The organism is Kribbella sp. NPDC004138 (assembly GCF_053603655.1).
This window is the reverse complement of the sequence record NZ_JBSGFZ010000029.1, coordinates 1-56526: the sequence shown is the minus strand read 5'-3', so window position 1 is coordinate 56526 and position 56526 is coordinate 1. Positions and strand designations below refer to the sequence as shown.

Below are 56526 nucleotides of genomic sequence, written 5' to 3'. Positions count from 1 at the left end.
CCCGAAGGCCCGGACGATGGTCTGGCTGATGCCGCCGCCGTTGCGCTGCTTAGCCGTGACCCGCAGCGACACCTGCCCGGCCTGCGGTGGCGCCTGCAGCCGCGTCTGCCAGCTGCCCTTGCTCTCCTTCAGTTGCAGCCGTTGCCACGTCGCCCCGTCGTCGTACGAGACCTCCAGCCCGACCGAGACCACCGCGTCCTGCCGGGCGCTGCTGCCCAGCACCACCGGCTTGACGGCGAGGACCGAGTTCCGCTTCGCCCGCCCTGCCGCGTCGACGTCCACGCCGTAGTCGAGCTGGGCCAGCGGCAGCGGCTGGTTCTCCGCCTCCCCGGACGTGAAGGTCCACTCGGTGTGCGTGCTCGTCGAGTACGGCGTCAGCTCGGCGTTCCCGACGGTGTCGGCCACCAACCGGTACGGCCGCTTCTCCGGCGCCAGGTCGCCCACGCCGAAGTCCGGCCGCGGGCCGTTCCCGACCAACTTCTCCTCACCCTGGTACAGCGCGAAGCTGCGCGTCATCAGCGAGTCGCCGCTGTGCGCGGACCCGCCGTCACCGAACCCGGCGATCATGCCGCCCATCGCGTTGCCGACCCGGTGCGGGAGCTCGAACTCGAGCATCCGCGGCCGCACGATCGGACCGAACCAGCGCTGGCTCTGCACGCTGCCCGGCTGGTAGCTCGTGATGTCGGTGAACGTCGCCCAGCCGTTGATCGAGGCGTACTGCTGCCACTTCGCGCCCGCCGACACCCAGTCCGTCCGGTGCCCGACCGCGGGCTTCGCCGGGAACCGCGGTACCCGGATCGACCCGTAGACGGCGTACGGGAAGGAGGCCGGAAAGTACTCGTACGCCGGGCTGTCCTCGCGGCTCTCCAGGACCTGCTGCCCGTTCGGGGGAGCGAAGTCGTTCTCGATCCGGGCGAGGCTGCCGGGGTCCGTGGCCGCGGACGGGTCGTCCGGCACCTTGCCCTGGTGGTAGTCGACCAGGTCGTACAGGTACGACGGCACCGGGTTGGCCGCGACGGTCAACTCGGTCCGGCGTGTGGTGAGCTTCTTGATCAGCGCCTCGCCGTCGTCGAGGGTGAGCGACGCCGTCGGGATCGGGCCGAGGGTCCGGCCGTCGGCTCCGCCGTACCAGTCGTTGTAGCGGCCGATCCCGTCGTTGACCACGAGCAGCATGGCCGCGCCGGCGGCGTGCGCCGCGGCGACCCGGTCCGCGGGCGGTACGTCGATGCTGTTGCGGACGACGACCGCCTTGCCGCGCGCGGCCAGACCGGCGTACTCGGCGGGCGTGCCGGTGCCGGCGAAGACGGCCGTGACGCGCGTCGTAGCAGCGCGGAACGCGGGGGAGCCGGGCTGAACGAGCAGTGAGTCGTCGAGGCTGCGGCCGTCGTAGCTGATCGTCAGCGGCGTCTGTTCGGCCCGGAACCGGGTGGTCAGCACGAAGCTGCCAGTGCGGACCTTGTTCTCCGTCGGCAGCGCCCAGAAGCTGTCGTAGTCCGGCGGCGGCATGAAGATCTCGTGCAGCGCGGCCCTGTCGTCTGGGGTCGGTTGCGCCGAGGTGAAGGACCTGAAGAGGTCGAACCGGCTCGTGGTGACGGTCGTCGGCTTGGGCGTGTCGACCTTGATCGGACGGCTGCGCGACGCGTCGAGGACCACGGTCCGGTCCGCGGTCAGGTCGACCTCGGGGGCGGTCAGGAAGGCCAGGCCGAGCGAGTGCGGGCCGTTGCTGCCGGGCACGTCCAGGGTCGAGACGATCGTGTACGAGCCGGGCGCCCAGCGGCTGGTCAGCTTGCCGTCCGCTGCCCACAGCACGGTGGATTTCCCGTCCGCGCCGGTGACCTCGACCTCACCGCTGACCGGCTTGCCGGCCTGGTCCTTCAGCTGGACGTTCAGGTTGTACTTTTTCGGCTCGACGGCCAGCCCGACGGCCGTGTGCACGGTGCCGGTCGAGGAGGTCGCGATGACCTGGGCGGAGTACTGGCCTGGAGCCAGGCCGTTCGGGTCCGCCGTGACACCGACCGCGGCGGTGCCCTTCGCCGGCACTGTCACCTGGGTCGCTGCGAGGCGGAAGATCCCGGCGCGGTCGGTGGACAGCTGCAGCGTGAGCGGCTTGTCCGTGGTGTTGCGGTAGCTGATCTGCCGCTCGACCGGCGTCAGGCCCGGCTTCGGCGACCATGGGACGAGCCCGGCGTCGACCGAGCCGCTGGCGAGGAGCTGACCGTGCAGCGAGGCCGCCGCAACGTCGACGCGCCCGGTCCCCGCCTGGTACGGCGTGTACGCGGGCGTCAGCTTGCTGGTGCTCATCAGCGCGTCCTTGAGCTGCTGCCCGCTCCAGTCCGGGTGCTGCGCGGCGAGCAGGACGGCCGCGCCGGCGACGTGCGGAGCCGCCATCGACGTACCGCTGTCCGTCCGGTAGTACCCCTCGCCTCCGTCGTTCGTGTACTGCGACCGCGCGGCCAGCACGTCGACGCCGGGTGCGGTCAGGTCGGGCTTGAGGCCGTCGTCCATCAGCCGCGGGCCGACGCTGGAGAAGTCGGCCAGCTGGTCCGAACCGTCCACCGCGCCGACGGTCAGGGCGGCGTCCGCCGTACCCGGTGAGCTGACGCTGTACGGGCTGCTCCCCGAGTTCCCCGCGGCGATCACGAACAGGGCACCGGTCTCGGCGCTCAGCTCGTTCACGGCCTGACTCAGCGGATCGTCCTGGGTGTGCCAGGCCGGCGTCCCCAGGCTCATGTTGATCACCTTGGCGTGCTCGGTCCGCGCCGCCCACTCCATCCCGGCGATGATCCCGGAGATCGGGCCGGAGCCGCTGTCGCCGAGCACCTTGCCCACGATGAGGTCGGCGTCCGGTGCGACGCCACGTTCCTTGCCGTCCGAGGCCGCGCCGGTGCCGGCGACGGTCGACGCGGTGTGCGTGCCGTGACCGTTGCGGTCGACGACGTCCTCACCGGCCACGAAGCTCTTGGTCGCCACGATCCGCGGTGCCAGGTCCGGGTGCCCCAGGTCCACACCGGAGTCCAGCACCGCGACCCGCACGCCCGTGCCGGTCACTCCCGCCGCCCACGCCGCGGGCGCGCCGATCTGTGTGGTGGTGTCCGCGAGCATCGCCCGCGCCTTGCTGTCGAGCCAGACCTTGCCGATTCCCGCCGCGAACGAGGGCGCCGAGGCGCTGCTCGCCTTCGCCCGCAGGCTGCTCTGCCCGGTCAGCGCCGACCAGAGCGCGGCCGCTTCCGCCTTCGCGGCCTTGACGGCCACGCCGTCGACCGACGGCAGGTCGAGCGTGGTGGTCGTGCCCGGCAGCGCCGAGCGGCGCGCGGACTTGGCGGCCACGCCGGGCGAGCCGGTGACGACCAGCGGGAGATCCTTGCTCCTGGCGTTGTCGTACCCCTGGGCCACCAGCTCGCTGACGTTGAACAGCTGCTTGTCGAGCTGTCCGGTTGCCAGGTACGGCATCGCGGCGCCGGGGTAGACGAACGTGTCGCCGTTCTCGACGCTGACCCGTACGGGTCCCGTCGAGCGTGGAGCGCGTTCGACGGCCTGCACCGACACAGCGCGGCCGGGACCGGGCGCGACCGTGACCTTGTCACCGGTGATGAGCGTCAGGTCGAGAGGTGTCTTCCCTGCCGCGGCCGCGACGCCGGCGGTGGGGAGCGGTGGGGGAGGTTCGGCGCCGGCCGTCGTCGGAGTGGCAAGACCGACGACCAGGAGAAACGCGGCGCCCGGCACGAGCAGCCGACGGGCGGAAGTACGCATGGTGTCCTCTCGGTGGTCTGGAGTGACGGAATCTGATCAGCACCGCGGACAGATGTAAACGAATTGCCCGTTCTCGCCACCAACGCCGGGATTTGGCAAGAATGGGCACGCAGCCAGGTCTGCTGTAACGGGCGTTCCTTCCACAGAAGCCAGCGTGCCGACGCGAAGCCGAGCCGCATTCGTCCTGCCATTGTTGACAGCATAGGTTGTGTAGCTACATGTAGGGCGGCTATTCTCGGCTGGGTGGAGCGACGGATGATCCTGCGGGCGGGCCATGTCTCGCCGCGGGGTGTGGATGTGATGCTCCTGGTTGCGGTGGCCGGGTCGGTTTCGGTGGCGGTCGCGGCGGATCAGGCCAGTTCGCGGCCGGTCGATCCGCTGCCCTATCTGTGGGCCGCGGGCCTGGGCGCGTTGATGATGCTGCGCAGGCAGACGCCGGCCCTGGTGCTGGCCATGACTGCGATCGGCTTCTTCACCTACTACGCCGCCGGCTTCCCCGCGATCGGCGTCGCAGTGCCGATCGCTGCTGCCTTGTACTCCGCCGCCGAAGCTCGCCGCACGCTTGCGGCCGTAGTGACCGGAGCCGTCGCGTTGCTGGCCTCGACCTGTTACCGGCTCGCGAGCGGACAGTCGATCGCGTTCGTGCTCGGGTACGAGTTGGTGTCGCACGCCGCCCTGATTGCGGCGGTCATCGCCTTGGGAGACGGTGTGCGGGCTCGCCGCGAGCTCGCGGAACGCGGCCGCACTGTCGCCGAACTGACAGCGCGCGAGAGCACCCTGCAGGCTGAAGCCAACGCTCGCAGACAGCGGTTGGGGCTTGCTCGTGATCTGCACGATTCCCTCGGGCACGCGCTCTCGGTCGCCGCGTTGTTTCTGGGCGCCGCGAGGGACAAGTACGGCGTTACCTCCGTCTCCGGAGAGGATCCGCTGAATCGAGCGCGAACTGCTGTGATCGAGGCGATGGCTCACCTTCGGTCGACGGTCTCGTTGCTCAGATCACCGGGAGATCAGCCGTCGGTACCCACATTGGACGACCTTCCGGCCGTTCTTCAGAGCCCGAGGCTGGCCGGCGTCGACGTCGACGTACGGATGGACCATGGACTGCGAGCCGATCCGGAGGTTCAGCATGTCGTGTATCGGCTGGTGCAGGAGGCGGTCACGAATTCGCTCAAGCACTCGGACGCCTCGTCTATTTGCGTCGACATCGGTGCCGACGGCCACGGAAACCTCACTGTCGACGTGATCGACGACGGCACGTCGTGGTCCTGGTCGGCCGCCGTTCCGCCGTACGGCAACGGCCTGGAAGGAATGCGGGAACGGGTCCACGCCGTATCCGGTGTGCTCGAGATCAGCGTCGACAACGGCTGGCGGGTCAGCGCGAGCCTTCCGGCAGGGGGTTCGGATGATTCGCGTACTGCTGGTCGATGACCAGGCGCTGGTGCGAGTAGGCCTGCGCGCACTGATCGACCGCGGCGACACCATGCGAGTTGTCGGCGAAGCCTGCGACGGCCGGCAAGCCCTGGACTTGGGGCGGCAACTCCGCCCGGACGTCTACCTCATGGACCTGAGGATGCCGGTGATGTCAGGCATCGAGGCGATTCTCGCCATCCGTGCGGACCCCGCGCTCGCGTGCACCCCAGTGCTGGTCCTGACCACGTTCGACGACCACGACGAGGTGATCGAAGCGGTGCGGGTCGGCGCGACAGGCTATCTGCTCAAGGATGTCGAGCCTGAGGACCTGCGACAGGCGATCCGCGTCGCCGCTCGAGGCGACGCGGTACTGGCGCCTGCGATCGCACATCAGTTGATGCAACGATTGGCTCGGTCGGCCGGTCCGGTGAAGCCTGACCCGAGGGTCGAAGCCTTGACCGACCGCGAACGCGAGGTCCTGACCGCGATCGGCCGCGGCTGCTCGAACGAGGAGATCGGCCGCGCGCTGTTCATCAGCCCGGAAACCGCCCGTACCTATGTTAGCCGCCTTCTGACCAAGCTTCAATCCCGCGACCGCGCTCAGCTGATCGTGCTCGCGCACCGCTGCGGGCTCGTGAACGGCTGAGCCGGCTACCCGCGATCGGCGGACCGTCGGCGAAGAGCCTGTACGAGTACGGCTACGAGGCCGCATACCAACCCGGTTCCCGCGCCGGTGAACAAACTGCTGATGCTCGCCGCCGCGCGGAGCACGATCTCCTCGGCTCCCGGTGACAGGGTTCCCTCCAGGTTGCCGCCGAGACTCGGGCCTGCGCCGTCGAACGCCTCGTTCCAGGCCATATTGTGCCCGAGCGCGAGGATGACGCCGTAGCACGTGCCGATGACGAGCAGCGTCAACAACGGCGATCGTGCGCGCGAATGCAGCGTGGCCGCGATCCAGATGGCACCAGGAACAAAGACGAGCAGACCTGCAACCGCTGTGTTCGGGATCAGGTCGAGGTCGTGCAGCACGACGCGGGGCGCCGCAAGTAAGGACAGCGCGGCGAGCTGCCACAAGGGGCGGCCCAGTTTGGCTGCCGTCCGCGGATCCGATGCGAGGTTGATCATGACCTGACCGTAGAAGTGCCGCCGCGCCGACGAATCCGCGCAGGAGCGACAGTCTCGACGCTGTATCGCGACACTTGCGTCGCCTCCTGCGGACGTCAGTCCGAGGCGAACAGCTCGCCCAGGGCGGCCAGCGACTTGTCGCGGTAGGTCTCGCGCCCGGGCTCCTGCCCGAACTGAAGATCCTCGAGCAGGGAACAGCGCGCGTAGAACCAGGCACGGCCCCGGAGATCGACGCCGGCCGGGTACCGTTCGAGGGCGGCCTCGAACCCGGTGGTGCCAAGGTCGCGCAGGATCAGACCGAGGTCGCGGGCCGGGTCACAGATGGCAGCGTCGGACCAGTCGATGATGCCGGAGACCGAACCGGTGCTCTCGGCAACGAGTACGTGCTCGATGCCGAGGTCGTTGTGGGAGAAGACCAGCGTCTGTGCGGGGTCAGGCAGTGGCGCGCGCAAGAAGTCCTCGATGCCGCGGCGCTGGCCGGGCGCCAGCCGTTCTGCGACGTCTGCGTACAGCTCCGCCGCTTCGTCACGCCAGTTGGTCAACGGTTCGTCGTCGATGTCTGCGACGACCGTCCAGAGGTCTGGATCGGACGCGTGCAGGGCGGAGAGGAACCCTCCGAGCTCTGCGCCGACAGCTGCAGCCCAGGCCGACCGGCGGTCCGGTGGAAGGTCGATGAATGGCGTACCCGGGAGCTTTCGATAGGCGATGCAGCCGTGCTCGGGCAGGACGAAGACCGGTTCCGGCGCAGGGAGCGTGCTCACCTCGCCGAGCAGATCGAGCAGCGCCGCCTCTCGCCGTACCGCACCAGGCTCCCGGGCGATCCGAACCACCAGCTCGCTGTTCACCTCGTAGGCGACGTTGTCCAGTCCCGCGCCGAGCGGCACGACACGTCGGACGTGGTAGCCGGGCAGCCCGATCGCCACCAGTTCGCGAACCTGAGAATCGGTCATGCCTGGACATGCTAATGGCGTATATGTAGCCAGGCAACCTATGATGGCGTGATGGATCTTGCCGAGCACGCGGCGTGGGTTCTCGCCGCGGCCTTCACACTCTCGTTGGCCTACGAGCTGTACAGGGCCGCAGTGAAAACCGGGACGTCACGGCACGACTCCTGGCGAGCCTTCGGGCGCACCAACCTCACGCTGTACGCCGCTGCCGCACTGACGATCGGCGCGTTGTTCGCCGACTTCCGGTGGGCGCCGTTGGCCGGATTGGTCTTCTCGGTCGCGGTGACCGCGGTGTCGATCCTGTACTACAACCCGATCATCCTGCCGGCGCGAAAACCGGCACGCATCGACTGGTTCGAAACTCTCGTGTTCACCAGCCTGGTCTTCCTGGCCGCGACCCTGCTCGCCCACAAGGTGCTCGGTCTCAGCCTTCGCACTTGAACTCGAACCCTGTTGGACCTCCACTCCAGGACGCCGCAGGCTCAACCGTCCCGGGTGGAGGCACTGTCAGGTGCCCTGCGACTGGGACGGGGAAACCTGGTTCTGTGGCATCGAAGGTGGGGTGCTGGACGCGTGGGTGACGATGCCGGCGGCGAGTTGGTACTGGGCGACGGTGTAGGTCAGGCCGACCAGGGGAGCGCGGGTCGGGAAGTCGTGCCCGGCCAGGCGGGTTCCGATCAGGGCGTCGGAGACGAGGAAGAGAGCCCCGCCGACACCTGCGCGGCGGCCGTACCAGCTGGACGTCACCGCGGTCGCCGTGAGCATCAGCGAGTAGGCGGCGACGGGTGCTCGCAGCCGACCTAGGCCGGGCCAGAGGAGCATCACGATGCCGGTGCTGAGTCCGCCGTACACGGCGACGGACTGCCACGATGAGTGGTTGCGGCCCCGCAGGAAGAGCGTGACGTAGCAGGCGTGTCCGGCGCCGTACATTGCCATGCCCGGCAGGAGCAGATTCTGGTCGAGGAGAGTGTCGCCGGCGGCGGAGGCGAGGAGCGCAGCGACCAGCAGGCGTGGGCAACCGCTCGCGCGGCACCAGGTTGCCAACGTTGGCATCAGAGCGGCCTTGGTGACGGTACGCAGTCCCTGGTGATCCAGCAGATGACCTAGTCCATGTGCGAGGGCGCAGCCCCAGTAGGCGGTTGCCCAGCGCTTGGTCCTGGAGAGTTGCCTGGTCATGTCACCCGCTGCCGAACGGACTCGATCGTGTTCTGCTGGCCTAATGATCTCTCGTCGCCCACGAGATCAGTAGGGCAGCGGTCGCCCTGACGGCGTGCGGAGGTCGAGGGTGTTGGCAATTTTCCGCATAAGGGTCGGCGGGGTGATCGGCGAGCTGGGCGTGGCCGACTGCCCAGGACGAACCGACGTGGTCGTCCGAGATCAGGCGCTCTCGCTGCCGACGGCGCGTAGGTACCCCGAGCCGGAGTCGTGGGTGTGGATGGATGTCGACAGCGTGATCTGCCGCGGCGGCAGCGAGGCGGAGGTTCCGTCGATCCTGCCGGACAGCAGGCGCATGGATTCGACGCCGAGCTCGTGGGACGGCAGGTGCGCCGACACTGTCGTGAGCGGCAGGAGGTCGAAGGGCCCGGCGTCGTCCATGCCGGCCAGCGCGATGTCGGTCGGCACATCCTTGCCAAGAGCAACGAGATCCTTGGCGGCGGCCGCGACCACGTACCCGTTGGCGCAGAGTACGGCGGTGGGTGGCTCGTCGCCCTCGAGCACCGGCTTCAGCATGGCGAGGCGCTGCTCCTGGGGCAACTGCTGGTACGGGCGCAGCGAGGTGAACTCTGGCCGCACGGTCAGCCCGCTGTCGCGGAGAGCCTGGACGTGACCGGTGAGGCGGTCGCGGACGCTGGTCACGTCGGTCTCGCTCCAGAGGGTCAGGATGCGTTCGTGACCCGCGGCGACGAGGTGCTGGGTGAGCTGGTAGCCGATGCTGAAGTTGTCCACGATGACGGCGTCCGTGGGCAGCTCAGGCCGGTAACGGTCGACGAGGACCATCGGGATCTCGTGCCGCTTTACCTCGGTGAGCAGATCGGTGTTGTGGTGCCCTTCGACCGGGTAGAGCACGATGCCGGCGACACCTGAATCGAGCGCCTCGCGCAGGGCCTGCGCCTCGCGCTGCGGCGACGCCGCGACGTCCTGACGAGCGGTGTCGGACAGGTACATCCGGTACCCCAGCTCCGCGCAGACGGACTCGACGCCGCTGACCACGTTCGACACGTGGGCCGCGTTGAGCCCGTGGACGATGCAGGCGATCGAGTTCCCAGAAGTGGAGCGGATCTGCCGCGCCGCCGGCTCGGCGACGAACGTGCCTCGGCCCTGCCTGCGGATGAGGAGACCTTCGGCCACGAGGTCGTTGAGCGCCTTCACCGCGGTCGTCGTGCTGACGCCGTACCGCTCGCACAGCTCGCGCTGGGTGACGAACGGGCTGCCGGGCTCGTACTCGCCGCGGCCGATCGCGGCCCGCAGTTCGGCCTTGATCCGTTCGTACAGGGGCGCGCCGCCCTCACCGGCCATCGGGACACCTCATGTCGTACTCCTCGGGCAGTTGACGTGACAAACCCTAACGTGTCGCAGGTTCTCCGCGTCGGCGGGACCGATCGACGCGCTATTGACACGTTAACATGATGTTAATACGGTCGTCTCGCTTGTTCCCCTGTCGTCAGGCGCAACGAAGGAGTAGGAGATGAAGCGATCCCCGAGAGGTGTCGCGGCCGTTCTGGTTGCCGGCGCCGCGATCGGCATGCTCGCCGCGTGCTCGTCGAGCTCGAATGAGTCCTCCGCGGGCAGTGCTGCCGGCGGTCCGGTGACGATCACGGTCGGCGAGAAGCCGCCGGCCGATCAAGCTGAGCTCCTCAAGGCGTTCGACGCCAAGGTCGCGCAGTTCGAGAAGGCCAACCCGGACATCAAGCTCAAGACCGTCGAGACCACCTGGGCGCCCGACACCTACCAGGCGATGCTGGCCGGTGGCACCATGCCGACGACCTTGCGCGTGCCGCTGACCGAGATCCAGAGCCTGGCCGCGCGGCAGCAGATCATGGACATCACCGACCTGATGCACTCCGATCCGGTGGTGTCCCGGATCAACCCGGTGACGCTGAAGGGCGTCACGCGGGACGACAAGATCTACGGCGTACCGGTGGGCTCGTACACCGTCGGCCTGATCTACAACCGGGCGCTGTACACCAAGGCGGGCCTCGACCCGGACAAGCCGCCGACGACGTGGGACGAGGTGCGGGCGAACGCGAAGGCGATCGCGGCGGCCACCGGCAAGGCGGGCTGGGTGGTGCCGACGACGAAGAACTTCGGTGGCTGGATGCTGACCGCCATGTCGTACTCGATGGGCGGTCAGATCGAGGACGCCGACGGCACGAAGTCTCACGTGGACTCCGAGCCGGTGAAGCAGGCCCTCGACTTCGTCCGCAGCGTCCGGTGGGACGACAACACCTTCGGCGCGAACTTCCTGCTCACCGCGGACGACGTGCAGCGGCTGGTGGCAGCCGGGAGCGCCGGTCAGGCGATCCTGGCCGGTGACCGGTACAACTCGCTGGTCGTCAACTGGAAGATGAAGCCGCAGGACATCGGCATCGGCCCGCTGCCGCAGGACTCCGACGGCATCGGCACTCTTGCCGGCGGCAACATCTCGGTGGTGCGCCCGGACGCGAAGCCGGCGGAGGCCGCCGCCGCGGTGAAATGGATCCGGTTCATGTACCTGGACAGCCAGATCGACCAGCAGGCGGCGATCGCGGACGCAAAGGCCCGCAAGGCCCAGGGCTTCCCGGTCGGCTACCCCGGCGTGCCGCTGTTCGACGCGGCGACGACCGAGAAGTACCTGGAGTACGTCAAGCCGTACGTCGACGTGCCGCGCCAGCACTTCACGACATACCTGGGCAGCATCAACACGCTCCCGCTCGTCCCGGAACCGAAGAACCAGGCGCAGCAGATCTACTCGCTGCTGGACTCGACCGTGCAGGCGGCCCTGACGAAGAAGGACGCGGACGTCGGCAAGCTGCTCTCGGACGCCAACACCCAGGCCCAGAACCTGATCGCCGCGCGCTGATGACCGCTCCGCATCTCGTCGACTCCCCGCCGTCCACGCTCGGCGTGGACGGGCCGGGGAGCCCACCGGCGGGCCGCGAACCACGGCGCCGTTTCGCCACGTGGATACGTCGCGGAGGCCTGAGCACGCTGCTCTTCGCCGCCCCGACGATCGTGATCTTCGGGTACTTCTCCTGGGGACCGATCGTCCGCGGGCTGCTGCTGGCGTTCCAGAAGACCAATCTGGTCACCCCCGCGCTGTGGGTCGGGCTCGACAATTTCCACCGGGTGCTGCAGGACCCGCTGCTCGTCACGGCGGCCCGCAACAGCTTGTGGTTCGCGATCCTGTCCGCGGTGATCGGGTTCCCGCTGCCGATCCTGCTGGCGCTTCACATCGCCGAGCTACGGCGTACCCGCGGTTTGGCCACTGTCCTGGCCTATCTGCCCGCGGTGATACCGCCTGTTGTCTCGGTTCTGCTGTGGAAGCAGCTGTTCCAGCCGGACGGCAACGGCCTGTTCAACACGGTCCTCGGCTGGTTCGGGTTCGGTCCGGAGCCGTGGCTGCAGAGCGCGTCGAGTGCGATGCCGAGCATCGTGCTCCAGGCGACCTGGGCCGGGTTCGGCTCGTCCGCGGTCATCTATGTCGCCGCGCTGATGTCGGTGAACCCCGATCTGTACGACGCCGCCGAGCTGGACGGTGCGAGTATCGCGCGCCGGACCTGGCACATCACGTTGCCGCAGATCCGGGGCGTGATGGTGCTGATGCTGCTGCTCCAGCTGATCGGGACGCTGCAGGTGTTCACCGAGCCGTTCCTGATGACCGGCGGCGGTCCGGACAACAGCACGGTGACGCTGCTGATGCTGATCTACCGATACGCCTTCGTGAACGGCGATTTCGGCGGGGCGAGCGCCTTGAGCGTGCTGCTGGCACTGTCGCTGGCCGTCATCTCGCTCCTCTACTTCCGACTCACCCGGCGATGGGAAGCAACATGAGCGACAACGAGTCGCGCACGGGGATCTCCGGTCTCGAGCGCCGGTCGTTGCGGGTCCGGTTCCCGCTCGGCGTTCTGAGTGTCGTCGCGATGATCGCGCTGGTCCTGGCCGGGGCCGGGCCGGTGTTCATCCTCGCGAAGTGGGCCGTGTCGACGACGCAGGACATCATCGCCGACCCGTTCGGGTGGTGGACGCACGGTGTCCAGTGGCGCAACGTGTCGAACGCCTGGAGTGCCGTCGGGATCGGCCGGTACTTGGTGCACACGCTCTGGGTCGTGCTCGGGTCGGTCGTCGCGGGGCTGTTCGTCTCGCTGACCGGCGCGTACACGATCGCGATCCTGCGGCCCCGGTACGCGAAGGTGCTGAACGCCGCCGTACTGGCGACCTTGTTCGTGCCCGGCGTGATCTCGCTGATCCCGCTGTACCTGACGATCCTGGATGTTCCGCTGGTGGGCGCGAACCTGCTGAACAACTACCTCGCGGCCTGGCTGCCGTTCGGCGCGCACGCGTTCTACATGCTCATCGTGATCCGGTTCTTCCAGACGTTGCCGACCGAGGTTTTCGAGGCGGCGAAGGTCGACGGCGCCGGCCCGGTCCGCACCTTCGTCAGCATCGTGCTGCCGATGTCGCGACCGGTGATCGCGGTCGTGTCGTTGTTCATGGTGGTGGCGTCCTGGAAGGACTTCCTGTGGCCGCTGCTGGTCCTGCAGGCCGAGCCGGTCCGGCCGTTGTCGGTGGCGCTCGCGCAGTTGGCGGACAAGACCGAGGCGAGCGTGCTGATGGCGTCGATGTTCATCGCGGTGATCGTGCCGGTGGCGCTGTTCCTCGTCTTCCAGCGCCACTTCCTGCGCAGCGCCGGTCAGGCAGGTGCGATCAAGGGATGATCATCGACGATCCGACTCACGTAACGGTCACGGACCTCAGTGGTCGCCCCGTGCGGATGCTGTCTCCTTCGAGGTCGACCTGGACCGGCCACGGCACGCTCGTCGAGTTCGACCGCGACGACGACGGTGCGCTGCGCGTGTTCGTGACGAGCGACGGCGACGCACCCGGGTGGATTGCGGTCGGGTGGAGACATCCGCTTGACGACGTCAGGGTGTTCGGCGATGCCTGGGAACGTTCGTACGGCGAACTGGCGTGGCAACCGGTCTGCGCGAACCGGGTGCTTCCCTGGTACTGGCTGGCCCACGACGCTGGCACGGGCCGTACTCGCGGCGCCGGCGTGCGCGTCGGCGCGGCCGCGATGTGTTCGTGGATCGTCGATTCGGCCGGCGTGACGTGCTGGCTGGATCTTCGCAACGGAGGCGGCGCGACGCGGCTCGGCGGCCGGCGGTTGCATGCAGCAACGATCGTCGAGGTCGACAGCGTGCAGCCGCCGTTCGCCACCGCCGGAGCGCTCGTGCGGGAGCTCGGCGGGAAGTCCCGCGCACATCCTCCAGTTGTCGGCGCCAACAACTGGTACTACGCCTATGGCCAGGACTTCGACGCACAGGCCGTACTGCGGGATGCCGAGACCATCTCGAACCTGGCCGGCGACCACCCTGTCCGGCCGTTCGCCGTGGTCGACGCCGGCTGGAGCCCAGGCGGTACAGAACCCGGAGGCCCCTGGGAAGGAATCCCGGGAACATTCGACGACATGCCCGGTCTGGCGGAGAAGATCCGGGCGACCGGAGCGCGACCGGGCATCTGGTTCCGCCCGCTCCTGTCGCGCGTCGAGGTCCCGGAGACTCGTGCGCGGCGTCGCGGCGGCTGGGTCCTGGACCCTTCGTTGCCCGAGACACTGGCGCGCGTCGAGGCGGATGCCTGGCGGCTGCGCGGCTGGGGATTCGACCTGATCAAGCACGACTTCTCTACCTTCGACATGTTCGATCGGTGGGGCCGGGACATGGGCGTGGAGATCACCGATCCCGGGTGGTCGTTCGCCCGGCGGGACAGAACGAACGCCGAGATCCTGCTCGACGTGTACCGAGCGATCAGGCGCGGCGCCGGCGACGCTGTCCTGATCGGCTGCAACACGGTCGGGCACCTCGCCGCTGGGCTCGTCGACGTACAACGGATCGGTGACGACACGTCCGGCCGGGCCTGGGAACGCACCCGGCGGATGGGTATCAACGCGCTGGCCTTCCGGCTCCCGCAACATCACGAGTTCTTTGTCGTGGATGCGGACTGTGTCGCTGTCACGCCGGCGACCCCCTGGCACGAGACGCGAGCGCTTGCCGAACTCATCGCCGCCTCGGGAACCGCGCTCTTCCTCTCGCTCGACCCGCTGGTGCTGGACGGCCGGGTCGAACAGGCACTCCGTCCCATCCTGACCACTGCCCTCGACGGTGGCGCCGGCGGGGGAGTCGAGCCCCTCGACTGGCTGACCAATGTCACCCCGACCCGGTGGCGGATCGGTGACGAACACTTCCACGTCGACTGGTTCAGGGACCGGTCGGGCATGCCCTTCGCAGACAGCATGTACCCCTAGAGGAGAAGATCGTGAGCAGGTACGCGGTAGTCGGCACCGGCGCCCGAGCCGAGATGTACGTCGACGCGCTCGTCGGCCCATACGCCGGCACGACGGCCCTGGTCGCCTGGGTGGAACCCAACCCGGCGCGGGTCCGGTTCTACGACGAGAAGATCAGTGGCGTCCCGCACTATTCGCCCGACGAGCTCGAGCACGCGATCAAGGACTGTTCTGTGGACAGGGTGATCGTCGCGACACCGGACCACACACACGCCGACATCGTGCAGCGAGCGCTCCGGGCGGGCGCCGACGTGATCGTGGAGAAGCCGCTGACGACGAGCGTCGACGGCGCGCGCACGATCGTCGACGCCATCGAGGAGACCAGGCGATCGCTCGTCCTCACCTTCAACTACCGGTATTCACAGCGGAACTCGGCGCTGAAGGAGGTGCTGCGGTCCGGGCGGATCGGGGCAGTGACGAGCGTCCACTTCGAATGGGCGCTCGACACGATGCACGGTGCCGACTACTTCCGCCGCTGGCACCGGGTGAAGACGAACAGCGGCGGACTGCTCGTGCACAAGTCGTCCCACCACTTCGACCTGGTCAACTGGTGGCTCGAGGACAGCCCGGCGTGGGTCAGTGCCCGCGGCAGGTTGGCCTTCTACGGCGAGCGGAACGCGGCCGGCCGCGGCTGGCCGTCGAGGCCTCCCCGAGGCACGGTGGATCCGCCGAGCGACGATCCGTTCGCGCTCGACCTCCGCGGTGACGAGCGGCTGCGCCGCCTCTACCTCGAGGCGGAGCAGTACGACGGCTATCAGCGGGACCGGGATCCGTTCGGCCCGGGGATCACCATCGAGGACAACCTGGCTGTCCTCGTCGAGTACGACGGCGGCGCGATGCTGACGTACTCGCTCAACGCCCACAGTCCCTGGGAGGGCTATCGCGTCACGGTCAACGGGACCGAGGGCCGGGCGGAGCTCGAGGTCGTCGAGAGGTCCGCTGTACTGCGCGACGGTGACGGCCGTTTGATCCTCGACGCGTCGTCCGTCGCCGACGACACGGCCGACCATGATCTCCGCCCACGCGGTCAGCGGCTGTTTGTGCAGCGGCACTGGCAGGCCGCCGAGCTGGTCGAGCTGCCGGAGGACACCGGGGGACACGGCGGTGGCGACGAACTGCTGCTGCACGACGTGTTCGCGACGCCCGCGGACGATCCGCTGCGACGCCGGGCGGACTATCGGGACGGGCTGCGCTCGATCGCCGTGGGCCTGGCCGCGAACGCATCGATCGCGTCCGGCCGGTCCGTGCGGGTGGCCGAACTCGGATTGCCGGGGTGGTCGTGATGGCGATGTTCGATCTGCCGCTCGCCGAGCTGCGCGACTACCGGCCCGACGTCACGGTCCCCGATGACTTCGAAGACTTCTGGCGCCGCACCATCGAGAAGACCCGGACCGACGACCTCGCGGCCACGTTCACCGAGGTGGACAACAAGCTCGCGGTCATCGACACGTACGACGTCAGCTACGCCGGCTTCGGCGGCGCCGAAGTCAAGGCATGGCTGCACGTCCCGGCGGGGGCCGACGGTCCCTTGCCGACCGTCGTTCAGTACCACGGTTACGGCACCGGCCGCGGCCTCGCGCACACAACGACACTGTGGGCGCAGGCCGGCTACGCGAGCTTCGTGATGGACACCCGCGGTCAGGGCTACCACCACAGCGCTCCCGGGCACACGCCGGACGACAGCCCGCACGCCGGCCACAACCACGTGCCGGGCTTCATGACCGCCGGCGTCACCGATCCGGAGACCTACTACTACCGACGTGTCTACGTCGACGCCGTACGAGCCCTGGAGGCTGCGCGGACATCGCCGTCGGTCGACCAGGGCAGGATCGTCGTCACGGGTGGCAGCCAGGGCGGTGGCATCGCGATCGCCGCGGCCGGTCTCGCGACGCCGGCCGGTATCGAGCTCGCCGGCTGCGCTCCCGACGTACCGTTCCTGTGTCACTTCCAGCGCGCGCCGCAGCTCACCGACAAGGATCCGTACCACGAGATCACCCGCTATCTCAGGGGTTTCCGTGATCAGGTCGAGGCGGCGTACCGGACGCTGAGCTACTTCGACGGCGTCAACCTGGGCCGGCTCGCCACCGCACCGGCGCTGTTCTCGGTCGCGTTGATGGATCAGGTCTGCCCGCCGTCGACAGTGTTCGCGGCGTACAACCACTACGGCGGCGGCCAGAAGGACATCGAGGTCTACCAGTACAACGACCACGAGGGCGGGCAGGCTTATCAGCAGCTCGTCCAGCTCGACTGGCTGGCCGGGGTGTTCGGGTCATGACGAAGCTCGTCATCGAGACCGACCTGTTCAGCGATGTGGACGATGTCGGCGCGCTGGCGGTCGCTCATCACTACGCCGATCGGGGTCTGGCCGAGATCCTGTCGATCGGGATCAACACACCGAGCAGGTACGGGCACCAGGCCGCACAGGTCGTGAACGCGTGGTACGGCCGCGAGATACCGGTCGGCGTCCTCGAACCGCTCGACGACTCGGTCTTCGAGAAGGACTACGCGAAGTATCTGGCTGACCGCTACGGAACCAGGAAGACCGCGCCCGAAGCCGCTGTCACCACGCATCGTCGCGTGCTGGCGGCAGCCCCGGACAAGGCGGTCACCGTCGTGTCGCTCGGCTTCTTCTGCAACCTGGAGGGTCTGCTCGACTCCGGCCCGGACGGGATTTCACCGTTAACCGGCCGGCAACTGATCGAGTCCAAGGTCGACCGGTTGGTCGCGATGGCCGGGACTTTCCCCGCGGGGCGGCAGTTCAACATCGCGGAGAAGCCACACAGCGCTCGTGCCGTGATCGAAGGGTGGCCGACGCCGATCGAGTTCCTGGGGTGGGAGGTCGGTGCCCGCGTCCTGACGGGCACGTCGATCTCTACACGGGACGACGACGTGATCGGCGAGGCCTACAGCCGATACTGCGGACCGGGCGGCGGCAGGGAGAGCTGGGATCTGCTCACCGTGCACCTGGCGCTGGAGGGCGTGGGCCGGTATTACGAACTGAGCGAACCAGGCCGGTTGCTCGTCGACCCGACTGGCCAGTCGACTTTCGTACCCGACCCAGCGGGCCTCCACCGTCACGTCGCCCTGGCCGTGGCACCGCCACAACTGGAAGCCGAACTCGACCGCATCCTCGAAGCTACGCCTGCCGCCTGGGATCTCGGGTGAGATCAGGGTGTGTCGTCGGCGAACGAGGCAGCCGGCCTGACGCCGTCTGGTTGGGTGCTCCAGCCAGGGATCAGGGTGCAGGCCAGATGCTGGACGCCCGGCTCCCGCTCGGCCCCCGACTCCACCAAGTACCGCGCGGCGGTGCCGCCGAGGCGGTACAGCTCCGGATCGACGGTGGTGATCAGGGGTGCGGACTCGACCAGCCGATTGAGGTTGTCGTAACCGACGATCGCGATGTCCTCCGGCACGCGCACGCCTTCGCTGCGGAAGACCCGCTGGGCGCCGACCGCAAGCTGGTCGTTTCCGCAGAAGACCGCATCGACGTCCCCGCGGCGCCGCAGGATCTCGCGCGCTGCCGTCATACCCCAGGCCTGGCTCCAGTCACCGACCAGCGGGGAGGTCAGGGCGAGCGAGAGCCCCGCATCGGCCAGACCCGCCACCAGTCCGGCGGACCGGCTGGCTGCCGAGGTGTCGTTGCCGGACGTGATGTGGGCGATCTTGCGCCTGCCCAGGCCGATCAGATGCTCGGCGACCATGCGTCCGGCTCCGAAGCCGTCCGGCATGAAGGAAGTGTCCCGTGCGCTCTCGCTCTCGCAGAAGGCGTAGACGACGGGGACGTCCACCTCACCGGTGATGGACGGCACCGGGTGCTTGGTGCCGTCGCCGACCACGAGAATTCCGTCGACCATCCGCGCCCGCAGCTTCGCGACCACGTCCGTACGCCGTTCGGGGCCCTCGCTGGCGTCGTACACGAGCACGGCGAGGTCGAGGTTGCCGAGCGTGCTGGTCACGCCCATGACGACGGGCATCGTGAACAGGTCGCTCGAGTGCTCGACGACGACGCCGATGACCAGGCTGCGGCCTTGTGCGAACGACTGCGCGAGCGTGTTCGGGCGGAACTTCAGCGTTGCCGCCGCGTCGACCACGCGCTGCCGCGTGGCCGGTGTCATCCGGCCGCCACCGCGGAGTGCCTTCGAGGCGATGGACAGTGACACACCGGCCAGCTGAGCGACATCGCTCAGCGTCACGGCTTTCCGGGTCCCCGTCATACGTCCGATCCTTCCACGGCCATGCTGTCTGCGTCCTCAGGTCCGGGTAAGACCGGCCAGCCACCGCTCGCACAAGGTGGTCCAGACGCCCACGACCGGGTCGTCGGTGGCCAGCCCGAGGCCGTGGATTCCGTGTGGGAAGACGTGCAGTTCCATCGGCACTCCGGCAGCGGTCAGCGCTTCGGCGTACCGCATCGCGTGCCGCGGGTTGACCGATGCGTCGTCGGCCGTCGTCCAGAGGAAGGTCGGCGGAACCGCGGCGTCCACGTACCGGTCGACCGACACCCGACGGCGATCCTCGTCGGTCGGGTTGTCTCCGAGCACGTTCGCCGTCGAGCCGGGATGCGCCTCGACCTCGAAGCTGATCAGGGGATAGGCGAGGATGCAGAAGTCCGGCCTGGTCCGTGCCGGCGCGACGTCAGGGCAGGTCGCGGTCGACAGGGCGGCCGCGAGGTGGCCGCCTGCCGAGGAGCCGATCACGCCGACCGGCGTGTGCTCGCCGGCTCGCTCGCGCATCCAGGCCAGCGTCTCGCGAGCCTCCTCGAGTGCCTTCGGCCAGGCGTTCGGCCCGACGGCGTACCGCAGTACGACGGCATCGAACCCGAGCTTCGACAGCCAGTCGGCGTAGGCCTCGGCCTCGTGGGCGGCATGCTTCTGGTAGCCGCCGCCCGGCAGGACCAGGACGGACGCCCGCGGCTGGATGCCGCGGGCGGACGAGTCGTTGTTGATATCAGGACCTTTCCATGGGTTGAACAGGAAGATACTGCGCCGGGTTCTTCGTCTGGCCGATGCCCGAGCCCCATTCCAGGTGGCCCTTGCGGGCCCCGCCGTCGGCATCGTTGACGAGGAACGAGAACGAGAAGTTCCGGGCGTTCGGATCGACGCCCAGGTCGCTCCACGGCAGGGTCACCGAGTAGTTGGTGACTCCGTCTGCTTCGTCCCGGGTGATCTGGGCGCTGCCGCCCGGCACTGGGCCGGCGGTACCCGAGAAGCGGTACAGGGCGGGGCCTGTCGCGAGGAGGACGGCGCCGAACTCGGTCCTGGCGGCCGACTGGCCTGGCAGGCCGGGGGAGAAGGCCATCTGGACCGAGTCTCCGCGCCACAGATTCGCCGCGGAATCACCGGCGGTCTGCTGGTTGTCCGTGATGCCGGCGTGCAGTGTGACGCCTTGCTTGTCGTACGACAGCCAGGCGTTGCCGCCGAGGTCGGTAGGCCCGGAGACGGAGCCGCCGTTGGTGACCCAGTTCCCGTTGCTGGTCAGGTCGATCTTCGGTACCTCGCGGTCGCTGGTGCGGTAAACCGGCGCGAACGCCGTCGTGCCCGAGATCTTCCGGATGGTGCCGCCGTCCACGGTGGCCGTGACCTGGTACGCCAAGGGCTTCCACAGCGGGAACCTGCCTGAGTTCAGATTGACCGTCAGGGCGCCGCCGGGCGCCACGTCCCTGCCGACGGTCTTGGTTCCCGAGGTCCCGCCGATCGTCCAGTCCAGCGTGTCGACATGGACGGGCCGGCGGCCGGCGAGGTTGGCGACCTGTAGCCGAGGCGTGGTTGACCCGTCGGAGCCGGTAACTGGTGTCAGCGTGAGGGCGGGGTTGTCGATCACGCTCGTCGAGCCCCGTAGTACGGCGACCAGTTGACCGTCACGAGTGGCCGTGACGGTGACCGGCTTGGTCCCCAGAGTGGTGAACGCGGGCAGTGTCACCTCGCCTGTCGTCGCCTGACCGGCCGGCACGGACAGGCTGGTCGAGGTACCGGCATCGGTCGTCAGGGTGACGTCGCCCGCCCAGCCGGTGGCGCTGGCGGCATCGAGGTTGACACTCGCCGGTACGTCGTCGCCCGCTGCCGCATACGTCGGCACGCTCAGGGTCGCGCCGGGCGAGGTAACCACCGAGATACCGGTGATCGTCGTTCCCTCGAGGTACACCGGATCGCCGTCCAGATCCAACTGGACAGGTGTCGTCGAACCATCGGCCTGATGAGCTGCTCCGAACGTGTCGACATAGGTGAACGGGCCCGTGGACGTCACCGCCACACTCGTCGGTGTGGTGGCCCACACGACCCGAGTCCTGGCGCCGCTCGCGGAGTAGATGTAGGAGCGGACCGCGCCACCAACGGTCTCGCGGTTGGAGTACTGCAATCCCGAGATCTCGCGGTTGAGTGTCGCGTAGGCGACGTACGCCGGCTTCGGGGCGAACGCGGGAACACCCGACACGGGCTGACGCAGGATTCCGTAGTTCGCGAGCGTGTCCGTGGGCGGTGCGGTGGCGACCATGTCGTACACGAACGACTTGGCGACACCCGCGGCGTTGAGGAGTACGAAACCGCGCGAGATGTAGTCGGCCTGCTGGCGCTCGGTGTTGCCGCCGGACGGGGTCGGCCAGCCGTGCTCGGTCCACCACAGCGGCTTGGTGGCGCCGCCCGGGTACTGGCTCATCAACGAGCGGAGCGCGGCGATCTCGGCCTCGGTCTGTCCTTCCGGAGCCGACGGCCAGTCGTAGGTGTGGAGGCTGAGCGCGTCGATGTAGTTGAGTCCGCCGAGGTCGAAGAAGCGGGTGAGCCAGGCGGTGTCGATCTCGGCCAGTACCGGACCGACGACCTTGGCGCCGGGCGCCGCCGCGTGGATCGCGTCGGAGGTGGGCTCGAGCAGTTGCAGGTAGCAGTCCGCCGTACGTCCGCAGGCGCCGTCGTTGAAGCTGAGGTTGTACTCGTTGTAGACCTCGTAGTCCGCGGCAGCACCGTAGTGCGCGGCCGCCGCGCCGGCGAAGGCTGCAAAGGCAGCGATGCCCTCAGGAGTACTGGGCGTCTTGTTGTTGTCGTACAACGGGTTCCGGTAGTCGAGGATGATCAGCGGGCGGACGCCGATCGCAAGCAGCTTCGCGACCTGGGTCTCGTACACGGCCGGGAACGTGTACACGCCGGCGGTCTTCTCGATGTTGGTCCAGTTGAGGTCGAACCGGAGGTTCTGCACGCCCATCGGGCCGACAGCATCGCCGAGCTGTGTCGCGTTCGTCTGCCCGATGTGATGACCGATCGCGAAGGGGTGATCCGCCAGCCGGGGCCGTGCCTGCCCGGTGCGGAGGACGGCCAGCGACGTCGTCCGGATCACCGGCCCGTCCGGACCGGTCCCCGACAAGGCGAGGTCGTAGTACCCCGGTTGCAGACTGGTCAGGCTCAGGGTTCCGGTACCGCCGGTCAGGCTCTGTGTGCCCTGGCCTGCGAGCTGACCGTCCTGCGTGGTCGCCGACCAGTCGACGCTGGTGAGGTTCGAAGACAGCGCCACCTGCACATTGCCTTGGGTGAAGACCAGACTTGAGTTCGAGACGCCGATGGAGGTCGTCGTCGCCGAGCCCGTCTCGAAGCCCGCGTTGGTGAGCAGATTGGTCGAGGAGCCTGCCGCGGTCATCGACACGTCATCCAGCCAGACGGTGCCGACGTCCTGCGAGATCACCCGGAACGTGTACGACGTCTGACCGGCCGGGATCGCGTACTGCCAGGTCAGCTTCTGCCAGTCGTAGGTGCCGCCAGGGAAGATCTGCCGCTGGGTCCACGCGTTGTCGAGTGGGACGAACGCGCCCGCGGCCGCCGACAAGTTGGAGGCCTTCACCCAGGCACTGAAGGTGTACACCGTCGATGGTTGGACGGTGACCGACTGGTTGATCTGGCCGTACACGTTAGGGGCCTTCGGAGTGGCGTTGTCGATCCGCAGCGAGGCCAGCCCGTCGTACACGCCGGTGCCGAGTGCGGCGCTGAAGGTCAGGTCGGGAGAGCCGGACAGCGACTGGTTCCAGCCGTCGAAGCTCGCTGCCTCTTCTGCCGCGCCTGCGGAACCGGCCCCCACCAGGAGAGCCGCCACCACGCCGGCAGCGGCGAGTACGCCGCCGATCATCCGCCGGCGACGCGCCGGAGCGCCACGTCGTGCTATGTCGATCGTCATCGAACCTCCATCGAGCGGGATGAAGCACTGAAAAAGCGCTTTCTCAACTGTGTCGCTGAAGCTAACAGCGGCAGGCTGTTAAGGGAAGAGAAAGCGCTGTTTCAGAATTCCGATCGACGTGTAAGGCAGCTGACGAGGTCGACCGGCTCGGAGGCCAGGTGGACCTGCGGCAACGGGCCCACACGAGCAGGCCGAACTGGAGCGGGACGGAGGACACTGGCGAACCCGCCGGGCTCGTGGCGGCGGCAAGCCGGGCGCGGAGGTGTGGGTCCGGCCCGGCTGTGCCGGTGGGGGCGGTCGATCTACTGCTGGATTTCCGTGATTCGGCTGAGGCTGATGGAGTCAGCAGCCCAGCCAGAGCACAGGATGCGTCTGCTGGCCGTCGATGAGCCAGCCAGCGGCTACGCCGTGGTCGCTGAGTGTGACCGCCGCTCCGCTTTCGCCTCCGGCGACGCCTGGCAGCGGGACGATTCGTCCGCCGCGGTGGGCGATGGCGGCGGGCAGACCGGACCCGGACACCGCCAGGTCGCCGTGCCGGTTGACCGCCGCCGCGCGACCGACGACGCCGGGCACGTTGGCCGGTCGTGCGTGGATCTGCCAGGCGGCCGGCATCTCGCCGGCAGGGCTGATCAGCCCGCCGGCGATCCATCCGCGGCGGATCTTCCAGGTGTACAGGTATGGCTCGCCGCTTGGACCGCGAAGTACCCGGGCCGGACCCCCGCGTGGCCAGATGTAGCCGACCGTCGTCGGGGAGTGCGAGCCTCCGACCACGGTCCCGTCGTCGTCGATGTCCACCGCGTACAGGTCTCTGGTGCTTGCGCCGGGCGGCGAGGCGAGTTCGTGCGGCGTGTCCGGTTGCCCAGCCGGCCAGACCACCACGTGCGCCTCGAAGGTGGTGGGATCCTGGGAGACTCCCAGGATGTCACCGCGGGCGTTGACCGCCACTGCGTCGGTCCGGTGGCCGAGGCGCAGGCCCGCCAGGGTGGTGAACCGCCCGTCCTGGTACCGCCAAGCCCTCGACTGTCCATCGCCCCACTCGGATCCGACCAGCGTTCCCGACGTGTTCACGTCTTTGATCAGCACGTGCTCGTACGGGGTCTTCAACTCGTGCAGCCGCCGGTCGATCCACAGCAGTGGGGTCGACTCCTCCGGCGTGACCCAGCGCGCGCCGATCAGGTACCGGCCTGATGGATCGCCGCCGGTCACCACACTCTCACCGGGCAGGGTCGGCTGCGGCAGACGCTGGACCCGGCATGCGCCCGCGCCGACCGCGCCCGCGGCGGTCCCGGCGAAGCTCGGCACAGCGACCGCGCCTGCCGGGAGGGCGGCGACGGCCAGGACGGCGAGGGCGGTTCGGATCGGTTTACGGATGGTGCTCATGACGTCCCCCTTTCGGACACCCGCTTGGACGCGTTCCGGGAGATGGCAGTTTGGTTCGCCGTTGATGAAGTGCCTCAACGGGCACGCGGGGCAACCGGAATAGGTGTTGCCCGGTCGCACTTGCCCCCGTGCGCAACTTCGCTGCCGGGTGCAGCATCGAGTTGATGACGGCTGTTTCGGCCAGGTCGGAACCTGTGCTGACGTTGGCCGGCACACCAAGGAGTCGACGTGAATGATCCGTACGGTGAGGCACAACCTGGATCGGCGCCGGTTTCCGCCCGGCGGATGGACACACGGACGCAGGTGATCAGCTGGCTGTGGGCGGTCTCGCCTCTGGTCACCTTCGGTCTTGCCACACCTGTGACGTTCCTGTGGGCCGCGCAGCGGGCGCGGTCTCGGCATCTCGTCATCGCCGCAGTCCTGTACACCGCGTCGGTCGTCCTGTTCTTTGTCCTGCCGGACGACATCGGCTTCGTGTTCTTCGTTGTCGCCTGGCTCGTGGGCACGGTGCACGCACTCGCCTTTCGCGCTTCGGTCTTCGGCACGCACCCGCCGATCCGGGAGACGGCGTTGGATGCTGCGATCGACATGGCCGAGGATCGTCGTGAGCTTCGGCGCAAAGCCCGCAAGATCGCCACCGAGGATCCGGTCCTGGCGCGTGAGCTGGGAATCGGACGGCCCGACGCGCAGCGCAACTTCGATGATGGCGGGTTGATCGACGTCAACTACGTTCCCGCTGATGTGCTCCTGCGGCTGTCCGGGATGACTCCGGAGATGGCCGAGCGCGTGGTGCAGGTGCGCGAAATCCGTGGACCGTATGTGTCTGTGGACGAGCTCAGCGTCTTCGCCGAGGTCCCACCCGGCCTCGCCGACCGCCTCGCCGGGTACCTGCTGTTCCTTCGCGAGTAGAGGTTCTCCAGGTCGACGCCGGGATCAGCGGCGGATGAGGCCCAGTTGAGTGGCGGTGGCCAGGGCAGCTGTGCGGGAGTCGACGTCGAGCTTGGTGTAGATGCGGGCCAGGTGCGATTTGACGGTGCCTTCGGTGAGGTGGAGGCGGTCGGCGATCGCCCGGTTGGAGAGGCCTTCGGCTACCAGAGCGAGGACCTCGGTTTCGCGGCGGGTGAGCGCCGTGATCGGCGTACGGAGTCTGTTCATCAGCCGGTCGGCGATGGCGGGGGCGAGGCTGGTACGGCCGGCGGCCGCGGTTCGTACGGCGGTTGCGAGTTCCTCTGGTGCGGCGTCCTTGAGCAGGTAGCCGGTGGCACCGGCTTCGATCGCGGGGAGGACGTCCGCGTCGGAGCCGTAGGTCGTCACCACGAGTACGCGCGGGGCGGCAGGATGGGCTGTGATCAGAGCCGTTGCCTCGGCGCCGGTCATGCGTGTGCCGAACTGCAGGTCCATCAGGACCACATCGATGCCACCTTCGGCGCAGCGGGCGACGGCGTCCTCGGCGGTAGCGGCCTCGGCGACGACCGCGAGGCCGGCTTCGGTGTCGAGTACGGCGCGCAGCCCGGCCCGGACGATCGGGTGGTCGTCGGCGAGGAGGACGCGGATCGGGGTATCGGTCACGCAGGAGCCTCGGTCTTGGCAGGGACGGCGAGTGGCAACTCGGCCAGCAGCGTAGTGCCACGCCGTGGGCTGGATCCAACGTGCAGACTACCGCCGAGTTCCTCCATCCGGGCACGCATGGCGGCAATCCCGAAGCCGCCGGTATCGGAAGGGGCGATCCGACGAACGGGGTCGAAGCCGACGCCGTTGTCGGCGATCCGGACTGCGACGCGGTCGCCGAGGTAGTCGAGTGCGACGTCGACTGTTGTGGCTTCTGCGTGTTGGACCGTGTTGGCGAGGGCGGACTGAGCGATGCGTAGCAGCGCCACCTCCTGCTCGGTCGACAGCGGCACCGGCTCGCCACTGCTGCTCCACCGCGCGGTCAGCCGAAGCTGAGCGGAAGTCGTGGTGCACAGCCGCTCGAGCGCTCCGGCGAGCGAGTTCCGCTCGAGCGCGGGCGGTGTGAGTGCAGCCACGAAGCGGCGGGCTTCAGCGAGATTGTCGCCTGCGGTCTGGCGGGCTTGGGCCACCTGCGGGCCGGCGACCTCGGGACGATCGGGTAGCGCACGCTCCGCGGCGCTCAGCAGGAGGTGGATACTCGACAGGCCCTGCGCGAGTGTGTCGTGGATCTCGCGTGCAAGGCGTTCGCGCTCGGCCAGCATTCCTGCGTTGTGCTGAGCGGTGGCTAGGTCAGCCCGGGTGGCAGTCAGGTCATCGATCAGACGCCTCCGTTCTTCACTCTCGCGGTACAAGGCCTGGTAGCCCCGCACGACCGCCACGGCTACAGCAGCGCCGAGCGCCGGTCCGATCGCGACAGCCGGGCTGAATGAGTGCTGGTGGGCAGCAAAACCGGCAATGGCCGCAGCTGCGGTGACGAGTACGGCGACCAAACCAGCCCTGCGAGGCAGCAGGTGCAGTTGGAGGAAGTACAACGGGAAGGCGACCCACACGCCGTCAGGGGACAGGGCCAGCAGCGCCAGCCACAGCAGCCCGACAACCGCCAGCCACCACGCAGCCGCTGTCTTCGAGAGGCGGACGCGCGGCAGCAGCGGCCCGACGGCGTACGCCAGCCCGCATCCGGCGGCCAAGGCAACGATCCAGCCGGCGTTGGGTCGGCTGTCGATCACGGCGCGGGTGGCGGCAAGCGCGAGCAGACCGATGATCAGCAGGTGCAGGCACCAGATCAGAGTTCGGCTGGTTGGGGTCAGGGCAGAGGTCCTCACAATGTCTCCAGACTACGGAGCCGGACACGTTGGGACATCCATCGAAAGTTACAGGCAGCGCCCTGCGTTTCGGCCCGGAGAGTGCTGTCCCGTGCCAGATGCGTAGGCGTCGGCCGGCGGCGAGGCTGGAAGACATCACATCTTCTATCGCTGGAAGGCCGCCGTGTTCGTTGCCTGGAGAGATCTGAGATTCGCCAAGGGGCGGTTCGCCCTGATGGCCACAGTCATAGTTCTGATCACACTGCTGGTCGGCCTGCTGTCGGGCCTGACCGCCGGACTGGGGCAGCAGAACATCTCCGCGATCACAGGTCTGCCGGCCGACAAGATCGCGTTCCAAGCGCCGAGCGGTGGGCAGAAGCTCTCGTACTCCAACTCGACCGTCACGGAAAAGCAGTGGCTGGAGTGGTCGAAGGTACCTGCAGTGGCGAGGTCCGAGCCGCTCGGGATCATCACCACCAAGGCCACTGCCGGTGACAAGAGCATTGGAGTCTCCGCGTTCGGCGTCCAGCCTGGCTCCCGTCTCGCGCCTGACGGCGGCAAGGTCGACGGGAGGTCTGTCGTGCTCTCCGCGGCGGCTGCCGAGGACCTCGGCCTGGTTCCCGGTGGCACGCTGTCGCTGGCTGGACAGGAGCTGGAGGTCTCCGCGGTGCAGGGGGATGCTTCGTTCAGCCACACGCCTGTCATCTGGATCTCTCTGGACACGTGGCAGAAGATCGCGCCGCGATCCGGCGTTCGGCCCGCGGCCACTGTGATTGCTCTCACCACCACCTCTGCGGTCGATCTCGCGGCCGGAGATCAAGCAGCAGGTACCAAAACAGTGTCGACCAAGGATTCACTGTCCGCGATCGGCTCCTACACCTCCGAGAACGGCTCGCTGCAGCTCATGCGGGGGTTTCTCTTCGCGATCTCGGCGCTCGTCATCGGTGCCTTCTTTACCGTGTGGACAATTCAGCGCAGCGGCGACGTCGCCGTACTCAAGGCACTCGGCGCCTCCACGGCGACCCTACTCAAGGACGCGTTGGGTCAAGCTGTGGTTCTCCTGGTCGGCGGCACGCTGATCGGAACCAGCATTGCGGCCGTTGTCGGCGCGCTGGTGTCGGGTTCCGCCGTACCGTTCCTGCTCACTCCGGCCAGCATTCTGCTGCCGGCCGTCGTGCTGGTCCTGCTCGGCGCGCTCGGGGCCGCGCTTGCTATCCGCCGCATCACCTCCGTCGACCCCCTGACCGCTTTGGGAGGCGTCCGATGAGCCTGATCCTGACCGACATCACTCTCACGTACCCAGACGGCGACACGCGCCTGACGGCGCTCGACAATGTCGGGCTGGAGGTTCCGAGAGGCAGCCTCACCGCGGTGATCGGCCCGTCCGGCTCGGGCAAGTCCAGTCTGCTGGCGGTAGCGGCGACGCTGATCACGCCCGACTCCGGTACGGTCACCATCGACGGCACGCCGACCAGCCGACTCAGCCGCGCAGAACTCACCAACCTGCGCCGCAAGTCCATCGGCATCGTCTTCCAGCAGCCCAACCTGCTGCCCTCACTCACCGCCGCCGAGCAGCTCCAGGTCATGGCCCAGATCGACGGCCGCCAACCGTCCAAGGCCCGCGCCCGCGCGATGGAGCTGCTCGACGCCGTGGGCCTGGCCCGGTACGGCGGACGCCGCCCGCACCAACTGTCCGGAGGCCAACGCCAGCGCATCAACATCGCCCGCGCCCTGATGAACAACCCCACAGTCCTCCTGGTCGACGAGCCGACCAGCGCCCTCGACCACGAACGAGGCGCAGCAGTCATCGACCTGATCGCCCGCCTGACCCACGAACAGTCCACCGCCACCGTCCTCGTCACACACGACCACGCCCACCTAACCGCCGCCGACCAATCCATCGAGGTCCACGACGGCCGCATCCGGCGCACTGACACGCATGCGACCGCAAAGCCTTGAGCGACACGACTGGGTAGGTCACACCCGCTGTGCACGGCTGCCGACACGCATCCGGAGTGATCAGGCGGGGACGTTACGGATCGACTCGGGTTGGTTTGCCGCTGAGGAGGTGGGCGATCAGGGCTGCGGTGATGGGCTGGCCGGAGGAGCGTTCGACGTAGAGGAACTGGCCCGCTGGGTTGACCTCGAAGAACACGTACTGGCCACCCGGAGTGAGTCGTAGGTCGATGGCGCCGTACTCCAGGCCGAGTGCCCGCATGAGGCGGAAGATCGCGGTGACCACCTCGTCGGGCAGTGTGTGCGGCTGGTAACCGATTCCTGGGTTGAAGCGGATGTCGACGGCGTACCCCGCCTCGTCCAGCGCAGCGGCTGCCGCGAACAGTTCGTCGCCGATCACCGTGACGCGCAGGTCGGCGACGCCTTCGATCAACTCCTGGAAGAGGACCGGGGCCAGGTGAACGGCTTCGATGCCCGAGACGTCCTCGGGCAGGAGCATCCGGGTTTCGCGCCAGGCGGCACGAGTCTGGCGGAACGGCTTGTAGACGACGTTTCCGGAGTGGGCGTCCCAGAACGAGCGAGCCTCTTCGGGGTCGTTCGTGATCAAGGTGTCGGGGATGGTGAGTCCCGCGGAGCGCGCGGTGGCCAGTTGCCAGGGTTTGTGAGCGGCAGCAGCGTCGTTGACCGGATGGTTGACCCACAGGCAGGTGGTGGCCTGCCAGATGCCGGCCGCCGCGGTCGCGGTTTCACTTGCGGCGAAGTGGCGCATGGCGGCGTCGGTGATCTCGGCAGCGATCCGGTACGGCTGCGGACGTCGCCACCAGACAGCGCAGACCTCCGCGAGATCGACGATCGCGCCGTCCGGAAACCGCAGCTCGAACCGCGGATCGCGGTTCCGGGGATAGCGGGCGGTCAGCGCGAGGTGCTGCGGAAACGACGACAGATCGAGGAGGCGGCACGGCGCGCCCTGCTCGGCCAGCTTGGCCAGGACCTCTTCGGCATGGCCGTCGCCGGGCGCCGAGCTGACGAGAATCATCGAACCGCCGCGGCCGGCCCGCAGCTCGGCTCAGAACGGGAGCGTCTGGTCGATCGGCGCGTCGAAGAACGCATCCGTGTCCCCGTCTCCCCACACGTCCTTGATGAACGCCGTCTCCACGTCGAGGATCGCGGCGCTCAGCTCGGCCTTCCGGAGTTGGGCCCGGATCGAAGCCGCCGACGCGCGGTGCGGAGTCGCCATCACGAAGGGCACCGCGCCGGACGTACGCGCCCGGCGTGCGGCGGCGTCGCGCAGCCGCGTGGCGTCCAGGGTGATCCGGGTCAGGCCGCCGTCCAGCGGCTCGAACTCGAGGACTGCTTCGACGTCCAACTCGGCGGTCCCCGACTCCGGGGACCTGAAGACGAACTTGCTGTCGTCCGTCGATCGCCGTACTTCGCCGGTCAGGACGATCTTCGCCGACGCATCCTGTGCCGGCGGCGCGTCCTTGAGGTATTCGGCGAACGACCGATCGGATTTGTCCGTGCTCATCGCTCCATCCCCTCCCGCCAGAGCCATGACCTCGACCTGACTACAGCGTGCACCGGCGTACGGCGCTTGTCCACAGATGGGGCTACGCATCGGTGTCCTTGAAGCAGAGGACCGCGAGGTTGCTCCAGTTGTCCGACCTCGCGGCGACTGGTGGAGGCCGTGAGCATGGAGCGCGCCGTCGCCGGAGTCAACCCAGCGGCGCAGTAGATGTCGGAGTCGATTCGCTCGACTGTTGCATCCAGGCACAACCGCTCGTCGTGCCGGCCGCCATCGCCGCAGCTCTGACAGTTGCCGCAAGCACCAGATTCGAAAGATGTGACCTCGAGATGTCCTGAAATCCGAAACCGGTCCCTGGCGCTTGCCCAACGACCGCGCCGCACGGTCGTTGGGCGCGGCGCTGTCAGTCGGGCTGGCCGGGTTGTGGCGGGCCGATGCGGTAGGGGCGCATCATCTCGTTGTCTTCGTGCTCGACGATGTGGCAGTGCCACACGAACTGTCCGGGTGTGGTGAATCGGAGCCGCAGCCTGGTGACCTGGCCGGGCAGGGCGGTGACGGTGTCCTTCACGCCGGTCTCCCAGGGTTCCGGCGGGAGTGGTACGGATCCTGGAGCGATCTGGACGGCGCCGGTGTCGTCGTCGGACAGGATGTCTTGGCGGTTCACGACCTCGAAGGCGACTTCGTGGATGTGCATGGGGTGTGCGTCGGCGGTGGTGTTGTAGATCTCCCAGATCTCGGTGGCGCCGAGGGCCGGGTTCTCGGTCACGTCATCCATCCACAGCTTCTTCACCGTGAAGCCGCTCTGGACGATCCCGAGTAGTGCCTCGACGGGTCCTTCGACCTCCTCCTCGGCCTCGTTCAGGCCGACGTCGGCCTCCTCGATCAGCGCCAGTTGCCGCGTGAGGGTGGCCGTCGGCAGTGGCGTACGGGGCGGTAGCCGGAGGAACCGCGGCGGCGTGGTGGGGTCGGGTGCGACCGTCGGCACGACGCGGAACTGCAGGATCTGCCCGGTCGAGTCCGGATCGGCGGGCTCGAAGTCGAGGCCGGGGAGACCGCCGCCGTACGGCTCGTCGGGCCCGACGTTGCCGAGTACGTAGTTGCCGGCCGGAACGTTGGTGAAGTCGACGATCAGGTCGGCACGCTCGGCCAATGCCATCAGCAGTTGGTTGTTGTTGGTCGCGGTGAGGTTCACCGGCGCGGCCAGGAAGCCGCCCTCGTTGCCGATCGCCCACACCTCGACACCAGGAATCTGGCTGAAGTCGAGGATCAGGAACCGCGACTGACAGCCGTTGAGGAACCTGAACCGGTAGCGCCGCTTCTCGACGGTCTGGAACGGCCAGGTGTTGCCGTTGACCATGATCATGTTGCCGAAGAACTCGGGGTTCCAGATCGGTGAGAAGGGACCGTCGGGGATGTACGGGTCGACCAGCTCGTCGAAGAACCTGCGAGTGTCTGGATAGAACAGCGAACCGTCGGTGTTGAACGCGCGATCCTGGATCGCGATCGGGATCTCGTAGTAGGTCTTGTTGGACGGGAACTTGTCGCCCTCGATCGGCGCCGGCCCCGGGAGCACCGCGACCGTACCGGTCCGGCTGTCCAGCACCGTCTTGTCGCCGGCCGGACCGCCGCGAAGGATGAAGAACCCGGCCGGTCCGGCGTACACGTTCAGCCTCGTCATGCCGAGCGTGTGGTCGTGGTACCAGATCGTCGAGGCCCGGTTCAGGTTCGGGTACTGGAAGGTCGCGAAGCCCAGGCCCCAGGTGACTCCGTAGCTGGACTTCGCCTTGCCGGCGAAGAAGTTGTACCAGGTGCCGGTCTTCGCGAAGTCCCCGACGTCGGCCGCGGCGGGCAGGTACCACGCCTCGGCGTACCCGTCGCTGTCGTCGGCCACCCCGACCGCACCGTGCACATGCGTGACCGTCGGAACCGGGCCTGTGTACCTGCCTGGCGTCGGCTGACCGGTGAAATCCGGCCGGCTGTCCCTGTCCGCGACACCGCCCGGCGGATTCGCCCAATGCAGCGTCGGATCGACCGGCAGCAGATGCGGCAGGAAGTTGCCGGCAGCGTCGACGAGGTCGTTGATCCACTTCACCCGCACCGGCCGGTTCACGCTCGCCTCGATCGTCAGCGACGGCGCGTGATGGATCAGCAGGCCACGACTGCTCGCGGCCTTGACCGCGCCGTACCCCCAAACGATCGTGCTCGGCAACGGCGCCGGCAGTATCTGCTGGAAGATCTGCCTCATCGAGATCTCGTAGTAATCCACCGGCTTGCCGCCTGGTGAGGTCAACGTGCCGGCGCGCGGCATCACTGGCGGTATCAGCAGTGCGGTCCGGTACTTCGGCACGTCAGCCGGACTCAACGTGCCTCCCGGGATCTGGGCCATGGCCTGGATCCCGCCCCCGGGCAGGTAGGTGTACAGCGCGAACCCAACCGCGGTGCCACCCACTGCCTTGATGAACATGCGCCGACTCATCGGCAACACCGAACGCGTGCGATCCTCCATCGCACTCACCCCCAACAAGAACCCCCACGCGTCGCCGGCCGGTGTGCGGCGCAACCCGGTTCCTACGAATCTGTCATCTCGTCCCAGGAACAAAGTGGATTGCGACTCAACTGACGGCATGGCGAAGCAGCGATGCCCGCAGCGCGAGCGTCTTGGCGCTCCCAGAGCGTCTTCCCCCAGCGCCTCTCCGTGACCCCTGCCGAACCTCGTATGCCGGCCGCGGCCAACGGATCGCTTCCGAATTTACGTGCGGCGCCGAGGTCATACAAGACACCTACGGCAGCGGACGTCGCCGACCTGCCGGCGGGGATTCCGTGGGGTGCGCTAGTGCTCTGCTTCGGCCCGAACCCGATCGATCAACTCGCCAGCATCTTCACCGCGGGTCCCGCCGACGCTGTCTGAGCTTGGTCGGCAGCGACGAAACCCCGGCCAAGCACTGCGAAGAAGTCTTCCGACGCGTTCTCCGCCGACGTCGCTCTACATGGGCAGCGCCGGATCGATCACGTCACCGCGTGCGACGAGTGCCCGGCTGAGACGCGGTCAACAAGGCAAGCCAGAATGTTGCATCAGGCCAAGATCACCGGGCGTGCGGGTACTGGAGGTGGGGTCCGGCCGTTGTCAGCCGGGCTGCTCAACCGCGCTGCTCAACCGCGCTGTGAAGCGGCGTCGTTCGCGAGCTGCCACATTTCATAGTTCCCGCATTCTGCCGTGATCTCAGCCGTCGCCTGAGCCGCGGCGAAGAAGTCGTCGGCCAGCGGCGAGGTGCGCGACGCCGCCATCGCGACGAATACCTGGTCGGGCGCCAGGTCCGCGACGAGCACGTAGCTGATGTCCGGGCGTGAGAAGAACACGGTCTCCGAACGCCCGACGAACGAGATGCCACGGCCGGCCGCGACGTGCTCGAGCTTCTCCTCCACCCCGCGCACCCGGAGCCCGGAGTCGGGGTGCGGGCGCCTGGTGGGCTGTGTGCTCGCGTCGGCATGCCAGATCAGCGGCTCACCGGCCAGGTCAGCCTCGGTGACCTCATCCTTGCCGACCAGTCGGTGATCGGCGGGCAGCGCCACCATGAGGGGTTCGGTGTAGAGCGGCGTCAGGCGCAGGCCGGCCTCCTCGATGGGCAGCCGCACGTAGCCGACGTCGACGCGGCCGTCGAGCAGCATCGGGGCCTGGTCGTCCCATTCCATTCGTTGCACGTCCACGACTACGTCCGGATGCTGGGCCTCGAACACCCGCGCCGCCGGGATGACCGGGATCCCGGCCCGAAAGCCGACCACCAGCCGCTGGCCGCCGCGTCCTGCCACGGACACCCGGCGCCGGACCGCGTGCGCGGAGGCGAGGAGCGGACCGGCGTCGTCCAGCAACTGTCGGCCCGCTTCGGTCAGCGTGACGCCGTGGCTGTCCCTGGTGAAGAGGGACGCGCCGAGATCCTGTTCCAGCGCGCGGATCTGCCGGCTGAGCGCGGGCTGCGCGATGTGCAGCTCGTCGGCGGCGCGGCCGAAGTGAAGCCTCTCGGCGACGGCGACGAAGTAGCGCAGCTTCCGCAGGTCCAAATCCATGGGGCCTCCCGGTCCGGCAATGCCTCGAGGGTATCACCACGGCTGAAACAGGTCTTGGACACTCGCTCAGGCCAGTGACATTGTTCAAGGGCGCAGAGAAATCGGTACAAGAATTCGGGATCGGTATTTGATAGCAGGGGCCCAGCATCAGGATCGGCACCTCAGGAATTTGGCCTCTTCCGATTCCTGTTTCGGATACCCGACAATTCAAAGGAGTGATCGTGGGAAAGCTCGATGGCAAGGTCGCGGTGGTCACCGGTGGATCCACCGGCTTGGCACTGGCCGGGGCCAAGCTGTTCGTCGAGGAAGGAGCGTATGTCTTCATCCAGGCCCGGCGGCAGGAAGCGCTGGACGACGCCGTGAAGCTGATCGGCCGCAACGTCACCGCCGTCCAGGGTGACGCCGCCGATCTGGACGACCTGGACCGCTTGTTCGACACCGTGAAGCGGGAGAAGGGCTCGATCGACGTGCTGTGGGCCAGCGCCGGGGTGGGTGAACCCGCCGTACTCGGCGAAATCACCGAGCAACAGTTCGAACGCTCCTTCTCGCTCAACGCGCGCGGCACCCTGTTCACTGTGCAGAAGGCGCTGCCGTTGGTCAACGACCACGGCTCGATCTTCATGACTGGATCCAACGCCTCCCTGGGCGCGTTCCCGGGCTGGAGTCTCTACGCGGGAAGCAAAGCCGTCCAGCAGGCCTGGGCCCGCGTCTGGCTCAACGAGCTGCGGGACCGCAAGATCCGCGTGAACGTCCTGACTCCCGGCCAGGTCGGCACGGCCAAGCAGGAAGAGCTGTTCGACGAGGCAACAAGGGCCGCATTCGAGTCCCTCATCCCCCGCGGACAGATGGGCCGTCCCGAGGAGATCGCCAGCATCGCCCTCTTCCTTGCCTCCGACGACTCCAGCTACGTCAACGGCTTGGAACTGGTCGCCGACGGCGGCACCACCGCCATCTGAACCACACGAACGAGTCGGAGCGGCGCCTGGAGAACAGGCGCCCTGAGCAAGGAAGAGAGCGCAGCTCATGAGCAGCATCACGTTCATCGGTGCGGGGAACATGGCCCGTACCATCGGCACTCGCGCGGTGGCGGGCGGCAACACCGTCGAGATCATGGCGCGCGATCAGTCCAAGGCCGATGCCCTGGCCAAGGTTCTGGGCGGCGGCACCACGGCAGGTAAGTGGGGTGCCGTCCCGGCCGGGGACATCGTCATCACGGCCGTGTTGTACGCCGGTGTTGTTTCGGCCGTCGCCGAGTATGGAGACGCCCTCGCGGGCAAGATCATCGTCGACATCAGCAACCCCTTCAACGCCACGTTCGACGGACTGGCCCACAGTGAGCCGACCTCGATCGCGGAAGAGGTCGCCAAGATCGCCCCGGCGAGTGCCATGGTGTTCAAGGCCTTCAACACCATCTTCCGTAGCGTCCTGGAGGAGGGCCGGCCTGACGTTTTCTTCGCCGGCGACAACCCGCAGGCCAAGGAGGACGTGGCGGCGTTCATCGAGAGCCTCGGACTGCGCCCGTTGGACGTCGGCGGCCTGAAAATGGCGCACTGGCTGGAAGGAGCGGGTGTGCTCACGGTAGGCCTGGCGGGCAATGGCGTCGGCCACGGGAATTTCGCCGTGGGTGTCAACGAATTCACGGGCTGACCCGGACTGAGAATTCGGTGAACAGAGCGCGCTTTGACGGTCGATGGACCGCCACCAACTCGGAGACGTCGGAAATCAACAATGGCGAAAAACGGATCACCCTCGAGCCGGGCACGTCCGTCGACTCGTCGCGGACCAGCTGAAGCGGTACGCCCACTCCGGTGTTGATGAGGCGTACTTCGATGCCTTCGCAATGTTCACCAGTCTTGACCAACTGCTCGACTTCGCCGGCCAGGTGATTGCGCGTACCGGCCGGCTGTGACCACCGAAGACACGACTACCGAAGCACGACCACCGAAGGAAGAGAGCACTCACCATGAGCAGCATCAGTTTCATCGGACTGGGTGGCATGGCCCACGCCATCGCCGCACGCGCGGTCACGGGCGGCCACTCGATCGAACTCGTCGGCCGCGACCCGGCCAAGGCCAAGGGCCTGGCTGCCGAACTCGGCGTCGAGGCCACGGTGGGCACATTCGGCACCGTACCCGCCGGCGACATCGTCGTCCTGGCCGTGCCGTACGCCAGCGCGGTGCCGGTCGTCGCCCACTACGGGGATGCCCTGGCCGGCAAGGTCATCATCGACATCTCCAACACCTTCAACGCCGATGCCACCGCGCTGGTCGTCCCTGATGGCACGTCCGGTGCGCAAGAGATCGCCAAGGCGGCCCCGGCGAGCGCGCACGTCGTGAAGGCGTTCAACACCGTCTTCGGCCACGTCTTGGTCCAGGATCGTCCGCTGGACGTGTTCGTCGCCGGAGATGACCTGCAGGCCAAGGCGAGCGTGTCGGCGTTCATCGAGAGCCTCGGACTGCGTCCCCTCGATGTCGGCGGCCTCGAGATGGCTCGCTGGCTGGAAGGGGTCGGGCGACTGCTGATGGGCCTGGCCCGCAACGGCGCGGGGACCTTCGATGTCGCCCTGAGCGTCGACTTCCCCGGCTGAGCGCACTCCGCACCGCCACATCACTCACGCCGCATCACTGGCAAGGAGCAAACGTGCACGTCTTCGTCACTGGCGGGACCGGCCACTCCGGTTCGCACATCATCCCCGAGCTCGTCGCCGCCGGGCACGAGGTCACCGGCCTGGCCCGGTCGGACATGGCCGCCAGGGTGCTGTCCGCGCTTGGCGCGAAGGTGCGCCGCGGCGAACTCCAGGACTTCGACGGGCTCAAGGAGGCGGCGGCGGATTCCGACGGCGTCATCCACGTCGCGCACCGGCAAGACCTGCTTCCGTCCGGCGGGATCGACGCGGTCGCCGCCGCGGAGCTCCCGATCATGCTCGCGTACGGCGAGGCGCTCGCGGGAACCGGGAAGCCGCTGGTGGCGGCGGGGAGCATCGGCTCGCCCGGGCAGCTGGGCAGGCCGGCCACCGAGGAAGACCCAGCCCTTCCTGTCGGCGATGAGCACAAGGGCACCCTGCGGGCGCGGAACGTCGTGGAATCCGCCGTCATCGGACTCGCCGAGCGGGGAGTGCGGTCGTCGGTCGTGCGGATTGCCAATATCGCGCACGACACGACTGATCGTGCCGGCTTCCTGCCCACGCTGATCGCGCTCGCGAAGAACAAGGGCTTCGCCGGCTACCCCGGAGACGGCGCGAACTTGTGGAACGCCGTACACGTCCGCGACCTCGCCTCGTTGTTCCGCCTGGCGCTGGAGAAAGGCCCGGCCGGCAGGTACTGGCATGCCGTGGAAGACGGGGGCATTCCGGTCCGCGAGATCGCCGAGGCCATCGGCAGCCGCCTGAGCCTGCCCGCCGTGAGCGTACCCCTGGACGAACTGATGCTGCCGGGCTACTTCGGGTTCCTCACGAACGTCATCACGCAGAACTACCCGGCGTCCAACGCCATCACCCGACGGACCCTCGGCTGGGAACCCGCTCAGCCCGGCCTGCTGGCCGATCTCGACAACGGCCACTACTTCCCGTCGACCGACGTCCCCGCCATCTGAGGGCAGGGACCTCATGGCAAGCGGAGCCATCGGCAGCGCCATCACGCGGCTTGCCGTCGAGGCCGGCGACCAGGTCGTGCCCAGCAACTCGCGCCGTCCCGAGACGCTCGCGGACACGGCCGCGCCGCTGGCAGGGACGACGGTCATCGACACGTGCAACTACGGCCCCGATCGTGACGGGCACATCCCCGAGCTCGACGGCACGTCGCTCACCTCGAGCGAGTTGCTGCTGCGGTACGTCGCTCGGTTATCCGCTGCAGCAGTCCACGGTGAGGTACGACGACTGGCAGAGCCGCGAGCTGACAGTCGTCGGAACCCTGGCCTACAACCACGAGGACTTCCTCGACGCCGTGCGCCTCGTCGTCGAGCGCCGGCTGGACCTTGACGTCCTGCACACCGCAACCATCGGGCTCGCCTGGCTACGCGACACCCTCGAGGTCGAGATCGCCTGCGGATACTTGCGGTGGTAGTAGATCAATCATTTCGTCAGGCCCCCTTGGCAAGCTCGAGGTGCGGTCGACGAGCGGCATCTCGCCCGGCGAGGTGGCCGAAGACGAGGCCCAGTGAGATGGTGCCGCCGGCGCCTCCGTAAAAGCCCTTCGTGGGTGCGCCGCCTGCGTTGCCGGCGGCATACAGGCCAGGAATGACCCTTCCATCCGTGTCCAGCGCGCGCCCGAGTGCGTCCGTCTTCGGACCGCCTACGGTGCCGAGCGCGCTGGCCTCGACTTCGAGCGCGTAGTACGGCGCGGTGTCCACCGGGCCCAGCACGCTCGATTTCGGGCTGTTCAGCACGGGCCGGATGATCCTCGCCAGCGGCCCCACCAGGATCGAACGCACGCGGTCGGGATCGTCCTTCTTCGCCACTCGGCCGGCGAGCTTGCTCAGGATCGGCCCGATCACCGCGGCGATGCGCGTCCGTACCTTCGCGGTGGCGGCGGGGAACCGTACGTCGGGCGAATACTTACCCAGCCTGGGATAGAAAGCGCCGAAGTAGCGGTCGAACACCGTGTCGCCGCGGTTGAACTGCGGGTCCCGAGCGTGAGCGGCCTCGGGATTGAAGCGGTCGACCGTGCGAAGCAGCCCCACCTCGTCGACGCCGATCTCGGCCGCGAGGTCCGAGAGAGTATCGGCCCGGTGGAGATAGTCGGGCACGTCTCCGCCAGGTGGGACGCCGAAGATCCCGAATTTCGTCCAGTAGGTCTGGTCGAAGATCAGCCAGGCGGTGGCGTTCGGCATGGTGCCGGTCTCGCTGTCGACCTCGCGCATGATCTTGCCGAGCTGGTCGTACGGAAGGGCTTCGTTCGCGAAACGCTCACCCTTGCTGTTGACCATGATGCTGTGCGGCAGGGCACGCTCACCCAGGAACACTCGACTGAGCGGGCGACCCTCCAGTTCCTCACCGGGCAGCTGGACGCCGGGCATCCACCACGCGTCCTCCACGCCGGTCAGATCGGCGCCCACTTCCTGAGCCAGTTGCACCGCGATGCCATCGTGGCCTTCGGGAGAAACTTGTACGCCGACGGGCGCGCCGAAGTAGGTCGTGGTGACATCGGGCGAACTCTCGAACCCGCCGCTGGCCAGGATGACGCCCCTGGTGGCGCGCACTGGGTGCCCGACACCGTCGGACCGGATCACGACGCCCTGCACGGCCGGTCCGTCCGTGATGAGCCGGACTGCGGGCGCCTCGACGCGTACGTCGACTCCATGACGCAGGCCAGCCTCGAGCAAGGCTCCTACCAATGCCGGACCGGCGAGCCAGACGTCCTTGATGCCGATACCACCCAATAACCAGAAGGGGAGCGGGTTCTTCGCCATGCCCGTCGTCAGGGCCGGTCGTACGTACTTTGCGGCCTCGCCGAGTCCGTCGGGGGAGTAGGGGCCGGGAAAGAGGGCTCGACCGACGGACGCGCCGTCGATGTCGGAGCGGTAGTCCGGCCAGATCGTCGGGATCCACCCGAAGGAAGTGTGCTCTTCGATGAACCGGGCGACCTCAGGGCCGGTCTGCAGGAACTGCTCCACCAGGGCGTGATCAAGAATCTTGTCCCTGCCCTCGCCGTAGATGTAGCGCCGGGCCTGGTCCAGGTCGTCGGTCACCTTGAGGTCCGCGGTGGAGAAGCCATGGTTGGGGATCCACGCCGCGCCGGCCGAAATACCGGTGGCGCCACCGACGAGTTCCCGGGACTCCACAACGATGACTCGAGCCTCCTCTTTCGCGGCAGTGAGGGCCGCCATCAGCCCGGCCCCGCCCGAGCCGACGATTGCCACGTCCACCTCGTCAGGAATGCCGAGCTGGGTCACGCTGCCGATAGAGCCGCGCTGCTGAGTCGAACTGTCGACCATGAGGTCCTCCACGATCCGTTGCGGTCCGGCCATCCCACTCGGGAAGGCATCCGTGCCCCGGGGCGCCCTCGCTCCGAAGCTTTTCGATACATATGGTGTAGCGAAAAGCTTCGGGTACTTATTCCCGGTCGGCTGCGACCGGCGTCAGGTCGAGCTGGACTCGAGTCGGGAGATGACCGTGGACCAGGCCAGGATGCCCGTTGCTTTCCTCGGCCGTGGCAACCCGATGAACGCGCTGCAGACGAACCGCTACACCGAGGCCTGGCGAGTTCCGGGGCGTCGGCTGACGACGAGCCGTTCGACCTGCTGGTCGACGGACATGCCGCCGGCTCGATCTCGATGGCTACCTGCACCCTCGGGCTGGACTTCAGTGGGCCATCTGAGAGAAGGGGATGTGGGTAAGCAATCCTCGTGCTGCTCCTTGGCGCGACCGTGATGTTCCTGATGGTCCGCGTCGCTGCGCGAGCGTACCGGGACAAGCCGGAGGTCTGGTGCGGCCAGGCGTTCTTGAGTGGCAGGTCCCGTGGCTCAGTTGTTGACGACCGCTGGAGCCAGAAGGGCTACGGGGTCCAGTCTGCCGGAATGGAAGTGCTCGCAATTACGCTACTAAAAATGTATCGAAAATGGGAGGAGCAAGCATGAACACGATGTCGTTCGGTGCCCTCGAGCTGGCACTGCTGATTGTCGTCGCGGTGGCAGTGCCCGTGATCTGCGCCGGAGGTATCGGGCTCGCGTACCGGGCGCAGGAGCGCGCCTCGGCCAAGAAGAACGCGGACCGCGCACGAACATCTTCTGAGGAGGAATGACCTGCAGAAGATCGTTGTCGGTATCGACGGAAGTGAGACCGCTCAGCAGGCGCTCGAATAGGCGGTCGCCGAAGCCAGGTTGCGCGGCGCCGGCTGCTCGGGGTGACCGTTGTCATCATGACGATCCGAGTTGCCGCACGCGAGTACCGGCTCAAGCAGGAAGCATTGGCCAAACAATCCCGCGTCCCCGCTAGCCGATCGACCACCGGCAGGTCGCAGCGCGAGCCTGGGCCAACGCCTGGCTAGCGCGCACGGGTGGATTCATCATCGAACCCCTGCCGGACGGTGCACCGAGGGAGACCCAGCTCTCTCGCTAGCCGCACTCCGTCCGAGGCACCGTCACGACCAAGGCTCTACTCAGAAACTATGTCGTACTGCGATAGAAACCAAGGTCGTGCGTGTCGCGCAGGACTGTCCCAGCAGCCCGGTCCCTGAGATTGCCGATACACGGCAACGATCGAGCGCGGCGTTCGCCGATCGGGTACATGTTCCGCCCACGGGCGAGTCGGCATCGTTGGAACCGTCCGGACATGGAGACGCCGGTATCGCGGCTCCGCGATCCGTGCCGACAAGGAGGTTTCGATGACCGACCTGGATCAGGTGGCACCAACAGAGGCACCGTATGAGGCGGCCCCCGTCGACCTGCAGTGGTATCGCCACGAGCTGGAGCAGCAGCGGCGATTTCGTCTCGATCAGGTGACTCACCTCGCGTACGACGCGCTGGCAGTCTCCGACGATGCCCTGAGTGAGGTGACGGCGACGCTGATGAGAGCGGCCAGAGCCGCCCTCGCAGATGTCGACGCCGCGCTCTTCCGGCTCGCGATCGGCCGCTTCGGGAATTGCCAACGCTGTGGGCGCGTGATCCCGGAGGACGTACTGCGTGCCGTCCCGACGGGCAGCCTCTGCCCGCGATGCCAACTGTCCAAGGGATCGGCGTATCCGGTCCTGCGGGCCCGGCGTACAGGTACGGTCCCATCGACGTCGTTGCGGCCGCCGCGCGACATCGTCGAGGTGTGGGGCGAGGACTCGTTTCCCGCCAGCGACCCGCCGGCGAACTGGTGAGCCGGCCGGTGGGAACCACGCAGACCGGTGACGGCGACCCGACCCAGGAGCAGTTGACACACGTCGGTGCCTACCAGGACCGTCCCTGGTCAGTGACGGCCAGGGAGGGGTCTGGCGAAGGTGCGGCACGACCTCGCCGTCCTCTGGGACGTGCGTTGGTGCGGATCCTCACGACGACCGATCACAAGGTGATCGGGCACATGTACCTGGTCACGTCGTTCGCGTTCTTCCTGATCGGCGGCGTGATGGCGCTGGTGATCCGCGCGGAGCTGGCCAAGCCGGGTCTGCAGATCGTGAACGAAGAGGTCTACAACCAGCTCTTCACGATGCACGGCACGATCATGCTGCTGCTGTTCGCGACGCCGCTGTTCGTCGGCTTCGCCAACGTGATCATGCCGGTCCAGATCGGCGCCCCGGACGTGGCGTTCCCGCGGCTGAACATGTTCAGCTACTGGCTGTTCCTGTTCGGCGGACTCATCGCATTCAGCGGCTTCTTCACCCCGGGCGGCGCGGCGAGCTTCGGCTGGACCGGCTACGCGCCGCTGTCGAACGCGGTCCGTTCGCCGGGCATCGGCGGGGACCTGTGGATCATGGGCCTGTGGATGGCCGGCCTCGGCACGATCCTCGGTGCGGTCAACTTCATCACCACGATCATCACCATGCGCGCACCCGGCATGACGATGTTCCGGATGCCGATCTTCACCTGGAACACATTCATCACGTCGATGATGGTGCTCGTCGCGTTCCCGATCCTGGCCGGCGCGCTGCTGATGCTGGAGGCGGATCGGGCCCTAGGCGCCCATGTGTTCGATGCCGCGAACGGTGGACCGATCCTTTGGCAGCACCTGTTCTGGTTCTTCGGGCATCCAGAGGTGTACATCATCGCGCTGCCGTTCTTCGGCATCGTCACCGAGATCCTGCCGGTCTTCAGCCGCAAATCCGTGTTCGGCTACCTCGGTCTGGTCGGTGCGACATTGGCGATCGCCGCGTTGTCGATGGCGGTCTGGGCGCATCACATGTTCGCCACTGGCGCGGTCAGTCTGCCGTTCTTCTCGTTCATGTCGTTCTTGATCGCGGTGCCGACCGGTGTGAAGTTCTTCAACTGGATCGGCACGATCTGGGGTGGGTCGGTGTCCTTCGAGACGCCGATGCTGTGGTCGCTCGGGTTCATGACCACGTTCCTCTTCGGTGGTCTGACCGGGGTGATCCTCGCGTCGCCGACCCTGGACTTCCACGTCACCGACACGTACTTCGTGGTCGCGCACTTCCACTACGTCGTGTTCGGCACCGTGGTGTTCGCGATGTTCGCCGGGTTCTACTTCTGGTGGCCGAAGTTCACCGGGCGGATGCTGGACGAGCGGCTCGGCAAGCTGCACTTCTGGCTGCTGTTCGTCGGTTTCCACACCACGTTCCTGGTGCAGCACTGGCTGGGCGTCGAGGGCATGCCGCGGCGCTACGCGTCGTACGGCGCCAACGAGGGCTTCACCACCCTCAACCAGGTGTCCAGCGTCGGCGCCTTCATCCTCGGCGCCTCGACCCTGCCGTTCCTCTACAACATCTACAAATCGCGCAAGACACCGCCGGTCGGCGTCGACGACCCATGGGGCTGGGGCCGCTCGCTGGAATGGGCAACCAGTTGCCCACCACCCCGCCACAACTTCGAGAAGCTGCCACGCATCCGCTCCGACAGCCCAGCGTTCGACAAGCATCATCCGCAGGTCGCGCTGGCGGAGTACCCGGACAACTGGGCCGGCAACGACAACCTTCTGGATGCAGGCTATGACGAGGGTCGCGTAGGGCACCCCGACGAGACCACCGACAGCAAGGCCGAGGAAGACGACGCGACGTGAGCCTTCACTCGGAAGCCGGCCCAATGCGTACACAGCAGTGGCCTGATCCGGGCTCGACCTGCCGCTCCGATCGACGGTAGAGCTTCGACGGCCGGCCCGCACGCGGGCCCGATCGGCCGGTCCGGCGCTCGTACACCACATCGAGCAAGCCCTCGGCGGCGAGCCGGTCGAGGTGGAACGCCGCGGTGGTGCGGGGCAGCCCGAGCGCGGTCGCCGCTTCGTCCCGAGTCACCGCGGCAGTTTGGCGTACGACGTGGCCGTACAGGCGCCGCCGCGTTGGCTCGTCCAACGTTGCGACAGCTGAGATCCGGGCCGCTTTGTCGTCCACACACCGACTCTAAAGCTAACTCTCGTTGACGAAAACCTCGTTCACTTCTAAAGTCAAAACATCTCATCTTTAGAAAGGTGGCGGGTCATGATCGCGCTCGCCCGCCTCGCGGTCAGGTACGTCCCGGCACGGCACAGCTCCTAGCGGGAGTGGAAAGGTCATCATGAGCAACGAACCCACCTACGTCATCGTCGGGGCGAGCCTGGCCGGAGCGACAGCGGCTCAGACGCTGCGGGAGCAGGGTTTCACCGGACGGATCGTCCTGATCGGTGACGAGACCGACCTGCCGTACGAGCGGCCGCCGCTGTCGAAGGGCTATCTGCTGGGCACCGATGAGCGAGCGAAGATCTTTGTCCACGAGGAGTCCTGGTACGCCGAACATTCGGTGGAACTGCTGCTCGGCCGGCGCGTGACTTCACTGAACCGCCCCGGCCGCCAGGTGGAGCTCGATACCGGCGAGCGGATCGGCTACGCGAAGTTGTTGTTGGCAACAGGCTCGTCTCCCCGCCGCCTTCAGGTGCCGGGCGCCGACCTCGAGGGGGTGCACTACCTGCGCCGGGTCGAGGATTCCGACAGGTTGCGTGAGACGATCCGCACCGGCGGCCGCGTAGTCGTCGTGGGCGGCGGCTGGATCGGCCTGGAGACGGCCGCCGCGGCCCGTGAGTCCGGCTGTGATGTGACCGTGATCGATCCGCAGCGGGAACCGCTGCGCGCGGCTCTCGGACGTGAGATGGGCGCGTTCTTCGCTGGGCTGCACCTGCGCCACGGTGTCGATCTGCGGCTGAGTCAGAGTGTCACCGAGCTGTGGGGAACGGGCCAGGTACGTGGAGTCCGGACCCAGGACGGCAGTGAGTTCGCGGCCGATGCGGTCATCGTGGGGATTGGCGCGGTGCCGAACACCGAGCTTGCGGAGCGGGCTGGGCTGAGCTGCGACAACGGGATCGTCGTCGACGAGATGCTGTGCACCCAGGACTCCGACATCTATGCCGTGGGCGATGTCGCGAACTCGTATCGTCCCTTCTATGGCGGGCACATTCGGAGCGAACACTGGGCCAATGCGTTGCACGGTGCACCCATCGCGGCCCGGGCAATGCTTGGCCAGCGGGTGGCGTACGACAAGCTTCCGTACTTCTTCACCGACCAGTACGACGTTGGGATGGAGTTCACCGGCTGGCTCGGGCCGGCCGGGTACGACCGCCTCGTCACCCGCGGCGATATCGCCGGGCACGCATTTCACGCGTTCTGGCTGGCCGGCGACCAGGTCGTGGCAGGGATGCAGGTCAACCTGTGGGACGACGGGATCGGGCCTGTCGAGGAACTGATCCGCGGCCGGCACCGGGTCGATCCGGACCAGCTCGCGGACGTATCGGTTCCCTTGGCCGCACACGTCATGGTCTAGCGGCAGATCACACCGCGACGAGGGGTGCGTGCCGACCGGCCAGGATCCGGTCGGTACGTGGCGATCTTGTCAAAGGTCTCGGCGCCGACCGGGACTTCGATCATCGGACCCGGGGGCGTGGTGCCGATCCTGGTCAGGTGCTCCTCTGCTCGCGTTGATGCGGGCGGGAACCGACGTTCGGTCGGCGGCTGGGGGAGAGGTGCACGATGCAGGCGTCGGGCTCGGCGAACGGTTCCAATCGTGTCGCCTCGATCGGTGCGTGGATCTCGGCAAGTGCGCCTCGCATCAGTCCCAGATGCAGCGGACACAACGTGCCGGAGTACTCCTCCGCGAGTTCCAGGAAGGGGCAGTGCCGCAGTCTGATGCGCCCGGCCGGATCGCCGTCGGGTTCCGGAGCGAATCCCAGGTCGGTCATCATCGCGTTCAGCCGCTGGGTGGCCTCGGCGATGTCAGGCTGACGTGGCGGGGGGATCTGCTCGACGAGATAGCCACCCCAGTTGCGACCGGCGGCCTCCGCCGCGGCGCCGGCATCGGGAGCTGTGGACAGCTGACCGAGCAGGATCTTGGCCAGCAACTGGTACTGACGCCGCCCTCCGCGGTCCATTCCTGGATGCGGTGTGTGCACGGTGCGAGGCCGGCCCCGCCCGGTCGGCTCCTCGAGCCGGCGGTCGACCAGTCCCTCTGCTACGAGCGCGTCGAGGTGGAACCGGACCGTATTGGGGTGGATGCCGAGCCGTTCAGCGAGTTCGGTGACACCCAACGGTGCGCCAGAGCTTCGGAGGGCTTCAAGCATTGCCTGTCGGCGCGGCTGGTCGCCGGACGCCTGCGCAGTCCTGGTCATGGAGGTCAGCTTGCCTGCTCCTGCGGCGGAAGCGCCGCAACGATGGGGTGGTCATGTGCGATCACGCCCAGCTTCGAGGCGCCGCCGGGAGAGCCGAGACCGTCGAAGAATCCCTCGTTGGCGGTCTGGTACTCCCTCCACTGCTCGGGCAGATCGTCTTCATAGAAGATCGCCTCGACCGGGCACACCGGTTCGCATGCGCCGCAGTCGACGCACTCCTCGGGATGGATGTACAGCGATCGCCCACCTTCGTAGATGCAGTCGACCGGGCACTCCTCGACGCAGGCGCGGTCCTTGAGGTCTACACAGGGCAGCGCGATCACGTAGGTCACAGCGAACTCCCTCACAGAGGCTTGTAATTAATACAAATAGCACATGTAATAATTATTGAAAACAGCGACGTCGAGGAGAGTGGCACCATGTCGGCTGCGGAGATCTTCATCCAGGCGACCGAGACGGATCCGGCGGTCATCGCCCGGGCAGCGGTGCAGGAGGCCCACCAGCGATTGCGCCAACGACTGGCCGAGCTGACGACGGACTCGGAGCCGCGGCTGACCGCGGAGCTGGTGGACTTCTGCCGTCACGAGCTGCGCGGCTATCTGGCCGGCGCCGATCGCGACCTGTATGCCCCGGCGTCGAGGGTTGCCGAGACGCGACAACTGGCGGACGCCCTTCGCGTCGGCAACGCGGTGCTCAACCAGCAGATCAACGACCTGGCTGTCGCCAGTCCGAGCGAAGCGCTCCGGATCGGCACGATGATCGCCGGAGCACTGAATCTCTACCTCCGGCTCGAGGAGTCGGTGTTGCCCGTCCTCGCCAAGCTGGCCGACATCGATCCATCGCTCGTTGTCGCAGATCCGCAGGTGGTCATCGACGTCCGGCAGATCGCGCGCGGTGGACGCCACCCGCGGGTCTTCGCCCGCTACGCGCGGCTGGCGCCCGGCGAGTCCTTCGTCCTGGTCAACAGCCACGACCCCAAGCCGCTGCGCCGGGAGTTCGAGTCGAGATTCTCCGGTGGGTTCAGCTGGGACTATCTGCAAGCCGGTCCGGAGGAGTGGCGGATCCGCATCGGCCGGGTCGCCGCAGATGCCTGACCGCCCTGGGGCTCGCTCTGTCGACGCCACCGGCGTACCGGCAGAGCAGCCGCGGCTCCGGGTCCTCGCCGACGTGCATCAACTCGTCGGCGATTCGTCCGTGCCGTCCGGTGCCCGATGGGCTCTTGCCGAGCCAGGACGCCAGCTCGACGCGAATCTGATCCACCTACCTGCCGGTCATCGCGTGGACACCCATACCGAGCCGGACCTCGACGTCGTACTCGTCGTCGTCGCTGGTGGTGGCATCGCCAGTACGCCCGACGGAGAGCAGATGCTTGCTGACGGCAATGTCGTCTGGCTGCCCCGCGGTTCGACCCGCAGCCTCATCGCCGGCGGCGAGGGCCTGTCGTACCTGACCGTCCATCGCCGTCGGCCAGGCCTGCAGATCAGGAAACGACCCGGGGAGTAGTCCGGCGAGCTGCCCAGCTCTCGGAAAGGTCAACGCGGCTCATTCAGCAGTCGGGCCAGAACCGCCGCCTGGCTGTGGTCCACGTCCCTGGTCGCGGTCACCAAGGTCAGGTCATCGCGTTCTGCCAGTGTGCGCAGGTGCTCCAGCGCGGCTCGGCCGGCCTGGGTAGCCAGCTCATCGCGGTAGCGCTCCTCGAACTGCGCGAACTTCTCCGGCACGTGCCCGTACCACTTCCGGAGCTCGGTGGACGGTGCAACGTCCCTGGCCCACTCGTCGACAGCGGCTACTTCCTTCCGGATCCCGCGCGGCCACACCCGATCCACCAGGACCCGGGTGCCGTCGCCGGCCCCGGCCTGGTCGTAGATCCTGCGAACCCGCACCGTGTGGCGGGCCGTGCCGACGTCGTCGGCGGCCGCACTCCAGTCGGGTACGGCGAGGGCGGTGCCCATGCGTCGAAGCTCGTCACGGTGGAGTGCGCTCAGCTGTGCCAACGCGCGCTCGCCGTGCCGCGTCAACTGCACCCGGACCACCCTGGCGTCCGTCGGGTGTGATGCCCTGGTCACGAGGTTCTGTGCCTGGGCCCGGGTCACCAGTTCGCCGACGCTGTGGTGGCGCAATTGCAGGCGATCGGCCAGTTCGCTCATCGTGGCCCACTCGCGGCCGGGGAACCCCTTCAAGGCCAGCAGTAACTGGTACTGCTGCGGGGTCAGTCCGTGCGTGCGAACGGCCTGCTCGCTGAAGCGCAGGTACCGGCGGAGGCCGAAACGGAAGCGGGCCAGCGCCTCGAAATCCGCCTTCGTCAACGGCTCAGCGGCGTGGGCGTCGCGCATCGCGTCAGACGGCATGTGATCACGTCCTCAGTGGTTCACCGGGAGAGCCCGGCACTCATCCAAGTATATCGCGTTACGACATAACTGCGCCGGCGGCCGCACCGTTGCCGATCTCCGGCAACTGCGCGCTGCGACCGCTCGACTGCAGCCGTCCTGAGGAGCCAGGCTCCGCGTCCGGTGCTGACTGCGCAATCTCGCGGCCGTTCGGCATCTCGGACGCGGTGGCCCCGTGCGTGGCGGGATCCTCGGCAGTAGCGGGCTGGGGGCTCTCGGCCGGTGTGGATCTCTCGAGAAACCGGAGCAGCTCGACGGGGAAGGGCAGCACCAGCGTGGAGTTCTTCTCCGCGGCGACCTCGACGACGGTCTGGAGCAGACGGAGTTGCAGTGCCGCCGGATGCTCAGTCATCACCTCGGCGGCTTGGCCCAGCTTCTCCGAGGCCTGCAACTCGCCGTCCGCGGTGATGATGCGGGCCCGGCGCTCGCGTTCGGCCTCGGCCTGGCGGGACATGGATCGCTTCATCGTCTCCGGCAGCGCGACGTCCTTGATTTCTACACGTTCGATGTGCACGCCCCAGTCCAGTGCCGGGCTGTCGATCATCAGTTCCATGCCCTGGTTGAGGCGCTCCCGGTTGGACAGCAGGTCGTCCAGTTCGCTCTTGCCGATGATCGAGCGCAGCGACGTCTGCGCAACCTGGCCGATAGCCGAGATGTAGTCCTCGACGTCGACCGCCGCGCGTACCGGATCGACCACGTTGAAGTAGACGACAGCGTCGACTCGAACCGTCACGTTGTCGCGCGTGATGCCGTCCTGCGCAGGGACCGGCATCGTGATGATCTGCATGTTGACCTTCTGCAGCCGGTCGGCGATCGGCACCAGCAAGGCGAGACCGGGCGGGCGAACCTCGGCACGCACCCGGCCGAACCGATACACGACGCCACGTTCGAACTGCTTGACCACGCGGACACACGACGCCGCGGCGATCAGGCCGACAGCCATGGCCGTGAGCAGTACGTACAGGACGATCACTTCTTCTTCTCCGTTGAGACCGGCGCGTATTTGGCGGCGAGGCGAGCGAGCGCAACGGCGGCGACCAGGAGGCCGAAGTCGCGCAGGGCGACGTCGTAGAAGCCCGAGAGCGTCAGCAGGTTCAGGATGATGCCCGCGAGCCAGGCTGCGACGAGCAACGCGCCGTACCGGGGGTAGGCCGGATCGGACAGTGTCTCCCGGCTTGGTGTGTGGGCGGTGTGCCCTTCAGTGCTCATGATCTGCTCCTTCAGTAGCGCCGCTGTACTGCTGGGTGTTCGGTGACCGCCTACTCCTGCGCGGTCAGGTAGGTCGTTCTGGCCGACCCTGGGACCGACTCGTCCACTTCTCCGCAGTCGGCCAGTTGCTGCAGAGTCCGTACGACGATCGCCTGCGCGTCGATCTCGAAGTGGCGGCGGAGTGCTGCTCGGGTGTCGGAGTGGCCGAATCCGTCGGTGCCGAGCGACGCCCACGGGCTGAGGACGAACGGGGCGATCTGGTCAGGAACCGCGCGCATCCAGTCCGATACGGCCAGCACGGGGCCGACGGTCTCGCCGAGCCGCTCCGTGACGTACGGAATGCGGGGAGCCTGGTCAGGATGTGACAGATTCCAGTCCTCGACGGCGAGAGCGTCTCGACGTAGTTGCGTCCAGGACGTCACCGACCAGACGTCGGCCTGCACCCGCCAATCGTCGTGCAGGAGGCGTTGCGCTTCCAGCGCCCAGGGCACGGCGATGCCGGAGGCAAGGATCTGCGCGTTCGGCCCGTCGCCGTCCGGGGCGGGGGAGTAGCGGTGCATGCCGGCGAGGATGCCGTCGACATCGACACCATCGGGCTCGGCCGGTTGCAGGATCGGTTCGTTGTACAGGGTGAGGTAGTAGAAGACGTTCTGGTCCTCGCCCGGCCGTGGTACGCCGTACATCCGCCGCAGCGCGTCGGCGGTGATGTGGCCGAGCTCGAAGGCATAGGCGGCGTCGTAGGCGACACAGGCGGGGTTGGTCGATGCCAGTAGCAACGAATGGCCGTCCTGGTGCTGAAGACCTTCGCCATTGAGGGTGGTGCGGCCGGCGGTGGCGCCGAGCAGGAACCCGCGGGTCATCTGATCGGCCGCGGCCCAGAGTTGGTCGCCGGTGCGCTGGAACCCGAACATCGAATAGAAGATGTACAGCGGGATCATCGGCTCGCCGTGGGTCGCGTACGACGCGCCGGCCGCGGTCCAGGACGCAGCGCAACCGGCCTCGGTGATGCCCTCGTGCAGGAGGACGCCGTGGATGTCCTCCTGGTAGCTGAGCATCTGGTCGCGGTCGACCGACAGGTAGGTCTGGCCGTGCGGCGAGTAGATCTTCTTGGACGGGAACAGGGAGTCCAGCCCGAAGGTTCGGGCCTCGTCGGGGATGATCGGCACGAACCGGTGACCCATCTGAGGGTCTTTCATCAGGTCCTTGAGCAGGCGGACGAACGCCATCGTGGTGGCGACCGATTGCCGTCCCGAGCCACGGCGCGCGACCGCGTAAGCCGCCTCGGCGGGCAGCGCAAGCGGCGTACTGCTGACTCTGCGGGCCGGTAGGTAACCGCCCAGTGTGCGGCGCCGCTCGTGCAGATACTCCAGTTCCGGCGAGTTCTGCGGCGGCTGGTAATACGGTGGCTTGACCGCATCCAGCGCCGAGTCGGGAATCTCGAGGAACAGCCGGTCCCGGAAGGCCTTGAGATCGTCGAGAGTCAGCTTCTTCATCTGATGGGTGGAGTTGCGGCCCTCGAAATGGGACCCCAATGTCCATCCCTTGATGGTCTTGGCCAGGATCACGGTCGGCTGCCCGGTGTGCTCGGTTGCGGCCCGGTACGCGGCGTACAACTTGCGGTAGTCGTGCCCGCCGCGTTTGAGATTCCAGATCTCGTTGTCGGACAGGTGTTCGACCATGGCGGCGGTGCGCGGGTCGCGGCCGAAGAAGTGTTCCCGGACGAAGGCGCCGGACTCGGCCTTGTAGGTCTGGAAGTCCCCGTCCGGCGTGGTGTTCATCAGGTTGAGAAGCGCGCCGTCGGTGTCGTTGGCCAGCAGCGGATCCCACTCGCGGCCCCAGATCACCTTGATGACGTTCCAGCCGGCGCCGCGGAAGTACGACTCCAGTTCCTGGATGATTTTGCCGTTGCCCCGCACCGGGCCGTCGAGGCGCTGCAGGTTGCAGTTGACGACGAACGTGAGGTTGTCGAGCTCCTCGCGGGCGGCGACGCCGATGGCGCCGAGGGCCTCGGGTTCGTCCATCTCGCCGTCTCCGAGGAACGCCCAGACGCGCTGCCGGCTGGTGTCCTTGAGGCCGCGGTTGTACAAGTAGCGGTTGAAGCGGGCCTGGTAGATCGCGTTGATCGGCCCGAGTCCCATCGACACGGTCGGGAACTCCCAGAAGTCCGGCATCAGCCGTGGGTGCGGGTACGAAGGCAATCCGCCGCCGTGACCGGCGTGGGAGAGTTCCTGCCGGAACCCGTCGAGCTGGTCACTGCTGAGCCGGCCTTCCAGGAACGCTCGCGCATAGATGCCGGGAGAGGCGTGTCCCTGGAAGTAGATCTGGTCGCTGCCCCCAGGTGCTTCGGAGCCGTGGAAGAAGTGGTTGAACCCGACCTCGAACAGCGCCGCCGCGGACGCATAGGTGGAGATGTGCCCGCCGACGCCGACGCCAGGTCGCTGCGCACGATGGACCATGACGGCGGCGTTCCAGCGGTTGTAGGCCCGGATTCGCCGCTCGATGTGTTCGTCGCCCGGGAACTCGGGCTCGGCATCGGGAGCGATCGTGTTGATGTAGTCGGTACCGCGCAGATTCGCGACACCCACGCGCCGGTCACGCGCGCGTTGCAGGATGCTGAGCAGCAGGTACCGGGCCCTGTTCTGCCCGGCGTGGTCGACCACCTGGTCGAGCGATTCGAGCCATTCCTGGGTCTCGGACGGGTCCAGATCGAGAAGCTGGCTGTGCAGACCGAGGCTTTCCGGAAGGCCCTGCGGTGTCGGTGTCACGAGAGCTCCTTCAGGTCCGAGCTTCCGTCGCGAGCCGTGGCCGCCGCCAGCCGAAGACGCCCAGGGGAAGGCGCGACGACCGACGGCGGGCTGTACGGCCGGACGACAGCGACGGGGCAGGCGGCGTGTTGCAGCACGGCCTGGCTGACCGAACCCAGCAACATGCCGGCGAAGCCACCGCGGCCGCGCGACCCGACCACGACCATTTCCGCGGCGGCCGATGCGTCGATCAGTGCCTGTGCGGGGTGCCCGTGCATGAGCTTCGTGCGTACGTCGATGCCCGGGACGAGAACGCGTTTGCTCTGCATCGCTTCGGCGAACAGTTGCCGCTCGACCTGGTCGACGATCTCGGGGGGAACGCGGAGTGTCGCGTCGCGTCGAGCCGGCCTCGCGGCGTGTACGGCGGTGACGCCGATCCGCCGCCGCACCGCCTGCTGGAAGGCGAAGCGGAGTGCCGCGGCCGAGAGCTCCGAGCCGTCGACGCCGACCACGATCTGCCCGGTCGGTGAGGCGGAGAACGCCGTACCGTGTGCATGCGGGTGAACGACGACCACCGGGCACGGGGCGTGGGCTGCGATGGTGGCGCTCACCGACCCGACGAGCAGTCCGCGGAAGCCACCGACACCCCGGCCTCCGACGACCACCAGATCGGCATCCTGCGCTTCGCTGAGCAGCGTCGGCGTGGCGGGACCGGCGATCAGGGCAGTCGTGACCTTGATATCAGGGGCCAGTACGCGTACCTGCGCCGCCGCCTCGGCGAGGACCCACTCGGCGGCCGACCGGAGGCCGAGGTTCGTGTCCACGGTGAAGCCCATCTCCAGGGCGTTGCCGATCACCGGCCAGCTGAAGGCGTGCACGATGTGCAGAGGGCAGTGTCGCGACGCCGCCTCGGCAGCGGCCCAGGACAGGGCGCCCTGCGCCGACACCGACCCGTCGATCCCGACGAGAACCGGTCGACGACGCCGATTGTTCACTGCGATTGCCTTCGTCATCGTCGCCGCTCCGATTCAGCTGTCTGGTACCTGCGATTTCGACTGTGCCGTTCCAGCGCTGCGACAGGTAGTGCGGTGATCGGCGAACCTGTGATCGTCCTGATGGCCGACGTCCGGCAAGAATGCTCATCGCTCAGTACCTGTGTGCGCCCGGGGTCGGGGGGAGTGGAATGACCGAATCCGGCGGGCCGCGCTGGCCGGGTTCCGCCGCGGACAGCGCGGACGAAGCGTGGTTGACGGCGATCGCGCAGGCGGCCGCCGGAGACTCCCAGGCACCGCTGGAACTGCTGGTCGAGTACCTCAGCCTGCTGGCGGATGCCGCCATCTCCGGGCGACGGCCTCGTGAACACGAGCTGGCGATCGTCCGGGAGCTCGGGCGTCGCGCCGCGGAACGGGGCTCGGTGCACGACTGCTCGACTGGCCCGGGAGTGAGTACCCTCACCGTGCCGGGGCGCGTCCCTGACAGGAGGCATCGTGCCCTCGTGCAGGAGCCCCTGGTTGCCGGACGTCGGCGATGAGAACGACCTCAGTTCGCCGGTCGGCGCCGTACAAGTTGTTCGTCGTCGGAGGCAAGGTTGGGACTGCACGAAACAAGGAGGTTGTCGTGGACCAACCAGTCGTCGTCCGAACCAGCGCTACAACGCAGGCGAAAACGCCATGAAAGCCTATCGAGTCCTCTGGCTGGTTTTCAGTAGTGTGCTGGGCGTCGCGGGAGCCGTCATGGCGTTCACTTGGTCACTCTCGAACGTCGCGCTGCTGGTTGCCCTCGCTGCCCTCATCGGTGGAGTGGTGGCCATGGTCGTCTTGGCGAACCCGGACGAACCGCCCAGGCCTGCGCTGGAGCGACGACGCACCATCGGCCGCAGCGCAGCCCTCAGGCTCGGACATGAGGCCTCACAATGTGCCTGATGCCCTGAGCGACGAAGCGCTGCCTGGCCTGGCGGGCCAGCTTCTCGGCTCTGCAAGAGGCAGGCTCACCGGCGCAGCGGCTTCGGATCGTCGACGAGCGCCGGGCGTATCTCGACGAGATCGAGCGCCGTACCAGCAACGGTATGGCGGCGTGGCTCGCTTCTGGACCTCGAGCAGCTGGAGACCCTAGCCGGTTCATCGTGGGCGATGGCGCGGCAGGCCGCGCCCGCATTGACTGGGACGACCTGCTCCACGACATGGACAAATAGACAACCACGACTCCGGCGTAGGCCGGGGAAGATCGAGAACGCCATGACCAAGCTGGAACATCTCTACAGCTACTGCGGGCAGAGTCCCTGGCTGGACAACCTCACACGCGCCGCCCTGCGTGACGGAACCCTGGCACGAATGGTCGACAACGGGATCCGAGGTGTCACCGCGAACCCGACGATCTTCGCTCGGAGTATCACCGGCTCCCACTACTACGACGAACAGTTCGCCGCGCTGACGGCGGCCGGCACGTCGGTGGAGGAGGCCTACTGGGAGTTGGTGATCTCCGACACCGACCAGGCCCTCACCATCCTGCGACCGGTCTTCGACGCGGGTGACTGCGCTGACGGGTTCGTCTCTGTGGAGGTGTCTCCCGAGGTGGCCCACGATGCGCCCGGCACGATCGCCGCCGCGCGGTGGTTGCACGATCGCCTGGCCCAACCCAATCTGCTCGTCAAGATTCCCGCAACTGCGGAAGGCGTGTCCGCCGTCGAAACGTTGACTGCCGAGGGCGCCAGCATCAATGTCACGCTGTTGTTCTCCCTGTCCAGGTACGCCGAGATCATCGAGGCGTACCTGTCCGGGTTGGAGAAGTTCAGCGCGAACGGCGGTGATCCCTCGACTGTCAGCAGCGTCGCCTCGTTTTTCGTCAGCCGGGTGGACGTCGAAGTCGACCAGCGACTGGAGGCGCTAGGTACCGACGAGGCGCTCGCCTTGCGCGGCCAGGCGGCGGTCTCGCAGGCCAAGCTCGCCTACCGCATGTTCACCGAACGGTTCTCCACCAGACGCTGGCACCGGCTCGCCGTCCTGGGCGCGGATGTCCAGCGGCCGCTGTGGGCCTCGACGTCCACCAAGAACCCGGCGGACCGCGACACCCGCTATGTCGAGCAACTCATCGGCCCGGAGACCGTCACAACTTTGCCCGAGGCAACCATCGAGGCCTTCGAGGATCACGGCAGGATGGCTCGTACCGTCGACAACGGCGTGCCGGAGGCCGCTGAGATCATGGAGCGACTGGCGGCTCTCGGAATCGACATGACCGCCGTGGGACGCGTGCTCGAGGACAACGGCATCGCCGGCTTCGAGAAGGCCTATCGCGGAGTTCTCGCGGACCTGACCACGTCCACGCAGCCTTCGGCGGCATCCCTTTAGACCGCCGGGTCGGCACAACCGTGGGGCGGACTACC

The 56526-nt window shown here is 67.6% G+C and carries 50 protein-coding genes and 1 pseudogene (1 of these 51 only partly in view); 26 read left to right on the top strand and 25 right to left on the bottom strand.

Going from position 1 to position 56526, the window contains the following annotated elements:
• Positions 1 to 3750, bottom strand: partial view of a S8 family serine peptidase gene (locus ACWEOO_RS34200; RefSeq protein ID WP_452146553.1) — the 5' portion only. It extends 9 nt beyond the left edge of the window; 3750 of the gene's 3759 nt are visible here — the first part of the coding sequence; it begins with the start codon at positions 3748 to 3750; its stop codon lies beyond the left edge, outside the window.
• Between the two features lie 63 nt (positions 3751 to 3813).
• Between ACWEOO_RS34200 and ACWEOO_RS34195 the strand changes: the two genes are divergently transcribed.
• Both ACWEOO_RS34195 and ACWEOO_RS34190 read left to right on the top strand, forming a co-directional pair.
• Entirely contained in the window at positions 3814 to 5178 is a 1365-nt protein-coding gene (locus ACWEOO_RS34195) for a sensor histidine kinase (protein WP_452146552.1), read from the top strand.
• Positions 5153 to 5806, top strand: a complete 654-nt coding sequence (locus ACWEOO_RS34190) for a response regulator (protein ID WP_452146551.1) — start codon at positions 5153 to 5155, stop codon at positions 5804 to 5806. Before ACWEOO_RS34195 ends, ACWEOO_RS34190 begins: the two co-directional genes overlap by 26 nt.
• 5 nt (positions 5807 to 5811) lie before the next feature.
• Here ACWEOO_RS34190 and ACWEOO_RS34185 read toward each other — a convergent pair whose 3' ends face one another.
• Together ACWEOO_RS34185 and ACWEOO_RS34180 are read right to left on the bottom strand one after the other, a co-directional pair.
• Complete coding sequence (locus ACWEOO_RS34185; RefSeq protein ID WP_452146550.1) at positions 5812 to 6285, bottom strand: hypothetical protein; 474 nt, start codon at positions 6283 to 6285, stop codon at positions 5812 to 5814.
• 95 nt (positions 6286 to 6380) lie between these two features.
• On the bottom strand, positions 6381 to 7235 hold the full coding sequence (locus tag ACWEOO_RS34180) for a phosphotransferase family protein (protein WP_452146549.1): 855 nt from the start codon (positions 7233 to 7235) through the stop codon (positions 6381 to 6383).
• A 51-nt stretch (positions 7236 to 7286) separates the two neighbouring features.
• Here ACWEOO_RS34180 and ACWEOO_RS34175 point away from each other — a divergent pair, with 51 nt between their 5' ends.
• Positions 7287 to 7673, top strand: a complete 387-nt coding sequence (locus ACWEOO_RS34175) for a hypothetical protein (RefSeq protein ID WP_452146548.1) — start codon at positions 7287 to 7289, stop codon at positions 7671 to 7673.
• A gap of 66 nt (positions 7674 to 7739) precedes the next feature.
• On the opposite strand, the gene ACWEOO_RS34170 is transcribed toward ACWEOO_RS34175, so the two are convergent.
• Both ACWEOO_RS34170 and ACWEOO_RS34165 read right to left on the bottom strand, forming a co-directional pair.
• Positions 7740 to 8408, bottom strand: coding sequence for a lysoplasmalogenase (locus ACWEOO_RS34170; RefSeq protein ID WP_452146547.1), 669 nt, complete (start codon positions 8406 to 8408; stop codon positions 7740 to 7742).
• Positions 8409 to 8609: 201 nt separating this feature from the next.
• Positions 8610 to 9749 (bottom strand): LacI family DNA-binding transcriptional regulator, encoded by a 1140-nt coding sequence (locus tag ACWEOO_RS34165; protein ID WP_452146546.1) that lies wholly within the window; start codon positions 9747 to 9749, stop codon positions 8610 to 8612.
• Between the two features lie 169 nt (positions 9750 to 9918).
• On the opposite strand from ACWEOO_RS34165, the gene ACWEOO_RS34160 reads away from it, so the two are divergent.
• Genes ACWEOO_RS34160 through ACWEOO_RS34130 form a run of 7 tightly spaced genes read left to right on the top strand, consistent with a single transcriptional unit; the run spans position 9919 to position 17937 of the window.
• Positions 9919 to 11292 carry an ABC transporter substrate-binding protein gene (locus ACWEOO_RS34160; protein ID WP_452146545.1) on the top strand — a complete coding sequence of 458 codons (1374 nt, stop codon included), beginning with the start codon at positions 9919 to 9921 and terminating at the stop codon, positions 11290 to 11292.
• Complete coding sequence (locus ACWEOO_RS34155; RefSeq protein WP_452146544.1) at positions 11292 to 12263, top strand: carbohydrate ABC transporter permease; 972 nt, start codon at positions 11292 to 11294, stop codon at positions 12261 to 12263. Before ACWEOO_RS34160 ends, ACWEOO_RS34155 begins: the two co-directional genes overlap by 1 nt.
• The gene (locus tag ACWEOO_RS34150; RefSeq protein WP_452146543.1) at positions 12260 to 13147 is read left to right on the top strand and encodes a carbohydrate ABC transporter permease; all 888 of its coding nucleotides are present in this window, start codon (positions 12260 to 12262) and stop codon (positions 13145 to 13147) included. The genes ACWEOO_RS34155 and ACWEOO_RS34150 overlap by 4 nt, the downstream gene beginning before the upstream one ends.
• Before the next feature lie 56 nt (positions 13148 to 13203).
• Entirely contained in the window at positions 13204 to 14733 is a 1530-nt protein-coding gene (locus tag ACWEOO_RS34145; protein WP_452146542.1) for a hypothetical protein, read from the top strand.
• Positions 14734 to 14744: 11 nt separating this feature from the next.
• Complete coding sequence (locus tag ACWEOO_RS34140; protein ID WP_452146541.1) at positions 14745 to 16055, top strand: Gfo/Idh/MocA family protein; 1311 nt, start codon at positions 14745 to 14747, stop codon at positions 16053 to 16055.
• The gene (locus ACWEOO_RS34135) at positions 16055 to 17047 is read left to right on the top strand and encodes an acetylxylan esterase (RefSeq protein WP_452146540.1); all 993 of its coding nucleotides are present in this window, start codon (positions 16055 to 16057) and stop codon (positions 17045 to 17047) included. Before ACWEOO_RS34140 ends, ACWEOO_RS34135 begins: the two co-directional genes overlap by 1 nt.
• Positions 17044 to 17937: a nucleoside hydrolase gene (locus ACWEOO_RS34130; protein WP_452146539.1), complete on the top strand. Its 894-nt coding sequence runs from the start codon at positions 17044 to 17046 to the stop codon at positions 17935 to 17937. Before ACWEOO_RS34135 ends, ACWEOO_RS34130 begins: the two co-directional genes overlap by 4 nt.
• A gap of 2 nt (positions 17938 to 17939) precedes the next feature.
• Here the strand turns inward: ACWEOO_RS34130 and ACWEOO_RS34125 are convergent, their stop codons facing one another.
• The 4 genes from ACWEOO_RS34125 to ACWEOO_RS34110 form a co-directional block, all read right to left on the bottom strand.
• Positions 17940 to 18986, bottom strand: a complete 1047-nt coding sequence (locus ACWEOO_RS34125) for a LacI family DNA-binding transcriptional regulator (protein WP_452146538.1) — start codon at positions 18984 to 18986, stop codon at positions 17940 to 17942.
• Positions 18987 to 19022: 36 nt separating this feature from the next.
• Positions 19023 to 19823 (bottom strand): alpha/beta hydrolase, encoded by an 801-nt coding sequence (locus tag ACWEOO_RS34120; RefSeq protein ID WP_452146537.1) that lies wholly within the window; start codon positions 19821 to 19823, stop codon positions 19023 to 19025.
• On the bottom strand, positions 19717 to 22920 hold the full coding sequence (locus ACWEOO_RS34115) for a glycosyl hydrolase (protein ID WP_452146536.1): 3204 nt from the start codon (positions 22918 to 22920) through the stop codon (positions 19717 to 19719). The genes ACWEOO_RS34120 and ACWEOO_RS34115 overlap by 107 nt, the downstream gene beginning before the upstream one ends.
• A 342-nt stretch (positions 22921 to 23262) precedes the next feature.
• On the bottom strand, positions 23263 to 24300 hold the full coding sequence (locus ACWEOO_RS34110; RefSeq protein WP_452146535.1) for a hypothetical protein: 1038 nt from the start codon (positions 24298 to 24300) through the stop codon (positions 23263 to 23265).
• 228 nt (positions 24301 to 24528) lie between these two features.
• Here ACWEOO_RS34110 and ACWEOO_RS34105 point away from each other — a divergent pair, with 228 nt between their 5' ends.
• Positions 24529 to 25209, top strand: coding sequence for a ComEA family DNA-binding protein (locus ACWEOO_RS34105; protein WP_452146534.1), 681 nt, complete (start codon positions 24529 to 24531; stop codon positions 25207 to 25209).
• Positions 25210 to 25233: 24 nt separating this feature from the next.
• Here the strand turns inward: ACWEOO_RS34105 and ACWEOO_RS34100 are convergent, their stop codons facing one another.
• Together ACWEOO_RS34100 and ACWEOO_RS34095 are read right to left on the bottom strand one after the other, a co-directional pair.
• Positions 25234 to 25869: a response regulator gene (locus ACWEOO_RS34100; RefSeq protein ID WP_452146533.1), complete on the bottom strand. Its 636-nt coding sequence runs from the start codon at positions 25867 to 25869 to the stop codon at positions 25234 to 25236.
• Positions 25866 to 26975, bottom strand: coding sequence for a sensor histidine kinase (locus ACWEOO_RS34095; protein ID WP_452146532.1), 1110 nt, complete (start codon positions 26973 to 26975; stop codon positions 25866 to 25868). The genes ACWEOO_RS34100 and ACWEOO_RS34095 overlap by 4 nt, the downstream gene beginning before the upstream one ends.
• A gap of 310 nt (positions 26976 to 27285) precedes the next feature.
• Between ACWEOO_RS34095 and ACWEOO_RS34090 the strand changes: the two genes are divergently transcribed.
• Both ACWEOO_RS34090 and ACWEOO_RS34085 read left to right on the top strand, forming a co-directional pair.
• On the top strand, positions 27286 to 28317 hold the full coding sequence (locus ACWEOO_RS34090) for an ABC transporter permease (RefSeq protein ID WP_452146531.1): 1032 nt from the start codon (positions 27286 to 27288) through the stop codon (positions 28315 to 28317).
• Positions 28314 to 29009, top strand: a complete 696-nt coding sequence (locus tag ACWEOO_RS34085) for an ABC transporter ATP-binding protein (protein ID WP_452146530.1) — start codon at positions 28314 to 28316, stop codon at positions 29007 to 29009. Before ACWEOO_RS34090 ends, ACWEOO_RS34085 begins: the two co-directional genes overlap by 4 nt.
• Before the next feature lie 73 nt (positions 29010 to 29082).
• On the opposite strand, the gene ACWEOO_RS34080 is transcribed toward ACWEOO_RS34085, so the two are convergent.
• The 4 genes from ACWEOO_RS34080 to ACWEOO_RS34065 form a co-directional block, all read right to left on the bottom strand.
• Positions 29083 to 30042, bottom strand: coding sequence for an MvdC/MvdD family ATP grasp protein (locus ACWEOO_RS34080; RefSeq protein WP_452146529.1), 960 nt, complete (start codon positions 30040 to 30042; stop codon positions 29083 to 29085).
• Between the two features lie 30 nt (positions 30043 to 30072).
• Positions 30073 to 30531 carry a hypothetical protein gene (locus tag ACWEOO_RS34075; RefSeq protein ID WP_452146528.1) on the bottom strand — a complete coding sequence of 153 codons (459 nt, stop codon included), beginning with the start codon at positions 30529 to 30531 and terminating at the stop codon, positions 30073 to 30075.
• A 400-nt stretch (positions 30532 to 30931) separates the two neighbouring features.
• Complete coding sequence (locus ACWEOO_RS34070; protein WP_452146527.1) at positions 30932 to 33004, bottom strand: multicopper oxidase family protein; 2073 nt, start codon at positions 33002 to 33004, stop codon at positions 30932 to 30934.
• Between the two features lie 674 nt (positions 33005 to 33678).
• Positions 33679 to 34590: a LysR substrate-binding domain-containing protein gene (locus ACWEOO_RS34065; protein WP_452146526.1), complete on the bottom strand. Its 912-nt coding sequence runs from the start codon at positions 34588 to 34590 to the stop codon at positions 33679 to 33681.
• A gap of 221 nt (positions 34591 to 34811) precedes the next feature.
• On the opposite strand from ACWEOO_RS34065, the gene ACWEOO_RS34060 reads away from it, so the two are divergent.
• From ACWEOO_RS34060 to ACWEOO_RS34040, 5 genes are all read left to right on the top strand, one after another.
• Positions 34812 to 35546, top strand: a complete 735-nt coding sequence (locus ACWEOO_RS34060) for an SDR family NAD(P)-dependent oxidoreductase (RefSeq protein WP_452146525.1) — start codon at positions 34812 to 34814, stop codon at positions 35544 to 35546.
• Between the two features lie 67 nt (positions 35547 to 35613).
• Positions 35614 to 36237, top strand: a complete 624-nt coding sequence (locus ACWEOO_RS34055; protein WP_452146524.1) for an NADPH-dependent F420 reductase — start codon at positions 35614 to 35616, stop codon at positions 36235 to 36237.
• 316 nt (positions 36238 to 36553) lie between these two features.
• A complete protein-coding gene (locus tag ACWEOO_RS34050) occupies positions 36554 to 37177 on the top strand; it encodes an NADPH-dependent F420 reductase (protein WP_452146523.1) in 624 nt (207 codons plus the stop codon).
• A 53-nt stretch (positions 37178 to 37230) separates the two neighbouring features.
• The gene (locus ACWEOO_RS34045) at positions 37231 to 38181 is read left to right on the top strand and encodes an SDR family oxidoreductase (RefSeq protein WP_452146522.1); all 951 of its coding nucleotides are present in this window, start codon (positions 37231 to 37233) and stop codon (positions 38179 to 38181) included.
• A 269-nt stretch (positions 38182 to 38450) separates the two neighbouring features.
• Positions 38451 to 38651 carry a hypothetical protein gene (locus ACWEOO_RS34040; protein ID WP_452146521.1) on the top strand — a complete coding sequence of 67 codons (201 nt, stop codon included), beginning with the start codon at positions 38451 to 38453 and terminating at the stop codon, positions 38649 to 38651.
• Positions 38652 to 38667: 16 nt separating this feature from the next.
• Here the strand turns inward: ACWEOO_RS34040 and ACWEOO_RS34035 are convergent, their stop codons facing one another.
• Positions 38668 to 40521, bottom strand: coding sequence for an FAD-dependent oxidoreductase (locus tag ACWEOO_RS34035; RefSeq protein ID WP_452146520.1), 1854 nt, complete (start codon positions 40519 to 40521; stop codon positions 38668 to 38670).
• 638 nt (positions 40522 to 41159) lie between these two features.
• Here ACWEOO_RS34035 and ACWEOO_RS34030 point away from each other — a divergent pair.
• The 3 genes from ACWEOO_RS34030 (at position 41160) to ctaD (ending at position 44239) form a co-directional block, all read left to right on the top strand.
• Positions 41160 to 41327, top strand: a complete 168-nt coding sequence (locus tag ACWEOO_RS34030) for a hypothetical protein (protein WP_363711927.1) — start codon at positions 41160 to 41162, stop codon at positions 41325 to 41327.
• A gap of 582 nt (positions 41328 to 41909) precedes the next feature.
• Entirely contained in the window at positions 41910 to 42389 is a 480-nt protein-coding gene (locus tag ACWEOO_RS34025; RefSeq protein WP_452146519.1) for a hypothetical protein, read from the top strand.
• Positions 42390 to 42532: 143 nt separating this feature from the next.
• A complete protein-coding gene (ctaD, locus tag ACWEOO_RS34020; protein WP_452146612.1) occupies positions 42533 to 44239 on the top strand; it encodes an aa3-type cytochrome oxidase subunit I in 1707 nt (568 codons plus the stop codon).
• 4 nt (positions 44240 to 44243) lie between these two features.
• Here ctaD and ACWEOO_RS34015 read toward each other — a convergent pair whose 3' ends face one another.
• On the bottom strand, positions 44244 to 44567 hold the full coding sequence (locus ACWEOO_RS34015; RefSeq protein ID WP_452146518.1) for a helix-turn-helix domain-containing protein: 324 nt from the start codon (positions 44565 to 44567) through the stop codon (positions 44244 to 44246).
• Positions 44568 to 44730: 163 nt separating this feature from the next.
• Between ACWEOO_RS34015 and ACWEOO_RS34010 the strand changes: the two genes are divergently transcribed.
• Entirely contained in the window at positions 44731 to 45966 is a 1236-nt protein-coding gene (locus ACWEOO_RS34010; RefSeq protein ID WP_452146517.1) for an NAD(P)/FAD-dependent oxidoreductase, read from the top strand.
• 133 nt (positions 45967 to 46099) lie between these two features.
• Here ACWEOO_RS34010 and ACWEOO_RS34005 read toward each other — a convergent pair whose 3' ends face one another.
• The 3 genes and pseudogenes from ACWEOO_RS34005 to fdxA all read right to left on the bottom strand — a co-directional run bounded on the left by ACWEOO_RS34005 (position 46100) and on the right by fdxA (position 47139).
• A complete protein-coding gene (locus tag ACWEOO_RS34005) occupies positions 46100 to 46540 on the bottom strand; it encodes a hypothetical protein (RefSeq protein WP_452146613.1) in 441 nt (146 codons plus the stop codon).
• Between the two features lie 102 nt (positions 46541 to 46642).
• Positions 46643 to 46807 (bottom strand): annotated as a pseudogene (locus tag ACWEOO_RS34000) (helix-turn-helix domain-containing protein); the annotation flags it as partial.
• A 5-nt stretch (positions 46808 to 46812) separates the two neighbouring features.
• Positions 46813 to 47139 (bottom strand): ferredoxin, encoded by a 327-nt coding sequence (fdxA, locus tag ACWEOO_RS33995; protein WP_452146516.1) that lies wholly within the window; start codon positions 47137 to 47139, stop codon positions 46813 to 46815.
• Between the two features lie 87 nt (positions 47140 to 47226).
• Between fdxA and ACWEOO_RS33990 the strand changes: the two genes are divergently transcribed.
• Positions 47227 to 47901, top strand: a complete 675-nt coding sequence (locus ACWEOO_RS33990) for a DUF2249 domain-containing protein (protein ID WP_452146515.1) — start codon at positions 47227 to 47229, stop codon at positions 47899 to 47901.
• Complete coding sequence (locus tag ACWEOO_RS33985) at positions 47894 to 48310, top strand: hypothetical protein (RefSeq protein ID WP_452146514.1); 417 nt, start codon at positions 47894 to 47896, stop codon at positions 48308 to 48310. Before ACWEOO_RS33990 ends, ACWEOO_RS33985 begins: the two co-directional genes overlap by 8 nt.
• A gap of 29 nt (positions 48311 to 48339) precedes the next feature.
• Here ACWEOO_RS33985 and ACWEOO_RS33980 read toward each other — a convergent pair whose 3' ends face one another.
• The 5 genes from ACWEOO_RS33980 to ACWEOO_RS33960 are packed head-to-tail and all read right to left on the bottom strand — an operon-like array spanning position 48340 to position 54160.
• Entirely contained in the window at positions 48340 to 49155 is an 816-nt protein-coding gene (locus ACWEOO_RS33980; protein WP_452146513.1) for a DUF488 family protein, N3 subclade, read from the bottom strand.
• Positions 49156 to 49213: 58 nt separating this feature from the next.
• Positions 49214 to 50167: a slipin family protein gene (locus ACWEOO_RS33975; protein ID WP_452146512.1), complete on the bottom strand. Its 954-nt coding sequence runs from the start codon at positions 50165 to 50167 to the stop codon at positions 49214 to 49216.
• Positions 50164 to 50403 carry a hypothetical protein gene (locus tag ACWEOO_RS33970; protein WP_452146511.1) on the bottom strand — a complete coding sequence of 80 codons (240 nt, stop codon included), beginning with the start codon at positions 50401 to 50403 and terminating at the stop codon, positions 50164 to 50166. Before ACWEOO_RS33970 ends, ACWEOO_RS33975 begins: the two co-directional genes overlap by 4 nt.
• Before the next feature lie 50 nt (positions 50404 to 50453).
• Positions 50454 to 53168 (bottom strand): pyruvate dehydrogenase (acetyl-transferring), homodimeric type, encoded by a 2715-nt coding sequence (gene aceE / locus ACWEOO_RS33965; RefSeq protein ID WP_452146510.1) that lies wholly within the window; start codon positions 53166 to 53168, stop codon positions 50454 to 50456.
• The gene (locus ACWEOO_RS33960; RefSeq protein ID WP_452146509.1) at positions 53165 to 54160 is read right to left on the bottom strand and encodes a universal stress protein; all 996 of its coding nucleotides are present in this window, start codon (positions 54158 to 54160) and stop codon (positions 53165 to 53167) included. Before ACWEOO_RS33960 ends, aceE begins: the two co-directional genes overlap by 4 nt.
• Positions 54161 to 54330: 170 nt before the next feature.
• Between ACWEOO_RS33960 and ACWEOO_RS33955 the strand changes: the two genes are divergently transcribed.
• Both ACWEOO_RS33955 and tal read left to right on the top strand, forming a co-directional pair.
• On the top strand, positions 54331 to 54678 hold the full coding sequence (locus ACWEOO_RS33955; protein ID WP_452146508.1) for a hypothetical protein: 348 nt from the start codon (positions 54331 to 54333) through the stop codon (positions 54676 to 54678).
• A 598-nt stretch (positions 54679 to 55276) separates the two neighbouring features.
• Positions 55277 to 56491 (top strand): transaldolase, encoded by a 1215-nt coding sequence (gene tal, locus ACWEOO_RS33950; protein WP_452146507.1) that lies wholly within the window; start codon positions 55277 to 55279, stop codon positions 56489 to 56491.
• The last annotated feature ends 35 nt before the right edge of the window (positions 56492 to 56526 follow it).

Bases quoted from the DNA above. Each gene is read 5' to 3' on its own strand.
- ACWEOO_RS34150 (WP_452146543.1), top strand. From the start codon at position 12,260: ATGAGCGACAACGAGTCGCGCACGGGGATCTCCGGTCTCGAGCGCCGG.
- ACWEOO_RS34050 (WP_452146523.1), top strand. From the start codon at position 36,554: ATGAGCAGCATCAGTTTCATCGGACTGGGTGGCATGGCCCACGCCATC.
- ACWEOO_RS34070 (WP_452146527.1), bottom strand. From the start codon at position 33,004: ATGAGTCGGCGCATGTTCATCAAGGCAGTGGGTGGCACCGCGGTTGGG.
- ACWEOO_RS34165 (WP_452146546.1), bottom strand. From the start codon at position 9,749: ATGGCCGGTGAGGGCGGCGCGCCCCTGTACGAACGGATCAAGGCCGAA.
- ACWEOO_RS34025 (WP_452146519.1), top strand. From the start codon at position 41,910: ATGACCGACCTGGATCAGGTGGCACCAACAGAGGCACCGTATGAGGCG.
- ACWEOO_RS34145 (WP_452146542.1), top strand. From the start codon at position 13,204: ATGCTGTCTCCTTCGAGGTCGACCTGGACCGGCCACGGCACGCTCGTC.
- tal (WP_452146507.1), top strand. From the start codon at position 55,277: ATGGCGCGGCAGGCCGCGCCCGCATTGACTGGGACGACCTGCTCCACG.
- ACWEOO_RS34065 (WP_452146526.1), bottom strand. From the start codon at position 34,590: ATGGATTTGGACCTGCGGAAGCTGCGCTACTTCGTCGCCGTCGCCGAG.
- ACWEOO_RS33980 (WP_452146513.1), bottom strand. From the start codon at position 49,155: ATGCCGTCTGACGCGATGCGCGACGCCCACGCCGCTGAGCCGTTGACG.
- ACWEOO_RS34190 (WP_452146551.1), top strand. From the start codon at position 5,153: ATGATTCGCGTACTGCTGGTCGATGACCAGGCGCTGGTGCGAGTAGGC.
- ACWEOO_RS34055 (WP_452146524.1), top strand. From the start codon at position 35,614: ATGAGCAGCATCACGTTCATCGGTGCGGGGAACATGGCCCGTACCATC.
- ACWEOO_RS34085 (WP_452146530.1), top strand. From the start codon at position 28,314: ATGAGCCTGATCCTGACCGACATCACTCTCACGTACCCAGACGGCGAC.
- ACWEOO_RS34125 (WP_452146538.1), bottom strand. From the start codon at position 18,986: ATGACGGGGACCCGGAAAGCCGTGACGCTGAGCGATGTCGCTCAGCTG.
- ACWEOO_RS34160 (WP_452146545.1), top strand. From the start codon at position 9,919: ATGAAGCGATCCCCGAGAGGTGTCGCGGCCGTTCTGGTTGCCGGCGCC.
- ACWEOO_RS34030 (WP_363711927.1), top strand. From the start codon at position 41,160: ATGAACACGATGTCGTTCGGTGCCCTCGAGCTGGCACTGCTGATTGTC.
- ACWEOO_RS34180 (WP_452146549.1), bottom strand. From the start codon at position 7,235: ATGACCGATTCTCAGGTTCGCGAACTGGTGGCGATCGGGCTGCCCGGC.
- ACWEOO_RS34075 (WP_452146528.1), bottom strand. From the start codon at position 30,531: ATGAGCACGGACAAATCCGATCGGTCGTTCGCCGAATACCTCAAGGAC.
- ACWEOO_RS33985 (WP_452146514.1), top strand. From the start codon at position 47,894: ATGCCTGACCGCCCTGGGGCTCGCTCTGTCGACGCCACCGGCGTACCG.
- ACWEOO_RS34185 (WP_452146550.1), bottom strand. From the start codon at position 6,285: ATGATCAACCTCGCATCGGATCCGCGGACGGCAGCCAAACTGGGCCGC.
- ACWEOO_RS34135 (WP_452146540.1), top strand. From the start codon at position 16,055: ATGGCGATGTTCGATCTGCCGCTCGCCGAGCTGCGCGACTACCGGCCC.
- ACWEOO_RS34035 (WP_452146520.1), bottom strand. From the start codon at position 40,521: ATGGTCGACAGTTCGACTCAGCAGCGCGGCTCTATCGGCAGCGTGACC.
- ACWEOO_RS34120 (WP_452146537.1), bottom strand. From the start codon at position 19,823: ATGCCGACGGCGGGGCCCGCAAGGGCCACCTGGAATGGGGCTCGGGCA.
- ACWEOO_RS34010 (WP_452146517.1), top strand. From the start codon at position 44,731: ATGAGCAACGAACCCACCTACGTCATCGTCGGGGCGAGCCTGGCCGGA.
- ACWEOO_RS34155 (WP_452146544.1), top strand. From the start codon at position 11,292: ATGACCGCTCCGCATCTCGTCGACTCCCCGCCGTCCACGCTCGGCGTG.
- ACWEOO_RS34115 (WP_452146536.1), bottom strand. From the start codon at position 22,920: ATGACGATCGACATAGCACGACGTGGCGCTCCGGCGCGTCGCCGGCGG.
- ACWEOO_RS33970 (WP_452146511.1), bottom strand. From the start codon at position 50,403: ATGAGCACTGAAGGGCACACCGCCCACACACCAAGCCGGGAGACACTG.
- ACWEOO_RS34170 (WP_452146547.1), bottom strand. From the start codon at position 8,408: ATGACCAGGCAACTCTCCAGGACCAAGCGCTGGGCAACCGCCTACTGG.
- ACWEOO_RS34080 (WP_452146529.1), bottom strand. From the start codon at position 30,042: ATGATTCTCGTCAGCTCGGCGCCCGGCGACGGCCATGCCGAAGAGGTC.
- ACWEOO_RS34110 (WP_452146535.1), bottom strand. From the start codon at position 24,300: ATGAGCACCATCCGTAAACCGATCCGAACCGCCCTCGCCGTCCTGGCC.
- ACWEOO_RS33990 (WP_452146515.1), top strand. From the start codon at position 47,227: ATGTCGGCTGCGGAGATCTTCATCCAGGCGACCGAGACGGATCCGGCG.
- ACWEOO_RS34175 (WP_452146548.1), top strand. From the start codon at position 7,287: ATGGATCTTGCCGAGCACGCGGCGTGGGTTCTCGCCGCGGCCTTCACA.
- ACWEOO_RS34130 (WP_452146539.1), top strand. From the start codon at position 17,044: ATGACGAAGCTCGTCATCGAGACCGACCTGTTCAGCGATGTGGACGAT.
- ACWEOO_RS34090 (WP_452146531.1), top strand. From the start codon at position 27,286: ATGGCCACAGTCATAGTTCTGATCACACTGCTGGTCGGCCTGCTGTCG.
- ACWEOO_RS33955 (WP_452146508.1), top strand. From the start codon at position 54,331: ATGACCGAATCCGGCGGGCCGCGCTGGCCGGGTTCCGCCGCGGACAGC.
- ACWEOO_RS33960 (WP_452146509.1), bottom strand. From the start codon at position 54,160: ATGACGAAGGCAATCGCAGTGAACAATCGGCGTCGTCGACCGGTTCTC.